The sequence below is a fragment of the Ruminococcus sp. AM43-6 genome, from assembly GCF_003461785.1.
GTDB classification, from domain to species: Bacteria; Bacillota; Clostridia; order Oscillospirales; family Ruminococcaceae; genus Hominimerdicola; species Hominimerdicola aceti.
Genome location: NZ_QTXU01000022.1, coordinates 1 through 42,919, shown reverse-complemented (window position 1 = coordinate 42,919; position 42,919 = coordinate 1). Strand labels below are relative to the sequence as shown.

General features: G+C 36.9%; 56 protein-coding genes, 1 tRNA gene and 4 pseudogenes. 57 read left to right on the top strand and 4 right to left on the bottom strand.

The genetic code is table 11. The annotated features are described in order from the left end of the window. Positions 1-325: 325 nt before the first annotated feature. On the top strand, positions 326-2,143 hold the full coding sequence (typA, locus tag DW938_RS11300) for a translational GTPase TypA (protein WP_022287673.1): 1,818 nt from the start codon (positions 326-328) through the stop codon (positions 2,141-2,143). Positions 2,144-2,203: 60 nt separating this feature from the next. Here typA and DW938_RS11295 read toward each other — a convergent pair whose 3' ends face one another. After that, on the bottom strand, positions 2,204-2,827 hold the full coding sequence (locus DW938_RS11295) for a response regulator transcription factor (RefSeq protein ID WP_022288383.1): 624 nt from the start codon (positions 2,825-2,827) through the stop codon (positions 2,204-2,206). Between the two features lies 1 nt (position 2,828). Continuing rightward, the gene (locus DW938_RS11290) at positions 2,829-3,914 is read right to left on the bottom strand and encodes a histidine kinase (protein ID WP_242992515.1); all 1,086 of its coding nucleotides are present in this window, start codon (positions 3,912-3,914) and stop codon (positions 2,829-2,831) included. 165 nt (positions 3,915-4,079) lie between these two features. On the opposite strand from DW938_RS11290, the gene DW938_RS11285 reads away from it, so the two are divergent. The 6 genes from DW938_RS11285 to DW938_RS11260 all read left to right on the top strand — a co-directional run bounded on the left by DW938_RS11285 (position 4,080) and on the right by DW938_RS11260 (position 9,950). Next, complete coding sequence (locus DW938_RS11285) at positions 4,080-6,044, top strand: NAD(+) synthase (protein ID WP_118124909.1); 1,965 nt, start codon at positions 4,080-4,082, stop codon at positions 6,042-6,044. Positions 6,045-6,170: 126 nt separating this feature from the next. Beyond that, positions 6,171-7,490: a glutamine synthetase family protein gene (locus tag DW938_RS11280; RefSeq protein WP_117856709.1), complete on the top strand. Its 1,320-nt coding sequence runs from the start codon at positions 6,171-6,173 to the stop codon at positions 7,488-7,490. 33 nt (positions 7,491-7,523) lie between these two features. Then, positions 7,524-8,096 (top strand): ANTAR domain-containing protein, encoded by a 573-nt coding sequence (locus tag DW938_RS11275; RefSeq protein WP_022288387.1) that lies wholly within the window; start codon positions 7,524-7,526, stop codon positions 8,094-8,096. A gap of 100 nt (positions 8,097-8,196) precedes the next feature. Further along, the gene (fba, locus tag DW938_RS11270; RefSeq protein ID WP_038671333.1) at positions 8,197-9,060 is read left to right on the top strand and encodes a class II fructose-1,6-bisphosphate aldolase; all 864 of its coding nucleotides are present in this window, start codon (positions 8,197-8,199) and stop codon (positions 9,058-9,060) included. A 131-nt stretch (positions 9,061-9,191) separates the two neighbouring features. Further along, the gene (locus DW938_RS11265; protein WP_118124907.1) at positions 9,192-9,722 is read left to right on the top strand and encodes a QueT transporter family protein; all 531 of its coding nucleotides are present in this window, start codon (positions 9,192-9,194) and stop codon (positions 9,720-9,722) included. A 141-nt stretch (positions 9,723-9,863) separates the two neighbouring features. Further along, positions 9,864-9,950 (top strand) — tRNA-Leu (locus DW938_RS11260). A 195-nt stretch (positions 9,951-10,145) separates the two neighbouring features. On the opposite strand, the gene DW938_RS11255 is transcribed toward DW938_RS11260, so the two are convergent. Beyond that, the gene (locus tag DW938_RS11255) at positions 10,146-11,738 is read right to left on the bottom strand and encodes a recombinase family protein (protein WP_118124905.1); all 1,593 of its coding nucleotides are present in this window, start codon (positions 11,736-11,738) and stop codon (positions 10,146-10,148) included. A gap of 108 nt (positions 11,739-11,846) precedes the next feature. Then, positions 11,847-12,029 carry a hypothetical protein gene (locus DW938_RS11250; RefSeq protein ID WP_022286812.1) on the bottom strand — a complete coding sequence of 61 codons (183 nt, stop codon included), beginning with the start codon at positions 12,027-12,029 and terminating at the stop codon, positions 11,847-11,849. Between the two features lie 1,233 nt (positions 12,030-13,262). Between DW938_RS11250 and DW938_RS11245 the strand changes: the two genes are divergently transcribed. From DW938_RS11245 to DW938_RS14995, 50 genes and pseudogenes are all read left to right on the top strand, one after another. Further along, entirely contained in the window at positions 13,263-13,790 is a 528-nt protein-coding gene (locus DW938_RS11245) for a sigma-70 family RNA polymerase sigma factor (RefSeq protein ID WP_118124903.1), read from the top strand. Next, on the top strand, positions 13,787-14,464 hold the full coding sequence (locus DW938_RS11240) for a DUF4367 domain-containing protein (protein ID WP_118124901.1): 678 nt from the start codon (positions 13,787-13,789) through the stop codon (positions 14,462-14,464). Before DW938_RS11245 ends, DW938_RS11240 begins: the two co-directional genes overlap by 4 nt. A gap of 88 nt (positions 14,465-14,552) precedes the next feature. After that, on the top strand, positions 14,553-14,978 hold the full coding sequence (locus DW938_RS11235; protein ID WP_118124899.1) for a hypothetical protein: 426 nt from the start codon (positions 14,553-14,555) through the stop codon (positions 14,976-14,978). Between the two features lie 163 nt (positions 14,979-15,141). After that, positions 15,142-15,573: a hypothetical protein gene (locus tag DW938_RS11230; RefSeq protein ID WP_117898173.1), complete on the top strand. Its 432-nt coding sequence runs from the start codon at positions 15,142-15,144 to the stop codon at positions 15,571-15,573. Between the two features lie 20 nt (positions 15,574-15,593). Beyond that, entirely contained in the window at positions 15,594-16,796 is a 1,203-nt protein-coding gene (locus DW938_RS11225; RefSeq protein WP_118124897.1) for an ABC transporter permease, read from the top strand. A 5-nt stretch (positions 16,797-16,801) separates the two neighbouring features. Beyond that, a complete protein-coding gene (locus DW938_RS11220; RefSeq protein WP_118124895.1) occupies positions 16,802-18,010 on the top strand; it encodes a hypothetical protein in 1,209 nt (402 codons plus the stop codon). Then, positions 18,007-18,672 (top strand): ABC transporter ATP-binding protein, encoded by a 666-nt coding sequence (locus DW938_RS11215; protein WP_117856692.1) that lies wholly within the window; start codon positions 18,007-18,009, stop codon positions 18,670-18,672. The genes DW938_RS11220 and DW938_RS11215 overlap by 4 nt, the downstream gene beginning before the upstream one ends. 540 nt (positions 18,673-19,212) lie before the next feature. Next, positions 19,213-19,512: a tyrosine-type recombinase/integrase gene (locus tag DW938_RS11210; RefSeq protein ID WP_242992513.1), complete on the top strand. Its 300-nt coding sequence runs from the start codon at positions 19,213-19,215 to the stop codon at positions 19,510-19,512. Positions 19,513-19,714: 202 nt separating this feature from the next. Then, positions 19,715-20,440, top strand: coding sequence for a LytTR family DNA-binding domain-containing protein (locus DW938_RS11205; protein WP_181984430.1), 726 nt, complete (start codon positions 19,715-19,717; stop codon positions 20,438-20,440). Position 20,441: 1 nt separating this feature from the next. Continuing rightward, a complete protein-coding gene (locus tag DW938_RS11200; protein ID WP_118124891.1) occupies positions 20,442-21,686 on the top strand; it encodes a GHKL domain-containing protein in 1,245 nt (414 codons plus the stop codon). 123 nt (positions 21,687-21,809) lie between these two features. Further along, entirely contained in the window at positions 21,810-21,965 is a 156-nt protein-coding gene (locus DW938_RS11195; RefSeq protein WP_117924657.1) for a cyclic lactone autoinducer peptide, read from the top strand. Positions 21,966-22,172: 207 nt separating this feature from the next. After that, positions 22,173-22,673 (top strand): HNH endonuclease, encoded by a 501-nt coding sequence (locus tag DW938_RS11185; protein WP_117893102.1) that lies wholly within the window; start codon positions 22,173-22,175, stop codon positions 22,671-22,673. A 12-nt stretch (positions 22,674-22,685) separates the two neighbouring features. Continuing rightward, a complete protein-coding gene (locus DW938_RS11180; protein ID WP_117893104.1) occupies positions 22,686-23,150 on the top strand; it encodes an SMI1/KNR4 family protein in 465 nt (154 codons plus the stop codon). 19 nt (positions 23,151-23,169) lie between these two features. Continuing rightward, complete coding sequence (locus tag DW938_RS11175) at positions 23,170-23,703, top strand: T6SS immunity protein Tdi1 domain-containing protein (RefSeq protein ID WP_117893107.1); 534 nt, start codon at positions 23,170-23,172, stop codon at positions 23,701-23,703. Between the two features lie 304 nt (positions 23,704-24,007). Then, complete coding sequence (locus DW938_RS11170) at positions 24,008-24,370, top strand: hypothetical protein (RefSeq protein ID WP_117940512.1); 363 nt, start codon at positions 24,008-24,010, stop codon at positions 24,368-24,370. A 48-nt stretch (positions 24,371-24,418) separates the two neighbouring features. Further along, complete coding sequence (locus DW938_RS11165) at positions 24,419-24,865, top strand: polymorphic toxin-type HINT domain-containing protein (RefSeq protein ID WP_242992518.1); 447 nt, start codon at positions 24,419-24,421, stop codon at positions 24,863-24,865. Positions 24,866-24,956: 91 nt separating this feature from the next. Then, a complete protein-coding gene (locus DW938_RS11160; RefSeq protein WP_118124887.1) occupies positions 24,957-25,508 on the top strand; it encodes a suppressor of fused domain protein in 552 nt (183 codons plus the stop codon). Between the two features lie 4 nt (positions 25,509-25,512). Then, positions 25,513-26,022: pseudogene (locus DW938_RS11155) on the top strand (polymorphic toxin-type HINT domain-containing protein); the annotation flags it as partial. A 175-nt stretch (positions 26,023-26,197) separates the two neighbouring features. After that, positions 26,198-26,665: a hypothetical protein gene (locus DW938_RS11145; protein WP_117925367.1), complete on the top strand. Its 468-nt coding sequence runs from the start codon at positions 26,198-26,200 to the stop codon at positions 26,663-26,665. Positions 26,666-26,783: 118 nt separating this feature from the next. Then, a pseudogene (locus DW938_RS11140) lies at positions 26,784-27,023 on the top strand (polymorphic toxin-type HINT domain-containing protein); the annotation flags it as partial. Further along, positions 26,950-27,273, top strand: a complete 324-nt coding sequence (locus tag DW938_RS14665) for a hypothetical protein (RefSeq protein WP_147342380.1) — start codon at positions 26,950-26,952, stop codon at positions 27,271-27,273. The pseudogene DW938_RS11140 and the gene DW938_RS14665, both read left to right, overlap by 74 nt. Positions 27,274-27,278: 5 nt before the next feature. Beyond that, entirely contained in the window at positions 27,279-27,740 is a 462-nt protein-coding gene (locus DW938_RS11135; protein ID WP_118124882.1) for a hypothetical protein, read from the top strand. 215 nt (positions 27,741-27,955) lie between these two features. Further along, the gene (locus tag DW938_RS11130; RefSeq protein ID WP_118124880.1) at positions 27,956-28,498 is read left to right on the top strand and encodes a hypothetical protein; all 543 of its coding nucleotides are present in this window, start codon (positions 27,956-27,958) and stop codon (positions 28,496-28,498) included. Between the two features lie 35 nt (positions 28,499-28,533). After that, positions 28,534-28,998 (top strand): hypothetical protein, encoded by a 465-nt coding sequence (locus DW938_RS11125; protein ID WP_118124877.1) that lies wholly within the window; start codon positions 28,534-28,536, stop codon positions 28,996-28,998. A 39-nt stretch (positions 28,999-29,037) separates the two neighbouring features. Continuing rightward, positions 29,038-29,379 carry a DUF6572 domain-containing protein gene (locus DW938_RS11120; RefSeq protein WP_118124875.1) on the top strand — a complete coding sequence of 114 codons (342 nt, stop codon included), beginning with the start codon at positions 29,038-29,040 and terminating at the stop codon, positions 29,377-29,379. 82 nt (positions 29,380-29,461) lie between these two features. After that, positions 29,462-29,689 (top strand): polymorphic toxin-type HINT domain-containing protein, encoded by a 228-nt coding sequence (locus DW938_RS11115; protein WP_147342379.1) that lies wholly within the window; start codon positions 29,462-29,464, stop codon positions 29,687-29,689. 189 nt (positions 29,690-29,878) lie between these two features. Further along, positions 29,879-30,391, top strand: a complete 513-nt coding sequence (locus DW938_RS11110) for a CbrC family protein (RefSeq protein ID WP_118124872.1) — start codon at positions 29,879-29,881, stop codon at positions 30,389-30,391. Positions 30,392-30,425: 34 nt separating this feature from the next. Next, a complete protein-coding gene (locus DW938_RS11105; RefSeq protein WP_118124870.1) occupies positions 30,426-30,608 on the top strand; it encodes a hypothetical protein in 183 nt (60 codons plus the stop codon). 424 nt (positions 30,609-31,032) lie between these two features. Then, on the top strand, positions 31,033-31,416 hold the full coding sequence (locus tag DW938_RS11100; RefSeq protein ID WP_118124869.1) for a hypothetical protein: 384 nt from the start codon (positions 31,033-31,035) through the stop codon (positions 31,414-31,416). Positions 31,417-31,433: 17 nt separating this feature from the next. Next, the gene (locus DW938_RS11095; RefSeq protein WP_118124867.1) at positions 31,434-31,943 is read left to right on the top strand and encodes a hypothetical protein; all 510 of its coding nucleotides are present in this window, start codon (positions 31,434-31,436) and stop codon (positions 31,941-31,943) included. Positions 31,944-31,950: 7 nt separating this feature from the next. Continuing rightward, entirely contained in the window at positions 31,951-32,193 is a 243-nt protein-coding gene (locus DW938_RS11090; RefSeq protein ID WP_147340069.1) for a hypothetical protein, read from the top strand. A 212-nt stretch (positions 32,194-32,405) separates the two neighbouring features. Beyond that, a complete protein-coding gene (locus DW938_RS11080; protein ID WP_118124862.1) occupies positions 32,406-32,744 on the top strand; it encodes an HNH/ENDO VII family nuclease in 339 nt (112 codons plus the stop codon). Positions 32,745-32,850: 106 nt separating this feature from the next. Then, positions 32,851-33,429: a suppressor of fused domain protein gene (locus tag DW938_RS11075; RefSeq protein ID WP_242989022.1), complete on the top strand. Its 579-nt coding sequence runs from the start codon at positions 32,851-32,853 to the stop codon at positions 33,427-33,429. 4 nt (positions 33,430-33,433) lie between these two features. Further along, a pseudogene (locus DW938_RS11070) lies at positions 33,434-33,689 on the top strand (polymorphic toxin-type HINT domain-containing protein); the annotation flags it as partial. After that, positions 33,666-33,959 carry a NucA/NucB deoxyribonuclease domain-containing protein gene (locus DW938_RS15160; RefSeq protein WP_242992517.1) on the top strand — a complete coding sequence of 98 codons (294 nt, stop codon included), beginning with the start codon at positions 33,666-33,668 and terminating at the stop codon, positions 33,957-33,959. The pseudogene DW938_RS11070 and the gene DW938_RS15160, both read left to right, overlap by 24 nt. A 62-nt stretch (positions 33,960-34,021) precedes the next feature. Further along, positions 34,022-34,669, top strand: a complete 648-nt coding sequence (locus tag DW938_RS11065) for a DUF2625 family protein (protein WP_181984428.1) — start codon at positions 34,022-34,024, stop codon at positions 34,667-34,669. A 2-nt stretch (positions 34,670-34,671) separates the two neighbouring features. Further along, positions 34,672-35,088: pseudogene (locus DW938_RS15000) on the top strand (polymorphic toxin-type HINT domain-containing protein); the annotation flags it as partial. A 10-nt stretch (positions 35,089-35,098) separates the two neighbouring features. Beyond that, on the top strand, positions 35,099-35,596 hold the full coding sequence (locus DW938_RS11055) for a hypothetical protein (protein ID WP_117878614.1): 498 nt from the start codon (positions 35,099-35,101) through the stop codon (positions 35,594-35,596). 9 nt (positions 35,597-35,605) lie between these two features. Further along, positions 35,606-36,133 carry a T6SS immunity protein Tdi1 domain-containing protein gene (locus DW938_RS11050; protein ID WP_181984427.1) on the top strand — a complete coding sequence of 176 codons (528 nt, stop codon included), beginning with the start codon at positions 35,606-35,608 and terminating at the stop codon, positions 36,131-36,133. Positions 36,134-36,300: 167 nt separating this feature from the next. Next, positions 36,301-37,269: a hypothetical protein gene (locus DW938_RS11045; protein ID WP_118124859.1), complete on the top strand. Its 969-nt coding sequence runs from the start codon at positions 36,301-36,303 to the stop codon at positions 37,267-37,269. Continuing rightward, positions 37,266-37,517, top strand: a complete 252-nt coding sequence (locus tag DW938_RS11040) for a hypothetical protein (protein WP_118124857.1) — start codon at positions 37,266-37,268, stop codon at positions 37,515-37,517. The genes DW938_RS11045 and DW938_RS11040 overlap by 4 nt, the downstream gene beginning before the upstream one ends. A gap of 36 nt (positions 37,518-37,553) precedes the next feature. Next, positions 37,554-38,108, top strand: coding sequence for a hypothetical protein (locus DW938_RS11035; protein ID WP_118124855.1), 555 nt, complete (start codon positions 37,554-37,556; stop codon positions 38,106-38,108). Positions 38,109-38,260: 152 nt separating this feature from the next. Beyond that, positions 38,261-38,599: a hypothetical protein gene (locus tag DW938_RS11030; RefSeq protein WP_147342378.1), complete on the top strand. Its 339-nt coding sequence runs from the start codon at positions 38,261-38,263 to the stop codon at positions 38,597-38,599. An 84-nt stretch (positions 38,600-38,683) separates the two neighbouring features. Beyond that, positions 38,684-39,127, top strand: a complete 444-nt coding sequence (locus DW938_RS11025) for a hypothetical protein (protein ID WP_118124851.1) — start codon at positions 38,684-38,686, stop codon at positions 39,125-39,127. Between the two features lie 58 nt (positions 39,128-39,185). After that, positions 39,186-39,413: a hypothetical protein gene (locus DW938_RS11020; protein WP_147342377.1), complete on the top strand. Its 228-nt coding sequence runs from the start codon at positions 39,186-39,188 to the stop codon at positions 39,411-39,413. Between the two features lie 14 nt (positions 39,414-39,427). After that, on the top strand, positions 39,428-39,880 hold the full coding sequence (locus DW938_RS11015; protein ID WP_117859483.1) for a hypothetical protein: 453 nt from the start codon (positions 39,428-39,430) through the stop codon (positions 39,878-39,880). 27 nt (positions 39,881-39,907) lie between these two features. After that, positions 39,908-40,480 (top strand): DUF4474 domain-containing protein, encoded by a 573-nt coding sequence (locus DW938_RS11010; RefSeq protein ID WP_118124847.1) that lies wholly within the window; start codon positions 39,908-39,910, stop codon positions 40,478-40,480. Positions 40,481-40,490: 10 nt separating this feature from the next. Further along, a complete protein-coding gene (locus DW938_RS11005; protein ID WP_118124845.1) occupies positions 40,491-41,405 on the top strand; it encodes a DUF5104 domain-containing protein in 915 nt (304 codons plus the stop codon). A 15-nt stretch (positions 41,406-41,420) separates the two neighbouring features. Beyond that, positions 41,421-42,302 carry a DUF5104 domain-containing protein gene (locus tag DW938_RS11000; RefSeq protein ID WP_118124843.1) on the top strand — a complete coding sequence of 294 codons (882 nt, stop codon included), beginning with the start codon at positions 41,421-41,423 and terminating at the stop codon, positions 42,300-42,302. A gap of 417 nt (positions 42,303-42,719) precedes the next feature. Next, on the top strand, positions 42,720-42,919 hold a 200-nt coding region (locus DW938_RS14995; RefSeq protein WP_207660704.1), incomplete at its 3' end, for a hypothetical protein.

The window sequence follows — 42,919 nt, the reverse complement described above, 5'->3', positions numbered from 1 at the left end:
TTGTCTATCTCTCTTTTCTTTTTTCTTAATTTTGTCCAATATCTATTGTAGCACTACAAGGCGTAACCTGTGAATGATACTTTTTTTCTTGACAAATCGGCAAAAATGTGCTATAATTCTCAATTAGGAAAGTTACCTTGCGGAAAATTTCGCAAGGTGCTTTTGTGTTTTATAGGCTTTTTGTGAAAAATTACGATTTTCTTTCCTTTGATGGGAGAAAATATATTTATAATTTTTATTGTTTATAATTTTTGCGAAATATATTAAGCAAATCGTTACAGAAAGCATTCGCTTTGCTGTGTCTTGATAAATCGGAGGAGTATGTATGATTAGAGAAGATTTAAGAAATGTTGCTATTATTGCCCACGTTGACCACGGTAAGACTACCCTTGTAGACCAGATGCTCAAGCAGAGCGGTACTTTCAGAGAAAATCAGGCTGTAGAAGAAAGAGTCATGGACTCAAACGATATCGAGCGTGAGAGAGGAATCACTATCCTTGCAAAGAATACTTCTATCAAGTATAAGGACGTTAAGATAAACGTTATCGACACCCCAGGCCATGCTGATTTCGGTGGTGAGGTAGAGCGTGTTCTTAAAATGGTAAACGGTGTTATACTGCTTGTGGACGCAGCCGAGGGTCCAATGCCACAGACAAGATTTGTGCTTCAGAAAGCACTTGAGCTTGGTCATAAAATAATCATCGTTATCAACAAGATAGACAGACCTGACGCTCGTCTTAACGAGGTAGGCGACGAAGTTCTCGAGCTTCTCATGGATCTTGATGCTACTGACGAGCAGCTTGACAGCCCTATCCTTTATTGCTCAGGCAGAGCAGGTACAGCTACTCATTCGCCAGATGAAGAGGGCAAGGATATGATACCTCTCTTTGACGAGATTCTCAGCTATATCCCTGCACCTGAGGTAGATACTGAGGGACCAATGCAGTATCTTGTTTCCGCTATCGACTACAACGAGTATGTAGGAAGAATAGCTATCGGCCGTATCGAGCGTGGCGAAATGAAAGTTAATCAGGACGTTACGATCGGCGATTATCATCAGACTAAGAAGGAATATCGTGGCAAGATCGTTACAATGTATCAGATAGAGGGACTTAACAGAGTTCCATGCCAGAGTGCAAAGGCTGGCGATATCGTTTGTATAAGCGGTATCGAGAACATCACTATCGGTGACACTATCTGCGACTTCGGCAACTTTGAGGCTGTACCTTTTGTAAAGATATCCGAGCCTACAGTTGAAATGACATTCTCTGTAAATAATTCACCATTCGCAGGCAGAGAGGGCAAGTTCGTAACGAGCCGTCACCTGAGAGACAGACTTTTCAAGGAGCTTCTTAAGGACGTTTCACTGAGAGTTTCTGAAACAGACAGCACAGACGCTTTCAAGGTCGCAGGCCGTGGCGAAATGCACCTTTCTATCCTTATCGAGAATATGCGTCGTGAGGGTTATGAGCTTGGCGTTTCAACACCGCACGTTCTGTTCAAGGAGATAGAGGGCAAGCTTTGCGAGCCTATCGAAAGACTTGTTATTGACGTTCCTGAGAACTGCGTAGGTTCTGTTATGGAGAAGATAGGTGCAAGAAAGGGCGAGCTTCAGGAAATGGCACCTGTTGGAAGCAGAATGAGACTTGAATTTCTTATCCCTGCAAGAGGACTTTTCGGATACAAGAGCGAGTTCCTTACAGACACAAAGGGTGAGGGTATCATGAGCTCTGTATTCCATGACTACGAGCCATACAAGGGAGAGATACCAAAGAGAGCAACAGGCTCACTTGTTGCGTTTGAAACAGGCGAGGCTGTAACATACGGTCTTTACAACGCACAGGAGAGAGGCGAGCTGTTCATCACAGCAGGCACACCTGTATATGAGGGAATGATAGTTGGCGCTTCACCAAAGCAGGAAGACCTTGTTGTAAATGTCTGCAAGAAGAAGCACCTTACAAACACCCGTGCAAGCGGTTCTGATGACGCACTCAGACTTGTTCCGCCAAGAAATCTCAGCCTTGAGGATTCACTTGAGTTTCTCGCTGATGATGAGCTTCTTGAAGTAACACCAAAGAGCATAAGAATAAGAAAGCGTATACTGAGCAACTCACAGAGAGCTAAGGAAAGAGCTAAAATGTAATAATAACAAAAAGAGGAGCGGTCATGCCGTCTCCTCTTTACTTTTTATGAAATTGTAGTGCTATTGTATGTTGGTGTAGTAGAAAATAGCAAGCTGTGTGCGGTCACGGAGGGAGAGCTTTTCCAGGATAGTGCTGATGTAATTTCGCACTGTGCCCTCACTGAGATAAAGCAGTGAGGCTATCTCCTTGTTGCTAAGTCCTTTTGCCACCTGTTCGATTATCTCCTGCTCTTTTTCGACTATGCCGTAGTGGTCAAAATCAAAACTGCTGTGATTGGTAAGAAGCTCAGGAAGCTTGCTTGCAACATCTGAGCCGAAAACTGTCTGCCCATTCATAACGGTTTCAAGGGCAGGGCATATGCTTTCAAAATCCTGCTTTAAAATATATCCCTTTGCTCCCATAAGCACAGCCTTTATAATGTATTCATCATCAGAAAATGTGGTAAGATAAAGTATCCTTGCGTCAGGGTACCCAGCAAGGATCTTTTCGCCGGCTTCAATGCCGCTCATGCCGTTCATGCGGATATCCATAAGCAGAACATCAGGCTTGAGAAGAGAATAAAGCTCTATGGCTTCCTCTCCACAGCTTCCCATGGCAAGAACTTTCACACTGCCTGTGCTTTCAAGAATGGTTTTCAGCGACACCGCCACAAGCTTGTCATCATCTATTATAACAATGTTCATGTCAAGACCTCCGTTCAGTCAGGTTTTGTTTCGGCACAGACAGAAAAATGCGGAATCCCTTGCTGCCCGATGTGATGTTTATGTTTCCGTTTAAAGAAGCCGCACGCTCACGCATATTGGCAAGCCCCATTCCGCTTTCGTCTATCTTTTCGGGACAGCTTCCGTTGTCTGCGATGCTAAGCTGATAAAGAGCAGGGTGTTCACGAATGATTATTTTTATGCTGTCGCCGTCGCTGTGCTTTGCAGTATTGGAAAGTGCTTCTTTTATAACGCCAATAAAGCAAAGCTTCACATCTCGTGACATTCTTTCGGAAAAGTCATAATCACAGCTTACTGCAAATCTGTCTTTCAGAGGTCTTATGCAGTCTTCAACAGCAGGCTTTAGTGCGATAGAATCGTCATGAAGATCATGAACGCTGCTTCGTATGCTCGTCATGGCGGTGTTCAGCGTGCCGCTCAGGTCGTTGATGGCTTCACCGACAGTTTCATCTTTGTTTATGACCGAAAGCGCACCAAGCTGTAAAATAGACCTTGTGAGCATATGTCCCACGTTATCGTGTATCTCCCTTGCAATGCGGTTACGCTCCTTCAGCGTTGCAAGATATATCTCGTAGTCTTGATTTCTCTGCATGGCTTTGTTTTTTTCTACAAGCTGGGTGGTAAGTTCTTTTGAATTGTCACGGGTATTTATGAGCAGCTTTGTCAGCTTTTCGTTCAGAATGCTGCGGCTTGAAATTGTGAAGCTTACCAAAAAAAGAGCGACAAGCGGGAAGATGTCTTTTCCCAGAGTGAATATATTTGCAAGTACGCCTATGAATGTTAAAACCATAGCAGGGTAAAATTTTGTACAGAAAGCATCATAAAGCACCAAAGGGGCGAGTATCAAAGCTTCTTTGCTGAAAATGCAAAGTGAGCTGTACGCAATAACTGAAAGGTATGCAACGGCAGAGCTTGGTTTTATTTGAAAGATAGCGGAGCATATGACAGCCAATAGTAATGTGGTGATGTTTGACGGATCTGTTCCCTCTGCAAGCATGAATGCACAGCAACTAAGGCCTAAAAGAAACTTATCCCACAGCTTGTTCATATGGCGTTCCCCCCTTGATGTGATATCTCAATTTTAACACATTAGTGGCTGATTGTCTAGTATCGTTCTAAAATAGTTTTGCTATACTGTAAAAATCATTGACTTATAACTATAAAAAATGGTATAATGATAACAATGATAATTTCTTGTAAGGAGCTTATTTTTATGAAAGACGGTTTTATAAAGGTCGCCGCCTGCACCCCTGAGATACAGGTGGCAGACGTTGACTTCAATGTGGATAAAATAATCAGTCAGCTTGAAAAGTGCAGGGAAGAGGGCGTAAAGGTCGCTGTGTTCCCTGAGCTTTGTATAACAGGCTATACCTGTCAGGACTTGTTCTTTCAGAACGCTTTACTTGACAAGGCAATGGAGGGTGTTGTAAAGATAGCAAAGACTACCGCTGACAGCGATATGCTTGTGGCTGTGGGCGTGCCTGTGAGAGCAAACGGCAAGCTTTATAACTGTGCGGCTGTTATACAGGACGGCGAGGTGCGTGCCTTTGTACCTAAAACGCATCTGCCGAACTATAACGAATTTTATGAGGCAAGACATTTTGCACCATACAGAGGCGAATGTGCTGCCATTGATCTGAGAGAGTACGGACAGCTTGAATTTATACCGCCTATGGAACAGACCGTTTTCGTATGTGAAGAGATACCTGAGCTTGTGGTGGGCTTCGAACTTTGCGAGGACTTGTGGGTGGCTGACCCTGTTTCAAATTATCTTGCTAAGGCTGGGGCTACCCTTATATGCAATCTGTCTGCAAGCGATGAAGTTATCGGTAAAGACTCATATCGCAGACAGCTTGTTTCAAACCAATCTGCAAGGCTTGTGGCAGGATATATATACTGCTCAGCAGGTGACGGTGAGTCAACGCAGGATATGGTCTTTTCAGGTCACAATATCATTGCGGAAAACGGCTCTATACTTGCAGAGAGCAGGCTTTTTGAAAACGGCATTACCATATCGGAAATAGACTTTAAAAAGCTTGCCTTTGAACGCAGAAAAATTTCCACCTATCCTGCAAGTGCTGAGTGGGACTATTCTTCCGAAGACAGCGGTTTCTTGAATATGGAAAACATTTCTCGTGAGAGATTCAGCCTTGAAATGGGCGAAACAGCTTTGACAAGAAAGTTTGCCAAAACGCCTTTTATCCCGTCAAATCAGGCTGAGAGAGATGAGCGCTGCCACCTTATTTTGCAAATGCAGTCCCATGGACTTATGAAGCGTATCGCGCACACACATTCCAAAACTGTGGTCATTGGCATTTCAGGGGGACTTGATTCTACGCTTGCACTGCTTGTGTGTGTAATGGCAATGGACTTGCTGAAACGTCCTCATACTGATATCGTTGCGGTGACGATGCCATGCTTTGGCACAACAAAGCGCACACGCTCCAATGCGGAGATACTTTGCGAAGCTTTGGGGGTAACGTTCAGAGAGGTGGATATCTCAAAAGCAGTTTTACAGCACTTTGAAGATATCGGTCACGATTATAACGATCACAGCGTTGTGTTCGAGAATGGTCAGGCGAGAGAGCGCACAAAGGTGCTTATGAATATCGCAAATCAGGTGAGTGGAATGGTGGTCGGCACAGGCGACCTCAGCGAGCTTGCTCTCGGCTGGGCGACCTACAACGGCGACCATATGTCCATGTACGGTGTGAACGCTTCTATCCCTAAGACCCTGGTAAGGCATATCGTTCAGTATTACGGCGATACCTGTACTTCTGATACATTGAGAGATGTACTGTACGATATTTTGGACACTCCTGTTTCTCCTGAGCTTCTTCCTACCGACGAGAGTGGCACTGAGATGACACAGAAAACAGAAGACCTTGTCGGTCCATATGAGCTTCATGACTTCTTCCTTTACTATGGCATACGCTGGGGCTTTGAGCCGTCAAAGGTGAAAAGGCTTGCGAAATATGCCTTTGAGGGGGATTATCCTGACGAGGTCATAGACAAGTGGCTCAAAACATTCTATCGCAGATTTTTCTCACAGCAGTTCAAACGTTCCTGCCTGCCTGACGGCGCAAAGATCGGTTCTGTTACCCTGTCACCGAGAGGGGATTGGAGAATGCCGTCTGACGCTGTGGCTAAGCTTTGGCTGGAGGATATCGACAAATAACGCAAGGTAAAAATAAAGTAACAAAATCTTTATAACTGCTCGGTTTTACAGAATTGGCTGTTCAGATATAATTATAAGTAAGGAACGGAAAACTTTTCTGAACAGTATCATTACGGAGGATTTATTATGAAATACACAGAGAAAGAGGTTTTGCAGTTCGTTGAAGAAAACGACGTAAAGTTCGTAAAGCTCATGTTCTGCGATATATTCGGTTCGCTAAAGACTATCTCTGTTATAGCAGGCGAGTTGCCGAAAATATTCAGAGAGGGACTTATCTTTGACGCTTCAAAGCTCGGTGGCTTTTTGAATGTGACTGCTTCAGACCTTAGACTTTTCCCTGACCCTGATACGCTGGCACTTCTTCCATGGCGACCGCAGCACGGCAGGGTAGTAAGATTTTTCTGCCACCTGAAATATCCTGACGGAACGGCTTTCGAGGGCGACGGCAGGTTTTTTCTCAAAACTGCTATCGCATATGCGAAGGGTAAGGGATATAACTTCCAGATAGGTACTTCATGTGAGTTTTACTGCTTTGAAAAGGACGATACTGATATGCCTACAAAGCGTCCTCACGATTATGCAGGCTATTGTGACGCTGCGCCTGTTGACAGGGGAGAAAACCTCAGACGTGACATCTGCCTGACACTTGAGCAAATGGATATTTTCCCAGAAAGCTCAAGACACGAAACCGGTCCGGGTCAGAACGAGATAGATTTTCAGTATTCAAACGCACTGAAAGCCGCCGATAATCTTGTGACGTTCAAGAACGTTGTAAAATCTGTGGCTGACAGAAATGGGCTTTACGCAACTTTCATGCCAAAGCCTATCGTTGACAACTGCGGATCTGGTCTGCATATAATGCTCATGTGCATGAAAGGCACGGAAAATGTTTTCAAACCTCAGCTTGGCGGACTTTCCAAAGAGGCTGAGCGCATGATAGCAGGAATACTGAAAAACGTTGGCGACATGACGCTGTTTCTAAACACCACTACAAATTCATACAAACGTTTTGGCAGTCTGCTTGCACCTAAGTACATTTCATGGTCACATGAAAATTATGCACAGCTTCTTCGTGCACCGCTTGCTGATACAGATGAGAATGGTATAATACTCCGTTCAGCAGACAACACCTGTAATCCTTACTTTGCTATGGGTCTGCTTATTTATGCCTGCATAGACGGCGTTATAAATAAGGAAGAACTTCCAAAACCTTTTAATTTCAATATAGGCTCGGCAGATGAAAGCGAGCTTGCAAAGCTTGAAACACTTCCGCAGTCTTTGAAAGAGGCAGTGGAACGTGCTGAAAAGAGCGAGTTTCTTGCGGATAGGCTTCCTGAGCATATGTTGGAGCGTTTTATCGCAATAGAAAAGGAGCTTATCATAGAATATGAGAGAGCTGCCGATAAGGAGCAGTTTGAAACAGCCAGATATTTTTATCATCTGTAATGTCAGAGAAAGCTAAAAAAAGGAGGTGGGGAAATGGACAGGATACTTGTGGCTTCAAGCAATGACAAGGCAACAGCTATGCTTGTGAGCCTGTTAAAAGAAACCTTTCCCACCTGCAAGACTTCTATAGCCGCAACGGGTCTTGAAACAAGGCGTGCGGTAGGGTCAGGCAGTTATGACTGTGTCGTGATAAACTGTCCATTGTCAGACGAATATGGCAACGAGCTTGCGGAGATAGTCTGCACCTCAACTGACGCAAGCTGTGTGGCTATCGCAAAGTCGGAAAATGCGGATATCCTTGCTGATAAACTGGAAGATTTCGGCGTAATGGTGATACCAAAGCCACTAGGCAGACAGTATTTTTACCGTTCAATGAAATTTGTCAGTGCCGCAAGAAAAAGAATGCTGGGAATAAGGTCTGAGAACCTGAAACTGCACAAAAAGCTTGAAGAGATAAGAACGATAAACAGAGCAAAGTGCTCACTTATGCAGTATCTTGGCTTTACAGAACAGCAGGCTCATAAATATCTTGAAAAGCAGGCTATGGATAAGAGATGCACAAAGATCGAGGTGGCTCAGAAGGTCATCGAGATGTACGAGGTTTAAATGTTACATAATTGTTAAATTAATGTCACGCTATTGCAATTGTCGGAGTAATGTTGTATAATAATAAAGGAAAATTTAAAATAACGGAGGTCGTTAAAAAATGTTAGTTTCAGCTAAGGAAATGATGACAAAGGCACTTGCAGGCAAGTATGCTGTAGGTCAGTTCAATATTAACAACCTTGAGTGGACAAAGGCTATCCTTCTCACTGCTCAGGAACTGCAGTCACCTGTAATTCTTGGTGTGTCTGAGGGCGCAGGCAAGTACATGACAGGCTTTAAGACAGTTGCCGCTATGGTAAAGGCAATGGACGAAGAGCTCGGTATCACAGTACCAGTAGCACTTCACCTTGACCACGGAACATATGAGGGCTGCTACAAGTGCGTAAAGGCTGGCTTCTCATCTATCATGTTCGACGGTTCACATTATCCATTTGATGAGAACCTTGCTAAGTCAACTGAACTCGTTCACGTTGCAGATCAGCTTGGTCTTTCAATTGAGTGTGAAGTTGGTTCTATCGGCGGCGAAGAGGACGGCGTTGTAGGTATGGGTGAGTGCGCAGATCCGGACGAGTGCAAGACAATCGCTGATCTCGGCGTTACAATGCTCGCAGCTGGTATCGGTAACATTCACGGTAAGTATCCAGCAAACTGGCCAGGTCTTTCATTCGAGACACTTGCTGCTATCAAGGAAAAGGTTGGCGATATGCCACTGGTACTTCACGGCGGTACAGGTATTCCTGATGACATGATCAAGAAGGCAATCTCACTTGGCGTTGCAAAGATCAACGTAAACACAGAGTGCCAGCTTTCATTCCAGGAGGCTACAAGAAAGTACATTGAAGAGGGCAAGGATCTTCAGGGCAAGGGCTTTGACCCAAGAAAACTTCTCAACCCTGGCTTCGAGGCTATCAAGGCTAAGGTTAAGGAGAAGATGGAACTCTTCGGTTCTGTTGGCAAGGCTTAATCAATAGCTAAATTAACGTAAATAAACGGGCTGTCGTTTCGGCGGCAGCCTTTTTATGTTATTTTATTTTCCAATTAAATAGAGTGTAACCTAGATCAACCACTCACAAATAAAAACAAGGAGATTTTTTTATGGAAATTTTCAGTGCACGTCGTTTAACAAACATGGGACTTATTGCAGCGATATATGTTGTGGCTACGATGCTTTGCAGCTCGCTTGCATACGGACAGGTACAGTTCCGCATATCTGAGGTTTTGATGCTACTTTGTTATTTCAACAAGGATTACATCATTTCGCTTTCTATAGGTTGTTTGATAGTCAATCTATTCAGTACGCTCGGAATGGTGGACGTAGTATTTGGAACGCTTGCTACAGTTGTGGCAGCGGTTCTTATCTATCTGCTGAGAAACAAGGTAAATCTTGTAGTTGCGTCGCTTTTCCCGGTGATATCAAATGCGGTGATAGTTGGCTTTGAGCTGACGTATGTCTTCAAGACGCCGTTTCTTGTGAACATGGGCTGGGTAGCCTTAGGCGAATTTGTATGCGTAACGATAGTTGGTGTAATACTTATCAAGGCGCTTATGAAGAACAAGTATTTCAGCAAGCTTGTGACTTTCGGCATGAGTGATCAGGCTCTTAGTGAGCAGTTTAAAAACGGGTGATGATTCCGATATAAAAATCAGCCTGACTTTTTAGTCAGGCTTTATTTTTTGGCGTTTTTATCGAAAAAACTGCGAAAAAGTATTGACAAAGTACGTGTAATATGATATAATAAATACGTTGCATTGAGCAACGTTAAATATGCGGATGTGGCGGAATTGGCAGACGCGCTAGCTTCAGGTGCTAGTGATCGCAAGGTCATGTGGGTTCAAGTCCCGTCATCCGCACCACGAAAAGCTCGATTTTATCGGGCTTTTTTCTTTTGCTCCAGTAAAAATAAATGGGCAGACACGCTGGCTCTAAGAACAATTTTTAATTGATATTATGCTAAAACGCACTACCATAGCTAATGCGTCTGTCGGTTAATATATTCATATATGTAACGAACAAATCCGCAGGCGATACTGCGGATTTCGTTTTAATTTCTATGCACTTTCTAATTCTTCTGTTGGCTCAATAAACACGCTGACAGTTCCATTAAACTCTCCGTTCATCTCGAATCTGATATCAAGACTTTTATCTTCATTTTGATGAATGAAAATTCGCTTGACTAACATTCTTAGATTGATATCCGAAATCGTACCCTCGGACAGGATTTCATCAAGTATCTGTGTTGTGTTTTTAAGCTGTTCTTTTCTCTGTTTGCAGATTTTGTCATATTCCCTCAAGTCGGTTATCCGTTTTTCAATAGCGGATATTTCTTCTTCACGCTTAGTAATCATATTGTTGTAAACTTGTGCGTGTTCTCTGTCGCCGATTCGCTCTATAATCAAATCTTCGATCTGCTGTCGGAGTGATAATATCTTATCGTTGAGCTGCTGTATCTGACGTTCATACAGCGGCTTTTTCTTTACCCAATCCTTGACAATCTTGTTGTAGCGTTCGCTTTCGGCAAGTATCGTTTCACGAAGTCCTCGGACTTCATCTTCGATCAAAGCGTCAAGCTGATTTTCACGGACTGTGTGCGGAGTACAGTATTGCTTGCCGTAGCGGTGTGCGCTGTTGCAAGTGTATTCAACGTACTCTTTGCCTTTCCATTTTCTTGTGCGAGCTACAAAGCAAGCCCCGCAGTCGGAGCATTTTATTAATCCGGAATAGCGATGAAGATTCCTGCCATTTTGCGAACGTGGATTAATCTGTGAACGCTGTTCCAGTAAAAACTGTGCCTGTTTCCAAGTTGTTTCATCAATTATTGGTTCGCAGAAATTCTCATGGCGATACTGTTCTTCGGGCGGAATGAAAGTTTTGGTTTTGTATATTTTTGAAGTTACTGTCTTATGATTAACCATTGTGCCAATGTATAATTCATTTGTGAGAATGCGTTTGACTGCTGTTTGTACCCACGAGTATTTTTTAGAGATGTCGGGTTTCCAATCTGCTAGCTTTCTGCGCTGATAGTATTCTGGTGATTTTATTCCACGTTCGTTCATCTTCTTTGCGATTGTGGTCAAGCCGTAGCCGTCAACGTATAGCTTGAATACTTCCTGCACTATCCAAGCTGTTTCATCGTCTACCAAAACAGTATTTGTGTTTCGGTCACGCTTGTAACCGAGGGGTAAGGACTCTATCAGACCTTTTCCTTTCTGCTTTTGACGTACACCTGCTTTTACTTTTTTGCTGATGTCCTTAGCATAAAAATCGTTGAAGATCTGCTTGAATCCAATCATCAAATCGTCATTCTCGTTACTGGAATCAATGCCCTCAGTCACAGAATAGACCTTGACATTGTTCTGTCGCAAGTGATCTATGAACAGTTCCGTTTGAGTACGGTGTCTGCCAAGTCTTGATAGATCCTTGACCAGAACTACATCAATTTTACCTTCGTCAACAGCAATTTCAAGTTCTCCTAAGCCTTTTCTGTTAAACGTCATTCCTGAAACATTGTCATCAAAGCTCTCTCCGACGATTTCGTAACCATTCTGCTCAGCGTAATCAACTAAAATCTGTCGTTGATTTTGCAGACTGTTCATTTCCTCATCTTCGTCACGAGATAATCTGTAGTATAGCCACGCTCTCATTTTATCGACCTCCTTTAAATTCGGCAGGCACGCTATGGTGTGTCTGCGTTACCTATCTGAACTTCGTTCAGATTGACACTACCACAAGCCGACCTGAAAGTCCAGCGATTACGCTGTTTTATCAACAAGTTCTACCTTTTCAATAAAATCGGAGTCGGAGCATTTGGACATACTATCTGAATTCAAATAGTCGTTAATCATGGACTCCATGAAGGTATCAAATGTCTTTCCGTCGCCATTATAGATAACAGTGACTGAATTGATTTTCGGGATTTCTCTTTGTCTTGGCATATTTTTATCGCCCTCCTTACTGTCTTTTCAGTTTCTTTTTCTCTGATTTTTAAACTGATCATTTTTAATCATTCCTTTCTTAAAATTTCGTTTGACATCATCAACAACGCCCGCAATTATGCCGATTTCACGCAGTTTTTTGCACTTACGACCCCTCAATCATTCAAAGCTCAAATTTATGACCCCATAAAAATTATGCACAATCATTTTGCTGAAACTGCGTATTTTCGGCACTTTTGCGGCGAGCTTTGCTCGTCCGCTGTGAACGTTTAGGGGGCTGTGACCCCGAAACTTTAACTTGCAATGAAATATTTAACTTTGCTTTAACTGCTGCATATCCGGTATTTGTGCAGATTGACAACTGCCTTTTTATTATCAGAATTAAAATCTCTCCCACATATCGCCCACAGCGGCTCACAAATTGCTTGTGTTGGCTTTTGAAATGCTTTTGCTAAACTTACCCGACAGAAAAATCAAGCCCTCAAATTGGCTTACGTTGCGTTGACAGTAACCTTGAAATGTTGACAGTAAAACTTTGATTTATTTTTTACTGTCACACCTCGCAAAGCAAGGAATTTCAAGGCTTTTCACTATTTTGAAGTCAGCCTGTTGACAGTAACTCCGCTACCATTTTTACTGTCACTACTGTCACGGTCATTATTTTATCTGTCTTTCCACTTTGTTGGTAATATACATTTTTTCTTTTGCTATATTAATATTACTTAGTATGTTATATTAAAGGTATGTCTGTGTGACACGGAGACTATCGCAAATCACTTCAATTGATCTCTTATTATTACTGGCAACAAATTTGAAAAAGTACAGGATTTTTTTATTTGGGTTTTATAAATTTTGTATGGTTGCACAAAATTGAAATTGATAATTTGTCGAGTTTTCCTATACTTGTATAGGGGAAGTAACTGATGACTTAACAACCTTATTTGAAAAAATTTTCTCAAGTCTGTATGATTACACAATAGTCAGAACTTTTATGACTTTTAGCTTTAGCATTTACACAAAGTTATGAGGTGGTAAAACGCCACCTCATGATTTTTATTTATGCGATAAGAATATATTTCCTTGTCTAAAATCCACTTGTCTGAGTTTTTGCGCATATTAAGATAAGGGTACAATCGTTAATATGATGATAACTATGTTGAAAATTGAATCTAAATGTGATATACTTAATTTTGAAATAATAAATCTTTTGACTTATTGATAGGAAGTGACAAAATGTTGCCGATTTATATGGTATTAGTTGATGATGACGATGTATCAGATTTTGAGGTACTGTATAGAGATTGTAGGAATAAAGCGTACATAATTGCTTATAAGATACTAAAAAACGAAAGTCTTGCGGAAGAATGTGTTTCAGAAGTCTTTTTTTCTGTTGCGAAGAATTTCAAAAAAGTTAACAATTTAGTTTCTTACGAACAGCATAAATATATTGTTATTAGTGTTAGGAACAGAGCTTTTAACATTCTTGCAAAAGAAGAAAAAAATACATTGAATTTGCCATACGAAGATGATATTTATTTTAACGACGATAAATATTCGGAATTTGATAAGGAAAAATGGTCTGATTTCATAAGGAAATTAAATAAAACTGATAGAGATATACTCTATCTTGTATGCGTCCAGGGAATGGACTATAAAGAAATTGCAGATTCGTTTGGTATCAGTTATGCAGCAGCCAAGCAGCGATATTGGACTGCTAAAAATAATCTTAAAAGAATAATTTTAAAGGAGGGAGAAATATGAACGAAAACACATTGTTTATACAAGCTTTAAAAGATGTAATTGATGAAGATTATAATGCCGATATGGAAGCAATCTCATTAAATGATGAACACGAATTTAGTGACAAGCATAATAAGAAAATGAAGAAGCTTATTATTCGGCAGAGCAGGCCATATTTTAAGCTTATAAGTACGGCGGGCCGAAGAGCTGCGTGTGTTATTGTTGCAACGGTCGTACTTTCTGCCTCTGCGTTAAGTGTCGATGCGGTTCGTGGTGCAGTATATGATTTTGTAATGGAGAATTTTGCAGATCATAGCGTCATAGCAACCGAAAGTGGTACGGACGATGGTTATCCAACTTCCATTGAAGAGAAATATTATATTTCAAAGTTGCCCGCCGGGTTTGAACAGACTCAATATATTGAAACAGATGATAGCGTTTCTATTTTGTATTCCAACGGCAAAAAAAGTATTTTCTTTGACCAGAATGTCAAACGAAATCATAAGGAATATATTGATAATGAGCGAACGAGTTTTACGAAGATCGAGATCGATGGTCAGGAATATTTGCTTTTTGAATCTGATACCGATGTAACGTGCATTTGGGATAATGGCAGGTATATATTAGGAATATTCAGCGATCTCGACAAAGAAACTGTTATAGATTTATGCAAGTCTACAAAGTTACAAAAATAGTCTTACTAATTTGTTTTTTTATTGTTATATAGGGTAGAGAGATCAATTTGATCTTTCTACTCTATTTTTTATGAAAGGAGAATAATAGATGAAAAAGTTATTAGCGTTACTTGTTTCTTCCGTTATGGTGTGTGGAGGCGGCATATCTGTTTGCGCTGAACCTCAGTTAAGTACTCCTGTCGAAGGTGAATTTACGGAATACTATAAATACGCTTCTAAAGTTTATAACAGTATGACTATTTCAAATAAGACTGCTTCGTGCAGAAGTACAATACTAGGCTCTTCAGATAATATAACTAAGGTGGTGGTTTCACATACACTAGAAAAGCAGAGCGGAAAATGGTGGATAGATGTTACAAGCTGGACTAAAACATTCAACACAAATACAACGGTATATTTAACGTCAAAATCATCATTAAGCAGCGGTACATACCGCCTTAAAACAGTCGCAAAGGTCTATAACGGTTCTGATTATGAGACCATTACGATTTATAGTAGCACAGTGTCATGCTGAAAATACAATATAAGAAGAAAGGCTCGGTGATTCCAATGCAGAACTAAAATATTTAACAATATTGCACGATTCAATTTGTGCAGGCTTACGAAACTGTTTGAATACAAAGGATTTGCATTGATATTTTTTGGTATTAATGCTATAATTTAAAGGAGAAATTTTTATGAATATGAAAAAAACTATTACAATTGGTATAGCTTCTATTATTGCCTTCAGCACGATAGCGACGACTGCAATGGTATCAGTAGGGGCATTTGATCAAACGTATGAATCAAATTATAATTATACATACAATGGTAATTCATATGCAAAAATGGATTACTATGAAGCTGGCAATTTTGTTCAGACAAGGGCTACAAATAAACAATCTCTGACAGAATATACCAAGATTAGCGTTGATGTGTATCATTCTAACGGCTTATATTTGGATGGAGCATCTGAATATAAAACACTCAGTACAAAAGGATCGATCGGCATCAAGGGTTGTTCAAATTACAGAAGCTCAGGCGGAAACAATTATAAACATACTGTAATTGTGTATCGTGATTCCTCACGTACAAATAAAGTTGCCACAATCAGCAAAAACGTAGGATAAATCATGAAAGGTCGGGGCATATGTTTTTTATTCTTAAAAACATTGCACAGTTTATCAGACACAGCAAGGTTATCTTTGCTGTGTTTGTGGTCTGTGAGATCACAAGCTTGATGCTTATTATTTTTTCATTTGGGATATATCAGAATTATTCACAGCAGATAAAGGACATTGCTTCAGATGAGCCTATTGATGAAGAAAAGAATTGGATTAGCTTTGATTTTGAAAGCGACATTGATGAGGAAAATCCAATTTCAAATGAATCGGTTTTGACTTTTCTTAACGAGATGGGGTCAGCGCTTGGGAATAAAATAGGGTACATAGATTTTGACTGCGGCGGATATTACGTCTGCCTGTCATATAATGACGGCTGGGAAATGTATGATATTAAAAAAAATCTGAAAACTAACGGAAGGTGGTACAGCGGTAGCTCTTTCAGTAAAACAGATTATGACAAAGCTGCTAAGGTATGTATAGCCCCGATCGAATGTTACAAAGAGATAGACAGCGAGATCGGATATGACGACGACCTTTCTCCTGAAGATTACAGCTATCAGGCATATGATAAAGACGGCAAAATATTTGTCGATCTTCCTGAAGGAACCTTTGAAGTGATCGGATTCACCAAAACCTGGGGAGACAGATATTTTATACCGTATACGGTTTTTTCATCAGATGCCGAAGTTACGACTTTTCCGCAGGTGAAAATACAACAGATTCTGTATCAGAATGAATATAACAGCGCTGTTAACATTTTCAAAAAGTGCTTTGGTGACAGAATAAGCGATGAGGAAATTTCGGATATGCCGGTTTATGATGCCGAGGTGCTGAAAACCTTTCAGACAAAAATGACGATCTGCGTTGTTATTGCGATCATATCTTCTGTCAATATCACGGCATTGTTTAAATATGTGATTGATCTTAGACGAAAGACTATGGCTATATTCAGGATCAATGGGTGTTCTAAAAACAGGCTCAAAGGAATCATGGTCAGCGAGATGATGATATATAGTGCGATCAATATTCTGCTATGTATATCTTGTTTTAATTTTCTTATACTTCCCGGACTAGCCGGTATTTTGCCGTATGTCACTCTTGCATATTCAGTGAAAAACTATATTTTACTTGCAGCAATCTACATAGCTGTGACCTTCGTTTCTCAAAACATAATGATTTATTTCAGCATTTCGCGTTCGCCAGTGCAAATGCTGAAATCACGGAGGTGAAAACGGTGCGCGCATCATATATCAGATATGGTATCAAGGAATTTGAACGTAATATATTTTTTAATATTTTTATAATCCTACAAATTTCCGCAGCTTTGATACTGATAGTTTACTGTGTGTCCTCAATAAACTATATCTCAAAGTTTTATTCACCGATAAAGGAACATATAGACGGAGAAGGAATTTGCAGTATCGACATACTGAATTATCCTCTGCTTGAAGAGATAAGCGGTTTTGAATATGTTGACGAGGTTTACTCCTTCAATTCAGTTGGCGGACTTTATAACAATAGCAATGCCTTTTATAAAAATGACATCAGGTACGTTTATATCAACAGCTATGATGACAAATTCATCAATGATTACATACCAATCCTTGAAAAGGGTAAATGGTTAAGCGAATGTGACAGCGAAGACGGCATAATTAACGCAGTAATATCCTATAGTGATGAATATGAGGTCGGCGATGTGATAACTGTGGTTTTCGATCCGCAGTCAGATTGTGAGAAGGAATTAAATTTTAAAATAGTAGGAATGCTTTGCGATGGAGCTAAAGTTTTTAACGCCTATACATTGATGTCCGAAGTTTCAGACGCTTCATCTTTGTATCCAAATTATTATAGTGCGCAGCATAAAAATGAAATTCTCCTGCTTACTGAAAAAAATCAAAAGCTAGGCGGTTGTCCCGGAATGTCGCTTATTAAATTCAAAGAGGGTCGTAGCGATGAGGAATATGAAAATTTCACCACTCAGTTAGGCGCTGATTTTGATATAAAAGGGATAAAATTATCAAAAATAAACGAGACAAGCTTAAAACAGATAAACGAGCAAAGGGTGATGATATTACCGCTTATAATCGGCATAAGCATACTCATTTTTACAAGCATTTTGAGTATGAGTGCTATAAGTACAAACAGGCAGCTGAAAAATTACGGCATATACAGCATTTCCGGCGGAACAAGGGCAGGCTGTGTTTTAATACAGATGTGTAATGTATTATGCTGCTGTATCTTCTCATGTTTTCTTGCTTATTTGTTTTTCAATATTTTAAAGATCAGTGGAAAGCTTAACGGATCAATTGTTGCTTTTGGTACAAATGAGTTTTGTTCATGTGCAGCATGGCTGATAATTACAATTATAGTTTCATCGATTATGCCTATATTAATAATCGGGAAAAAGAAGATAAAAGATATGTTGCGGGAGATGGAATTATGATTAAGCTTAACAACATAACAAAGATATATAACCCTAAAAAGTCCAACGAGTTTGAAGCTCTGCACGGCGTTTCCTGCGAGATTCAGGACGGTGAAATGGCAGCAATAATCGGCAAATCCGGTGCTGGAAAGTCAACGCTTTTGCATATCCTTGCCTGTATTGACGACTATCAGGACGGCGAGTATACCCTTGACGGGGAGCTTGTCAAGAATCTTTCCGAGCGGCAGTATGCAAAAATACGAAACGAGAAAATCGGTATGGTAATGCAGGATTTTTCTCTTGTCGAGGATTTTACTGCACTGGAAAACGTGATGATACCGCTGAATTTTGCAAAACCAAAAATCAAGAATAAAAAGGAAAAAGCGCTTGCCGCACTTGAATCTGTCGGAATTGAGGAACTTGCGAAAAAGCCTTGTAATAAACTTTCCGGCGGTCAGAAACAGCGTGTGGCGATTGCGCGTGCTATTGTAAACGAGCCGAGCGTGATACTTGCTGACGAGCCGACTGGGGCTTTGGATACAAAGACTTCTGCCGAGATAATGGAGCTTTTCAAGTCGCTCAATCACGAGGGAAAAACGATAATAATCGTAACCCATGATATGAACATTGCGGAGCAGTGCGATAGGGTTATTGAGATTTCGGATGGGCATGTTGTGAAATGAATTTTCAAAACGTGAAATGCCATTTTAATTTATATTTGCACAAATACGTCATAGACCCTATGAAAAACAGTCGTAAGCACCCGCTTGTGACTGTTTTCAAAAGTGGAATTTTCTGATTTTAACGAAAATAAAGAGTTAGTAGATATAACTTAGATTTAAAAGTATTCTTCCACTAACGTTACCCCACCCTCAGGTGCTAGTGATCGCAAGGTCATGTGGGTTCAAGTCCCGTCATCCGCACCATAACAGGACACCAATTTTGATACAATGCGTATCTTGATTGGTGTCCGTTTTCTTTATCCGAAAGTCCTTGTTTAATGGGATTTGTCAACACAATTTAACGAAAGCAGGCAATAAAGCTCGCAAAGGAGATTGGCACCAAGGCAGCAGATGAGCTGCACACCCCCAAAGGGACGCTGGGGACGTGGGTGCAAAAGGCACGGATCGGAGAAATAGACACCGGTAAGGGTTCACTAACGTCGGATGAATCTCTTAATTTTGTACAGTAGCTTCAGGCAGCAAACAAGCGGATCAAAGAGCTTGAAAAGAAAAACCGTGAGCTTGAAGAGCTTAATGAATTTCTGGAGGAAGCATCTGCTTTTTTCGCTGCGAACCGTCGGAAGTCAGGAAAGAAGAACGGTTAAAGTTCATTTCCAAAACGTTAATTTTCATTTACTGCGTCACACATACGCTACTGTTTGTATTGAGAATGGCTTTAATGCTAAAACTGTCAGCGAGTTGCTAGGTCATTCTAATGTTAATATTACACTTAACCGCTATGTTCACTCATCGCTTGATACAAAAAAGAAATATGTTGAAAAACTCAATTTTGTAGCTTAAAAGTTTTTAGCCGTCAAAAATATCTGATTGGTAGTAAATAATGCATGATTTTACGTTGATTTTTTGCCTTTTTGCCTGTAGGTGCATATTTTGCGAAAAAATTATATTTTGTTTTGTAAACTATTATACCAGAAAATTGATATAATATGTATTGATTTTCTGAAAAATGTTTGGTATAATGGCGTATAAAGGCGGTGATCGTATGATCAGAGTTGCAATTTGTGATGATGATAAACATATGCAGGAAAGTTTATCAAAGTATTTGTTAGACTATTCAATACAATGTGACAGAGAAATTGATCATTCAGAATTTGATACTTGTGAGGAATTAATGGACGAGTATCTCAAGGGGAACTCGTTTGATGTTATATTGCTCGATATTGAATTTAAAAATAATGATGAAAAACAAATGAATGGTATTGAACTTGGGAAAAGATTGCGTGGACTGTATGCCAATGACAACACTGCTATCGTTTATGTGACATCTTATGGCGAGTATGCTATTGACTCCATTAAAATAAGGCCCTATGATTATATAAAAAAGCCAATTACCTATAGAAGAATAGTTGATTTTTTTGAAACTTATTATTTGGATCAAGCTAAGAGAAAAAAGGTGTTTGAATATACTGCACATAAAGTCAAAAACAGTATCATAGTATCTAATATTTGTTATTTTGAGAGTCAAGGCAGAACAATAGTGATCCATACTATTACGAATCAATATACCTTTTACGGAAAATTATCTAACCTGCTTGACAATGAAAGTTTAAGTGATTTTATCAGTATTCATAAATCGTATTTAGTAAATAAGAATTATATTGAAAGATTCACGTCACATTCAGTCGTTCTTATTGGCATAGACCGAGTGGAATTGCCGATAAGCCCTAATAAGAAAATGGAGGTCAGTGAACAGCTGCTGAAAGAATGATATGACTACTTTATTTTATTTGTTTTCAAATGTGTTTCACATATATGCCACTTATCAGTTTTCCAATGTGTTTTTACAAAAGAAAAAAGAGTCGGCAAAATCAGACATTGTCCTGTTTACACTTTATTACATTATAAATAGCTGTGCGTATTTACTGTTTGACAATCGGCTTATTACAATCCTGTCAAACATTATACCATTTATTCTTATATTTTTGTACTATAAAGTATCGTTATTTAAGTCTTTGTTGTCAGCATTTGTGTTATGTGTTTTTTCCATTGTAGTAGATACAGCGGTTGTTGCTATACAGTCTTTGCTTAATATAAACTCTGTTTTTTTTGATGAGGGATTTGTATCAAATATTGTGCTTCTAACACTTGTAAATATCATAGCTAAGAGCTATTTTAAATACAGCGATCAAATTGTAAAATTACCAATAATGTATTATATTACTGTGATATTTGTTCCGCTTGGCAGTATAATGGTTGGTTACTTTGTCGCAAAAGATCTCAATGTCGTATCGTTGATTTTAAGCGTTATCATATTATTGATGAACATAGTTATTCTTTACCTTTACGATAATTTGGTAAATATGTTTTCCCAGCAATATGAAACTGACGTTATTGAGCAGCAAAACAAGGCTTATCTTAATCAGTTGCATTTAATGCAGGAATCTCAGATGAAGATAAGATTTTTAAAGCATGATATGAAAAATCATATTATCAACATGCAAAGTTTGCTTAGTGCTGAGAAATACGATCAGCTTAAAGATTACCTTGCTGAAACCAATGATTATATTTATAGTAATAATGTTATTATCGACTCAGGAAATGAAACGATCGACAGTGTTCTGAATTACAAATTGGCACCGTTAGAGAACAACAGCGTTGAAAAAAGCTATCATGTTGTTCTTCCTGAGCAAATTCTTATTAGTTCATTTGATTTAAATATTGTTATTTGTAATCTGATAGATAATGCACTTGAAGCGTTAAGCCTCCTAGGAGAGAACGATGAAAAGAAGATAACTATCGATATTGTTTATAAGCAGGGCTACATTAAAATATTAGTAGGAAATTCATTTGACGGAATCATACACAAGGATAAAAGGACAAGAAAAAATGATGAGATAAATCATGGAATAGGGTTAAAGAGTGTTCAAAATATTGCGGAAAAATATGGAGGACTTTTAAAAACTGATGTATCTGATAACTGGTTTGAAACATCAGTGATAATGTATGAAAAATAGAGGTAGCAATAAGTTACCTCTATTTTTTTTACAAAAAAGACGTTCTTTTTGACATTTACGTTTTTTTTATTCTTATATTATGTATAATCAAGTCGGAACTTGTTGTGAAATGAAGAAGATCATATGAAAAGAAATTTAATGAAACTCAGCACAAGAATGGGTAAGGTGTTTGCTGCATTGGCACTTTTGGTTACTGTATCAAACGTAAATTCTACATGCATGTTCATCACTCACCAGCCTGAATTGCCTGCTGATTCTAAAAAACTGCGTAAGTTCTAATGTTTAAGAAAACTGCCTGCAAAATAACGCAACGTCTTTGTGAAAAAGGTATTATATCAGAAAGCGATTTCGATTTGTATGAATACGGATTTAATATGGGGATAACGGTTTTACTTAACCTTATCAGCACTATAGTTATCGGCGTTATTGCGGGCAATGTGTTTGAAAGCATAGCTTTCTTAGTTTTTTATATACCACTGAGAAGCTATGCCGGAGGATACCACGCTAGCACCCCGAGGAGGTGCTATTTTATTTCCATTTGAGGATTTTCATACTTACTATGTTGGTATGAATAGAATTTGGGTTCATAATGAATGTAATTTGCCGACTAAAAGATCTAAAAATTTTGTAAAAAGAGTCAATCACAGGGATGGTAGTGTTTCAATAACAAAAAAAATAGATAATAAAAATGTAACCGTAAAGTATACAAAGAATAAAGACGGAAATTTATATCCTAGGTTCGAGAAATTTGCTCATCCAGAGCACCCTAATCCGATAAAAATGAAAGCAAAATTAACTGGTGTTTTTAGAAAAGATGTTAAAATCATTCGTAATGAAACTGGTATAAAATTACCAAAGGATTATACTTGGCATCATTTGGAAGATGGAAAAAGTGTGTTAATGGTTCCTTCCAAAATCCATTCACCAAGGTGTGGCGGATTTAATCATATGGGCGGAGCAACTAAAATAAGACACGGAATAATTTAAAGGAGGATAATTATGAAACTGGTCGAAGTTGGCGAAAAGCTAAGTAGCAAGGATATCAAGGAAATGGAGGGTGAACTGAATTTAAGCTTTCCAAAGGACTATAAGGACTTTTTGCTGAAAACAAACGGCGGAATGCCTGAGGATGAAGTGGAGTTCGATTTTATTGAGAACGGAACTTCCGACGAGGATGAGTTTGAGCAGGGCAGTGATATACACTATTTCTATGATGACAACGAGATAATGGAGTCATACGAGAATTTGGTGGACGAGGAACTTATCCCCGATGAATATCTGCCGATAGCCTGTGATTCTTTTGATAATCAGATATTGCTGCGTTTGGGCAAAGGCGATAATTATGGTGCGATATATTTTGCAGACGCTGAAAGCGAAGAGAGCGAGGACTTAGGTTGGGTGCTGTCAAAGGTGGCAGACTCATTTACTGCGTTCTTGGGTATGTTAAGACCTGCGGAGGACTGATAAAAATGGAGGTAGTTATATGTTAAAAGATTACGTTAAATTCAGAGATATTGATGTGTCACGAATCGAACAGTATAAGGGCAGATTGCCTGAAGAATTGTTTGATTTTTGGAGAGAGTTTGGTTTGGGAACATTCTACAATGGTTACTTAAAAGCGATAGACCCGAACGAGTATATCGAACTTGTGCAGCAGTCATATTTTGACGGTGAAGTTACTATCCCGATATTTGCGACAGCATTTGGTGATATCATTACATGGGAAGATAACAAGTATATCGGGATACTCAAGTATAGATATCAAGATAGTGATATAATATCAACTGGATTTGAGGACTTTTTTGAGGAAGTTGAAGAGGGCATCCTTGATGACGATTATTTCACTATCAAAAAGTATAACGCAGCAGTTAAGAAATATGGTGAACTGGAGTATGATGAGTGCTTTGGATATGTTCCGCTGCTTGCACTTGGCGGAAAAGAGTCTGTAAAAAACCTTAAAAAAGTCAAAATGCGTGAGCATATTGCACTTATAGCTGAACTGACAGACGGCATTTAAAAATATTTTACTTTAACAATATGGAGGTGATAAAATGCCCATAAACCAAGAAAAAGTTTCACAGCTTTTAGCGGCAAGGAGATATATAATAATCCTAAAACGGGAAAACAATTAGTATATGATACAGATGGTAATTACTTTAGGATTGAAGACACAACTTTAACAGGAAAAAGAGTATACACTGATATTAATGGAAATCAAATCCCAAATAATAAATTTGTTAATTGAAAACAGATAGGTATTTCGAAATCTGAATATAATCAGTTGACACATTTTAATAATATTGATTAAGGTGATTGTTGAAATGAAACAAATGGCAGAAAGTAATAATTATCTTATACTAAATGAATATGAAAAAGTATTTCTCAAATTAAAAGCAACATCTCAATTAATTTTAATTGGTGAATTCTATGGCGATCCAGATGTTGCTTTGATTTCAGACGATGAGACATACTGTGCTGTTGGTGGAGAAGGTGTGATTATTTATTATTTAAGAGATCCATTTGAAGAATTTTCTACCAATCACAAATCATCAAATCAATGGAAAATTTGGGGAAGAGGCACCAATGAAGAAACAATGTGGGTGAGTGAAATAGATCAAATTGATAGTAAACATATTCGAGTTGAATTAGAAGATTCTGAAACCATACTATTATCTATTTTCTAACTTGCGTTTTGAATCTATATATGAGAAGATTCTAAGCTTATTCATTTGGTGATCAACGGCGAAGAGATTGTTACAACTGTTGACCACCCGTTCTATGTAAAAAATCAAGGCTTTATCAAAGCAGGAGAACTTGCAGTCGGTGATGAATTGCTTGACTCAAACAAAAACATTCTTTTGGTTGAAAATTTTGATGTCGAATTGACAGGCAAGCCTGTTACGGTGTATAATTTTCAAGTAGAGGATTACCATACATATCACGTTAGTGGTTTTGGTGTGTTGGTGCATAATGCTGGCGATGATTATGCTAAGCCTACTGAACCATATAATAAAAGAAAACATTATGGCAATACTCCAACGAAGAAAGACCGGCAGGTTGTGGGTGGTTCTCCAGATCATGATCCCCCATTGGTTAAACGATATTATGAAGGAGACCCTAGTACAGGTGAAAAGCCAGGTTATCAAATGACCGCCAGTGAACGAAGGGCAAGTGCATAAGATCGTAGTCGGATGAAGCCAGCAACTAGGTTAGAACAGAATTCGCAAGGTGGACGAATGTCACATTATTCAAAGGAGATGAAGAAAAAGTATGGACTTGATAAAAAAGATTGAAGAACATTATCTAATAAATTGGGGTGAGTGCGCAGAGTATATTTTTAATGATAAAGAACCTATTCATAATTTGTTGCCATTTTTTAAAGTGCTGAAATTTAAACCCAATGAAAAAAGAAATTCATGGATATATGCAACTTGCGGGATGTCAGGGAAAGACAAAGAGCAAGGATTAGAATTATTTATACTAGCTCCAACCGAGAATAACTTTTTAATTAATTTGCTTGTAGCTATAGCACATTATTATGCTAGCGGAAATATGCTTGGTTTAGGACACACGGTTAATTTTGGCTGTGCTTGGTACGAAAAATCTAGATGTGACCATGGTTTAATTTCATTGCCTTACTTAGACGGACCAGAACTTGAGTGGTTAGAAACTAAATCTATGAACATTAGGTTTTTATGGCTTATACCAATAACTGAGGAAGAATTACGATATAAAAAAGAAAATGGCTTAGAAGCATTAGAAAATATATTTGAAGAAACTGAATTTAACTATATTGATCCATTTCGTGACAGTGTAGTATAAGGCTAAAGTCATTTCAACAGACCCCGAAACCTTTGAAATTGCCGAGAAAACAGTTCTTGAAACCTACATAAGAGAAGATTCTAAGCTTATTCATTTGGTGATCAACGGCAAAGAGATCATAACGACTGAAACTCACCAGTTTTATGTGAATGATCGTGGCTTTGTCAACGCAGGAGAACTTGCAGTCGGTGATGAATTGCTTGACTCAAACAAAAACATTCTTTTAGTTGAAAAATTTAATGTCGAGTTGACAGATAAACCTGTTATGGTGTATAATTTTCAGGTGGAGGATTTCCATACTTATTATGCTGGCGGATTAGGCGTGTTGGTGCATAATGCAAGTAATGAATATAAAACAAAGACTGTCCGTACCGCCAAGGGAGAAGAAAAAATTCCCATTGTTGATAAACCAGGCTCTCCTTCTTGGAAACAAGCAGTTAAAGAATTAAGATCTGCTAGAAAAAAGGAAACAATTATATTGCTTCAAATAGACAGCAAGCGGAACAACTTATAAATGAAGCAATGCCTGATTTGCCTAAAGCAGAAACATATGCAACAAATGCGCCAAAATCTAATTATCAAATTCACCCTATTGATAATGAATATAACATGCCACATATTTGTTATCATGATTGGGCAAAGGGAAAACATAATGGCTCTGCAGGACATATATTTTGGGAGGAATAGATATGGATATAAAAGAATTTAAATATGCTTGGAGATATACAAGCGAAAATTATGCGCTATTCTCTCCAAAGCAGCTATCAGAAATGAATGTTGTTAATGAAAACAAAGCAGTTGAAATTTGGAATAGTATATGCGATAATGAAATACTTCAAAAAAGTTCATATGTTCAAATGATGATTGATCATAAACTGACTGTTTTCATAGGTGACTGTGGTTGGGGCGATGAATCAATGGAGAGAGTAACTCAACAAAAATTAATGAGTTTATTCGAAAAAAGTATTTCAGACAAAGTAACATTGTTATATGATCATACTTCAGCAATAAGCATTACAGCATCTATTTTTTGTGAAAAATGGTCGGATTTTTGTTATCCTTCAGATGTGCTTCTTATTGTAAATAACAATATTGTTCTATTGTATTATGAAGATACATTATACGGACCTTTAGAATCCTTTGAAAATATAATATAATTACTATTTACAGAACATTTTTATCAACGATTTTGCAGGTACACCGATTTGAACTGTAAGTGTACTTGCTTCAACTGAAACGCACCCGTTTTATGTACAATGTAGAGGGTTTGTTGAGGCTGGTAAGCTGCTTGTTGGCGATAAACTTCTTGATGTAAACGGAAACATTCTTTTAGTTGAAAATTTTGATGTCGAGTTGACAGACGAACCTGTTAAGGTTTATAATTTTGAGGTAGAAGATTTCCATACTTATCATGTTAGTGGTTTTGGAGTGTTGGTGCATAATGCAAATGATTATGCAAATCCTCGTACACAAAATACATCTGATCTGGATATTCAAAAAAATCAAGGAAACTAAATATGATGGAACAATAAGAACTGGTGGAAGAAGTGGAGGTTCAAGACCTCTTGAAGGCCAGCCGAATACCTATGTGAATACAGAGAGTGGACATAAATTGGTTTATGGGGCGGATGGTAGATTAAATTTGGATATTTCTACAAAGAGAGTCAAAGCAAGAGGCTATGATATTGCTCCGAACGGGCACTTATATCCACGTGATATGAATTTAATTGGTCCTGTTCCAAGAGAATTATTAGAAAATCGGTGATTAAAATGAAAATATATAAAAGCATAGTTGATGAGAGGATACTACATGATTTCTCTAAAATACAGGGCAGGTCTTTAATAAATCATGTTGCTAATTCATACGATATTGAAACGGCAATTAGTTTTGCTAGTTTGTTTTGTCCAGAGATCATTGAAGTTGATGATTGTATATTTATTTCTGAGTTCTATAATGGAAATATCATGGAATTAAGGAAACTTTATAAAAATACTAAAGATATTGAGATGTTCGTCAATAGTTGGTCATTGCAAAGTTTAGTCAAAGAATGTGACGTTATAAATAGTTCAGGTGACTATATTGAGGAGTTTGCAAAGGCAATTCAGTATTTTTGGCAACTCAGAGTTAATTCGCTTTTCCCAAGCAGAGATATCGTAGTAGAAATTGGCGAAGAAATTATGGGCGAGGAAGGACTGACAGTTACGTTATATCAAAAAGGTCAGCCTAAGTGATGCAAAAAAATATTACAGTAAAGACGTCTAATTAAAATATTTCACACCTACCGTGTTGACTTCTTTTGTGTGCTGGTACATAATTTTGGTAGAAAATATTCTCCTGCTAAGGACTTTAAGAGGGGTAGATTTTGATTTTAATAATACAAAACCTGCTGATACATCGGGTCAACACGATTTAATAGTAAAGTAATGATATAACGAGGTAATATTTTATGCAAAATGATATAAAAAAAGCGATGGAAGATATATACATAAACGGAAATACAGAATTATTTATTTCAAAGTGCAGGGACACAGTTGATTTTCTTGATGAACTATTGGAAAAAATAAAGACCAAATCTGAAAATGTTGAGAAGTTTTTTGATTCAAACGAGCCTTCTTCGGAGATTAGAATTGTTGTAAATAGGTGTTCTTTTTCAGAAGGTGAAATTGAATATGTTTCTCTGCTGCAAATAAACAAAATAGTTAAGTACTTCTATCTTCAAGATGAATTTTCTATTGACAGTCCAGATCCTGATGGAATGGATTCATATCTTGCTGGATTCAGAAATGAGCCGTATAGTAAAAAGCAATTTGATATCGACGAAATGATTTGCAATTATCTCACAGAAAAAGGTTATTCAAGATTATATATTAATGATATGGACGAAGTATATCCAGGTATAAAAAAGTTTAAAGACAGAGAAGAAACTAACCAAATGACTGTGGGAAATGCGTTGTTTATGGATATGTGGGAATTATGTAACAGTGATTAGATATTAGTTACGCAGATAACTCAAAGTTTCCAACGGTGTATAATTTTCAGGTGGAGGATTTCCATACTTATCATGTTTGTACATTGGGCGTGTTGGTGCATAATGCTAGCAAGGATTATTCAGGGAAAAAGGCTGAAACCGTTACCAAAAATCAAGAAAATGGGAAGAAGCTTGTGAAAGAACAATTTTCTAATTTGAAAGAAGCTCACCCTGAAGCAGAAACACAAGTTTCAGTAAAGCCAATGGATTCGAATGGAAATGCCATGAGAAATGGTGAAAATTACCTCGATTGTATTGCTTTAGATTCAGATGGAAATCATTTTATTGAAGAGTATAAAGCGAGTCAAACTGCACCATACACATCTAATCAAAAGGCTAATGGATTTGATACAGGAGCTTTAAATAAAGATCTTGTAGTTACTGGAGAAGGTGGTGGTGTTTTTAAACCTGTAGATGTAATTCCTGAAGGTACACCAATCAATACGATTAGAGGTAAATAAAATTTCATTTAACCAAATTTAAAACAGGAAGTGAAATATATGGCTGTTACAGATGTAAATGTTATTGATGGAATAGCATTTGATGATGATAATAAAACCTTAATTATGGAAATATATGATCATTTGCATTTTGAGGGTAAGTTTGAATTTGATCATATTGTTATATTACAAGATAAGCTCAATACATATTTGTGGTATATTGAGAGTAAGCAATATGCAGATATTTATCCAGATAAGCAATTTGATAATTTTGTAATAAATATTCACTTTCGTTATGAAATAACGGAAAATTGTAAGAAATATATTAATGTGTCAAATCAAAAATTATCTGTTTTGAATATTAAAATAGTATCATATTTGAAGACGATTGACACTGAGTGACTTTAATGCGGCTTTGCATGAGAGTTCTATATACAATATAGCTCAGACGACTATAGCAAGTGTAGCTGTTTTCACCGGTGGAATGAACAGCGGATTTAACAAGGCAGCTAACAGTGCAGGAGTTAAACCGTCATGTTTTGTGGCAGGAACGCTTGTCATGGCGGTTGCCGGAATGGTTGCTATAGAAACGATAAAGTCAGGAGATAAAGTCATTTCAACAGATCCTGAAACAATGGAAACTTCTCCTAAAACTGTCCTTGAAACATATATAAGAGAAGATTCCAAACTAATTCACCTAGTTATAAATTGAAATACATCATGATAATCAAAATCCCAATGGACCATTTTATGAAAAAGCTCAAACTGATCATCGACTAAGTGGTAATTATAAAAAAATCGCCCTCACTATAATGAAGGAAGTAAAATTAATCGTGCTCAATGGCGTCAGCAAAAGAAAAATTATTGGAAAAATGAGTGGGATTCGGGAAGGTGGAAATAAATGAATAATTATAAGTATTTTAGTGATGTCTTAAAGAATGGATACTTCACAGAAACACCATGTCAGTTTTGTGGAAGTTCTGAACATTGTCTTGAAGGATCTTTTTTTGACAGAGATGACGATCTTGTATCTATATGTCTCAATTGCTTTGATAAACGAAAAGTAAGTGTAGATATTCCTAGCTATATAGCAGACAGAGTTGTAAAAAAACAAAATGAAAAAGTAACTGAATTGAGTTTTTGTCCACCTGTACCTTGGATTCAAAATAACGATTGGCCTGTTTGCTGTGATGATTATATGACATATATAGGTGAGTGGGAAAGGGAAGATTTTATCAAAAATTCTACAAACGGTGATGGATTGTCTTTACTAAAAGAACTTTTGATTGATGAACTAAAGAATAATGTTGAAAGTTACGAAGCACTTTGGACAGGTTTAGGATATGAAACTGCTGCATTTGTTTTTAAATGTTCAAAATGTGGAAATAAAGTGGTTGTATGTCAAGATTATTGATGATATCATTTTGTAGATTAAAAAGGAGAAGATTATGGGACTTATAGGAATAAAGGCTGCAAAAAATGATTTTAATGCAGCTATAGCAAAAATCGTAAGAAAATATAGGGATATGTCACTGTCTGAGATCAAGAAGATAGTGTTGGAGGGTAATTATTTATATGAGTGTGATTATGTTGATGAGCAGGGTGTCAAGGCGATACTGTCTATTAATTAGGAGCTGAATAAGAGCGGGATAGCGACTGTTATTTACGAGCACGACCGGATAACGGACCGTGAATTTTTAAATAACTTGCTAGGCTCATATGCTGAAACTGCGGAGCAGGTAGAGGAAGAAATGGACAGAGAGGCATTGTTAGAAAAAAATCTCATGTGTTTGTGACGTGCTTGCTGAAGTTAATGGTTTTGATAATATTTCTGATTTTTATTATCTAAAAAAAATATTGCCGAACTAATAAAAATAAAGAAACTTTGTAAAAAGCATTCCGTTAATAAGTATGTGAGTATGGACATAAAAATTTTCTTATAAGGCACAAAATGCAAAAGTGTTTGAACTTTAACAGAACCTGATGAAAATTATAAGGAAATATTGGGAATGGCACTGCTAAGAAAATCAAATAAGGAGAAAATAAGGCAATCAAATGAGAATAAAACATTTTGGTGGAACTGAATATGCAAATAATATTTCTGAATTTTCGGAAATATTACAAAAAAGGTATGGCAATGATGTCAACGAGTTTTGGATCACTAATGATACTCAAGATAATCCTTGTTTAGTGATATTGGTAAACAAAGAAATGGCGAACATCACTTATTTCCCAGATGGGGAATCACTCGGTTTTCAGTCAGTTGGTTGCCAAACCGGTCAGACCAATGAATATTGTATTTTTTATACTAATACACCTGAGGAAGAAATTGAAATCAGCAGAGATTCAATTATCTCAGTAAATAAAGCTTTCGAGGCAGCCAAAAAATTTTTTTATAAACGTGAAATGCCAGATAATATTGAATGGGCTGAAAATTAAAGGTTTACAATTTTCAGGTGGAGGATTTCCATACTTATCATGTTTGTACATTGGGCGTGTTGGTGCATAATGCGGGAAAGAATTACGCTTCCTTAGAACCAGATAAGTATACTGAACTTACACAATCGGAAGTAAAGGATATATTAAAAGAACGAGGATTAGATGAGCGAGCAGCTCAGAATCTTATAGATTCGTTTGATGGACCTATTTATAAAAGAGAAGGTTTCGAAGGGGAAACATTTACGATTACGGAATCAAATGCCGGAGAAGCATCTGGAGTATTTGTTACAAGAGAATCTGCAGGTGTAACTCCTACAGAAAGAATTAATAACTTGGCACTGCCGCCGAATAATACTGCGATGGCTGAAAGCACAGTGCAACTAACAAGATCGCAGATTTTGCTTGAGGGAAAGGTAGCTGCACAACCTGATTGGACAGTTATTGCTGATGATGGTATACCGAGGAGCGGTGGCGGTTGGCAAGTTGTTACTGACGGTGGAAAATACAATGGTGCGATTGAGAGGTAAATCTAAAATGAAAGATAAATTACTTAAATTACATGACTATCTATTAAGTAATGGTTATATAAAAGATGCCGATAGAATATACAGTATACTTGAAGAATATGAAAATGAAAATAAATTGTCCGATCTTTCCGCTCAAAAACTGATTGTTATGTGTAATCCGAAATATCTTGGAAACTATTATATTCGCGAATTTGATGATTTATACAAATGGTGGAATTTTCTGGCTGAGATTGTTTCGGGTATTAGATAATAATTTTAATATATATCAGTTGACCACCCGTTCTATGTAAAAGATAAGGGCTTTATCAATGCAGGTGAACTTAAAATTAATGATGAGCTCCTTGATTCTAATGGTAACATACTTTTAATTGAAAATTTGGCAATTGAGTTGACAAAAAACCTACTGTTGTATACAATTTTCAAGTTGAAGATTTTCATACTTATTATGTTGGTGGCTTTCGCATACTTGTACATAATGCAGGGGATGCATATAAACGTCCATCGGGTTATCGTAAAGGCGTTAGGGATAAAACATGGGAAGAAGCAAAGGCGAATTCTCCTGATGAAATTGTTCATGATCCTAAAACAGGAAAACCAATTAACCCCAATGAGCCTTGGAATATGGGGCATAAACCTGGTTATGAGTTTAGAAAACATCGAGCAAGTGCACAGGAACGTGGTATAGACAGAAAACAGTTTTTAGATGAACACAATGATTCGTCCCACTATCGACCAGAACTTCCAAGTTCAAATAGAAGTCATTCTTGTGAAGATATGACAGATCAATATTTAGGACCATGATTTTAGATTATTTGTCATAAGCTTGAATTGGTAGTTAAATAACTATTATTGCATTAGTTGGTATTTAAAGTATGTATATAACAACATAAATTTTTGGAGGTGCAATATGGAAAATATGCAAAACAAAAAAGAGATTTTTAAAATCATTCACGAGGCCGTAAAACTAACACCGAAGGTTATTTCATATTCTGATGAAACCGAAAGTCATAAGATCGATATATACATTGGTGAAAATAGGCCAGATGTTGGTCTTACAACATATTCAACTATTGGTTTGTCAGAGTATCCAATAGAAATTGTGGATAGACAAGGAAGAGAAATCAGGGTGGAATTTATAGGTATGTGCACGAGTGAGTTCACAAGTTTTCCTAATATATTAGCGTCCTGTGCGTTCAATATTATCAAGGATCATTATTCGTACACTCCTGGGATGGTGAACATGAATGTTATTGATGATTATTATAAAAACTTAGAAATGAGGCATATTTATTACACTATCCCGTCATACTGGGAGGATTTGCAAGGCCATCTTATTGACGGTCATATAGTAAACTGGCTGTTTGCAATACCTATCTCGGACAATGAACTGGATTATTTAAACGAAAATGGTGTAGACGCTTTTGAAGACTTGTTGGAAAGCAATGATACTGAGGTATATGATTTGTATCGAAGGTCTATCATCTAAATGACACCTTATTGTGAACGGTGAAGAAATTGTTACAACCGTTGACCACCCGTTCTTTGTAAAAAAATCAAGGCTTTATCAAAGCAGGAGAACTAATAGTTGGTGATGAACTTCTTGATGTAAACGGAAATGTTCTTTTAGTTGAAAAATTTAATGTCGAGTTGACAGAAGAACCTGTTAAGGTTTATAATTTTGAGGTAGAAGATTTTCATACTTATCTTGTTGGTGGTTTTCGCATACTTGTACATAATGCAGATTACAAAATTACATTATCAAGAGAAAAGTATCCAGAGTCTGCAAAACACATTGAGGATGCAATAAAAAATGGTCAGCCGAGGGAACTTACAATAAATAGAAGTGGAGCAAAATCTAATATAAAAGCGTCACTAAAGGGAATTAGCAAAGTTTCAGGTAAGGATTTGGATGAGTATCCTTTTGCAATGTGTAAAGAAGGAGGCAAAGGGCTCATGTTCGTGCAATCAAAAGATCCGATAATAGAGGTTCAGGTTCTTTTATTGGGCATAAACTAAGGGGTCTCCCCGATGGGGCTACATTTGAAATAATAATTGTTGATTAATGGAGGTTAATGAAAATGCAGGAAAATAATAAATTGTGGTTAGAGATCAAGGAAATGTTTGAAACGTCACAGACAGAGGTAACGATATTTAATGGTGCTGGGTCAGACAGTGCTAAAATATGTGATATGCTTAGAGTAACTTCCGCGTCTGCTATGGGTGCTGTCATGCTGAACACATCAGGAGTTGTATTTGATGATTGGATAAGACTTTATGGCGGTGATACATCTGATAGGGTAGGCATATCTAAAATAAATTTGCTGTCTAAAAACGGTACACCTGAGAGGGTCAAACAAATGCTTATCGTTGCCACTGATGTTGTGGGCGGTATATTTGCGATCAATTCAGGCAAATTTGATGAGGGCATAGGCGATGTGTGGTATTTTGCTCCTGATACTTTGGATTGGGAAGACCTTGAGTTAAGATACTCTGAATTTATTGCCTGGCTCGCTCAGGGGAATATAGATGAATTTTATAGTTCAATGAGGTGGACAAATTGGAGAGAATCTGCAAAGAATGTGGAATTTGATAAAGCCATTTTGATATATCCGTTTCTTTGGTCCGAAGAAGCTAACATTGAAACTGCGTCAAAATCAATAGTTCCATTTGACGAGTTGTTTGCTACAAACATGGAATATAGAGAAAAGTTTGGCATTGGCGATTAATAGATCTTAATTGGAGATTAATTTCTGAACTAATAGTTGGTGATGAACTCCTTGATGTAAACGGAAATGTTCTTTTAGTTGAAAAATTTAATGTCAAGTTGACAGGCGAACCTGTTAAGGTGTATAATTTTCAAGTGGAGGATTTTCATACTTATTATGTCGGAGAAAACAATATTCTTGTTCATAATGCTGGGAAAGAATATAAAATTCCTAAATCTAGGACAGGGAAAGAGAAAGCAACAGACATTCCTAGCCGATTTAAAGGTGAACGTCCTTATATAAATGAATCTGGAAAAGATTTTGCAAAACGTTTATGTGATGAAGCATTTGGTAAAGGCAATTATGATACTGGTCCTAAATCTGATTATAATAGGTTGAAAAAATATGGCGACAGAGCCTTTACTAATCCAAAAAAATAGGAGCAAAGTTATGGCAAAATATTATTTGACAAAAATCATTTATAATGGATTAACTTATTTTTTGATATGGTATAGCAATGATGAAGATGGGTTCTTACTTTTTGATCAACAACTGTTAGTTTTTTTTAGTGTCGAAGAAGCAAATACATTTGCGGATAAAGAACATATTATTTTTGAAAAGGGAATAACAGTTTTTGATCTATCTGAAATTATCGAGTTAATAAATAATGTGGAAATATCGCAAAATTGTCGAATTTTGATAGATATATGGCATTTTTTTAGTGATTTATCAAAATCGCTAAATGAAGAATTTATAGGAGACTATAATGATGAAGAAATCATCGATATTTATAACAAGTTGTTCTATGGAAGTAATTTGGAACTTTTGAAAAATGAAGAATATCATCCTAGTTTCAATGTTGATGAAAAACATAAATGCTGGGAGATTTTTGAAAGTGGGTTATCGATACTTAACAAATATCTTAATGATGATTTCAGTATGAAATAAGGAGGAAATATGTTTAGTAAATTTTTAGACTTTGTGAAAGAAGAAAAACACTATGATTTTGATAGTAGCGAACAATTTTTAAAATCAATGGGAGGAAGATCGTTTCTAAATGGTATGTATCGAATTTTTGATGAAAAAAGTATACCGAAATGGAATGATATAGTTAAAAAATCATTTCCAAAATACAAAAATCAAATAAGTGTCTTTGGGTATGACTGGTTGGGAAGAATTTTTGCTCTTGATACGCAAAGAGATGTAGTTTTGATATTTGAACCAGGTACAGGAGAGATACTTAATACAGAAGAAAACTTTGTGAATTTTCATGATAGTGAGATACCACAATATCATGACGCTTGCTTGGCGTCTGAGTTCTTCACTGAATGGTTTGAGGCAAATGGCAATTTTGTTTTGCCTCACAATAAATGTGTGGGTTACAAAGTACCACTATTCCTCAATGGGGCAGATGACATAGAAAATCTTGAAGTATCCGATATGGAAGTATATTGGGAAATAATGATGCCATTAATGAATCTTTAATCAATATTGGCATATTTGATATCAATTTACGGAGGTGTAAAAATGCCAAGCAACCAAGAAAAAGTTTCACATATTTTAGATATTATTAGGAGTTGTAGTAAAATACAACTGTATAAACTCTGACTATTATTGAGAGCAAAGACGATTATTACGACGAGTACTACTACATGAAGCCCGAATGTGAAAAAAGCCGTAGGGAGAAATTCAAAGACGGCTGCAAAAAAGTCGGCGAGTGGTACAAGGAGCATTGGAAAGAGATTCTCATCACAGTAACAATTGTAATAGGAGCAGTATTAGCTATAGTTGCTGTTGTTGCTTCTGGTGGTTTAGCTTTAGTTCCTCTGTTAACTACAACTTTGACTACTTTTGGAATATCAGCAGGTACAGCCTTAACTATCGCAACTGTGACAAGCTATACAGTTGCTGCAATATCGATACTTTCAACTCTTGGTTCAAGTACATTAAATATAATTGACACATGGGGAAATATTGATAATTCAGTTTTTAATACATTTCAAAATATATTAAATTGGACAAGTACAATATCGAATTGTTTTTATTCCATTGGTTCTATTTATAGTAGTGTAAAAGGAATTTCAAATGCTGATTTAAGAAATTATGGAAAGCAATGGACAACTAATCCTCAATTTCGTTCAGCCATAAGCGGTGCAAGTGAATATAATTTCACACTTAAATCTGATTCGTCAACTTTCTGGTCTGGAATTGGAGATGAGGGTATATGTAACGGAGATCAAATAGCGGCAAATTGTGCGGATAAAATGGGAAGATCTACTTTGGAAACAACTCTTTCATCGAAGGGTATTGAACTTCCAAATTGGGATGTTTCCAATCCTTCTACAATAAGCGCATGGAATAGTGCTTCTTCCTCCTACGCAATGCATTCTTCAGGGAATGTGGAAGCGTTACTCGGAAATACTGTTCGACCAACCAGTGTATGGAATGTCTTTGAACGCACTATTTTAAGAATAAATCCTAATGTAGGAAATATCACAATATATACGCCTACTGCGGTTAATGTGATTACGCATACTACTCAGGTTGGTTCACTAATAAGGAGTTTGTTTATAGGAACTTCTCAAACGGGAATATTATTAAATGATTGGAATAAAAAATGAAAGAAATTAAAATTACAGGTACGAAATGGTATGTCGATATTGAGTACAAAGAGAATATCGCAAGATTTGGTGGGGAAATGTGCGTAGATGGTTTTTATGCAACAGTAAATAGTATATCTTGGATAAAACATCAAGGATATATCGAGAAGAATGAATTGACTGAACTTATTAAAGCGGTGCGAAAGCAAAATAAGAATAGTTCATTCAAAATTGAGTTTGTAAATGATGATGGAAACGAATATAAATAATATATGCTGGTTTTTTACCGGGTAAAGGAGTGGTTTATGAGATACAATAATGAAGTATTTGTAAAATATAGAATAGATAAAGATTCAATTGTTTTTTGGACTTCGGACATTAATGAAAATATTTCTGCTGCCAAGGTATTAAACGAGTTTTTATATGATTTTTCTAAAGGAAAAAAGATATTTTTTCATGGTTACAGATTGCCGGAAGAACATCTTTCTCAAATAGTTGATACAAAGGTAATCTTAGAAAAATCAGAAATCATTAATGACCCATTTAATATTTTTTTGAGATTAAGCGATGCGAAAATAAATATAAATCATTTTGATTGTGCGTGCGAGTCAATGATATATTATTTTGATAATAAGGTTAATTGGACGGATTTTTTAGCAACATCTATCATTAGTCAGCCTCAAAAATATATTAAAGAAGGAATATTAATAGCCTATTTTGCTTCTGTGGACCAAGGGGCAGATTATTGGTTTGAATGTAGCAAGGATTACAAAGAAAACGTGTTGATATTACTCCGCACTCTAACGGCATTAGGATGTAGAGTAAAACAAGTTTCTCATTTATCATTTCCATATAATTAGAGCGTATCAGATGAATTTTTGGAAAAAAACAATTAAGGTGAGATGAGACGGAATATTTATTATTTGAAATACTGTATCGAGGTTTAAACTATGAGAAGATGCGAACCACTAAACACATAAAAAGCAAACAGATAATTGAACTTAGAAAACATATGGCACTATTGAAAATGGTTTTGCACCTTGTTAATGCTATATACTATAAATTAGGAAATGATTATTGCAAAGCAATAAATAATAACATTACATCAATAATAAAAAATGATCCTGAATATGCCGTAAAATATTCTCACCCTTTATTTATTAATGATAATGCTGATTTGAAATCACTGAAATCAAAAGTGCTTTCCATAGATGAAAGCATATACGACGTTGATGATGGTATCAGCTCGATAAAATCATCAACGCAGACCCAAGAGGACAAAATTGAATCAATTGAGTCATTGAAAGAAAATATTAGTGAATACATTTCCGATGTTGTGACTATTGACTAAAATGCGGCTGACGCTATTAATAAGAGCAAGAATGATTTTTATGATAAGTACGAATACTTAAAACCGGATATTGAAAAAAGCTGGTTGGAAGAGAAATGGGATAGTGCTTGTGAGTGGTGCAAGGAAAATTGGCAGTCAATAGTTAGTGTGTTTGTGACTATTGTCATTGTTGTCGGTATTGTTATATTGAGTATTTCAACATTTGGAACGGCAATTCCAGTAATTGCTGTTGGTGTAGTTGGAGCAATCGTAGGCATTTCAGGTCAATTAATTAGTGATATTATTTCATGTGCGATAACAGGCGATTGGGATGGTAACTGGCAATCATATATTGGATCAGCGATAGGCGGTTTTGCTGGCGGTGTTTTATTATTGCTTACTAATCCAATTGCTGCTTGTTCAGCAGAGGCGGCAATATCAACGTTTTTGGGCGAAAATCTTGAAAATATCACTGGGGGACAAAAACGATCGACTTTTGAAATATTATTTGATACTGGTTTAAGCACAGGAACAGCGGCTTTTTTTTAGTGTTGCTTTAAGTAAAATTACTGGAAAGCTTTCAAAAACTCTTTCGAAAAAAATTCCGGTGTTCAAAAGACTTTCAGGCATAAATAGCTATGATGCTTCATTTAAAATGGTAATAACAAAATTAAAACAGGGAAGTATTAAAAAATTTCATTATAAAACAATTAGAAATGGTGTAATTTCAGGACTTCCTGGAGGTGCATTGGAAAATATAGCAAGTGGTTTTTTGATGGGATTAAGGAATGGTATGACGAATGGAGAGAGTTGTTACAAAATTAATAAGAAATGAAGGAGGTCTGATCAATGAAATCAAAATCGAAATTTACTGTGAAGATACCGTCAGAGATTTACAAAGGTGAAGTTTTTATAACTGCTTTTTTCATTGTTTTAAACGTAATGTATACGATTTTTGGTAATCCTCCGCATTTCCCTATGTATATTTCAACAATATTATTCATTTTTATTCCAATAGCTATTTCATTATTGTGGATAAGAAAATTAAAAATTGTAGTAAGTGGCAGCAAAATAACCGTTAGGAAGATTTTGGGATTCAAATATAGTGTTGATGTTTCAGAAATAACAAAGATAAAATGGATAATTAATGATACTAGATTAGGGGTTAATGAAAAAATTTTAATTTATGTGAACTCTGAGCATTTTGCTGTTGAAACTCTTATGGACGGATTTGAAATAATGTCAGAATATCTTTTGAAAAATGTTGATCCTGATAAAATAATTTATATTAATAAAAAATAGAACATTTGGCAATAAAATAATCGGAATATTTTATCAGATAGGTGGTGCCTGGCTGATAAAGAAAATTGCGGAGTTAGGAACAATCGCTGCAGTATTTGTGAGAAAGCATCCGATTTTGTCTTCATATATGAAGGAGAAGAATTTATAATATGGTCATGGAAGGGCGACTATATGAACCTTGGAGCAGGCGCTGAAACAGGTATTTATCAGGTGAAAGATGGAGAATTTGATGAGTATGGAAATTATATTATGGAAAATGGTGAATACTCATATCTTTATGCCGAAGTTAACAGAGAATATTCTGTTGATATGACTCTTGAATTATATCATGATTCTAATGGGGATGGAATCTTCAGTGATGATGAGCAGCTGTATAAACATGAACCAGATGAATTACAATGGTGGATAACGGGATTTGATCCGTTGGTTCAGAATGTTAAAGCTGAGGATCTCCAAGCCGTAACTACTATAGATTTTTCGAGCTTTGGAGAAAACAAAGATATAATGTTAGATTCTTTCAGAAAATATAATGCAGGAGAAGTCGAATGGGATATTCCAGAAAAAGATTCGGGTTCATACATTGTAACTCTGACTTGGTAAGGAGAATATTATGTTAAAATTTAAAAACTTGCTTTGCTGCACAATGTCCGTAATATTGATGTTAAGCCTAATGTCCTGTTCTGTTGTAGAAAAATTGAACAGCCATTATGAAGGTGATCTCGTTATTGATCAGACGGAGAATGTGAGTGTTTCAGAAACAGTAATAAAGGCTTTGGAAAATAACGATGCGGACGCGATCAAAAATCTGTTTTCTGTTCGTGCCAAAGATCTTTGTCCGGATCTGGATGAAGGGATCGGATATATGCTCAGCATATATGAAGGCGAATTTGTTGAAGTTACGCAGAATAATTCAAGCTCAAATAAATATTCGAGCGGTGGTGAAAGATGTATTGTTTCTCCGGTATGCGTTTTTAAAACAACAGAAAACTACTATAAGCTTACTTGGAATGCGTGGACGATAAATGAAAAAGATAAGGAAAAAGAAGGAGTCTACAGCATGAAACTCCAGATTTGGCCGGATGCCGGACTGGATCAGGGAGGTGAAGATCTTTTTGTTGCAGGGGTAGTGTATCCTGCTAATTCCGAGGAAAGTGATATGGCGTTTACTCTTTGGAAAAACATTTATCAGCAAAAAAATCATGACGATCGCATAGAGAGATTTCGTGAGCTGCTTTCTGACAATATGCTGGCTTCAGGCGTAACGGACGATGAAATAGATCGCTTTTTTGATTACTGTCAGCCAATGCGAGAACTTCACGAAGGCTGGACGGAAATTGATGATGGAAATATTACCGTTTATATTACGTCCATGAAAAATGATACTCCGATATGTTTTTGTTTTAGACTTGACAAGGAACAAACGGATAAAATATCTTTTCTAAAATTTGCCGAGATAGACGATGAAAAGACTATCGGTGATTATAATTTATCGGAAGAAAATGCGGGAATTTATTTGCCGGATTAATGGAAGTGATTAATTATGAAAAAACTTATACTATCCGTTTTGCTTTTTTTACTGGTGGCGAGTTCTACAGGCTGTACTATATTAAACGATAGCCAAAGTTCAATAGAAAATGATGATAAATTAATTATCGATCAAACCTCAACGAAAAATACTTCGGATGTTCTGATACAAGCCTTGGAGACCAACGATGCTGAACTTTTTAAAAGCGTTTTTTCAGAGCAGACTTTGAAATTACAGCCTGATATTGATGAAGGTATCAAATACATATTTAATATATTTGAGGGTGACAATTTAGAGATAGTTTATGAAAATCAGTCATCAGAATCTTTTTCTGATTTGCAGGCAAAATGTGTATGGTCGATCTGTGTAATTAAGACTACTGAAAAATGCTATTCATTAACATGGACTGAGTGGGTACAGCAGGAAACTGATCCGTCTGCCCAAGGCGTATACAGCTTGATTTTTGAAGAATGTGAGGAAGATCAGAGAGGAGCAGGCGGCGGAGATCTGCTTGCCGGAATATATTACCCCGGATGTGAAACCGAGTCTGATATTTTAAACACATTTTTCGGGGCGATGCATAATAAAGACCGAGAAGAGCTTGAAACTATATTTTCCAATGAGTTTCTGGAGGATTCGGAAGCTGTGAAGAATATGGATAAATTTATAGAACGATATACTCCTTCATATTCTAATTTGTTAGCCGCATGGGAGGTCAATGATACTATTTGCATTCAACTAAGGCGTTTCGATGCTTTTATTTGTCTGCATTTTGATAATAAACAGACAGATAAAATATCATCTATTCGAGTATTTGACAGTACAACTGAAGATGAAGAAAGCATATCACAATACGATTTTAACCAAGATGAAATGGGAATTTATTTTCCAGATTAGTCAAATGTATCTTAATAAGTATCAATAATGTTTTATTACATATTTTAGATACGAATCTAAAGGCAAGGAATAAAAAACAAATGAGCAGCGAAATAATCGGAACAAAATTCAAGTACACGGTATTAACATTGACACCGTTTTCTTCACACCATTTATGCACTGTAAGTCCGCTGCTTTTCTGTGCCTGGATCTGGGCTAACCATTCAGGCAGGCGAAATTCGTTCTTTACCGTTGCGATCGTTGTTTTCATTATCTTTATATCCACATCTAATTTGGTCTAAGCAGCTCTATTGACTTTTTGAGATTGGGTAATTTACTCTATGGAGTTGCTTGAAGTTTATTATACTTCTTTAGTCATCGGTGGGGTAGATGCGGAGGGTTTGACGGTTACATTCAAATTCACAGCGTCAATGATAGATGATATTTGGCTATTTCAACTTACGTGTTGATGTTAACAAATATTTCACAACCAAAAAGTATTTGATTATAACTATTAGAAGGGCATCATATCGGATCTACAACACGGAGAAAAAATATTTTGGAAATGACTCATTTGAAGATTCTGAATATGTGCCGGATATAGCTAAGCTTAATGAGTATGATATTTCTGATCTGAC

Bases quoted from the DNA above. Each gene is read 5' to 3' on its own strand.
- DW938_RS11065 (WP_181984428.1), top strand. From the start codon at position 34,022: ATGCAGGAAAATAATAAATTGTGGTTAGAGATCAAGGAAATGTTTGAA.
- DW938_RS14665 (WP_147342380.1), top strand. From the start codon at position 26,950: ATGCAAATGATTATGCAAATCCTCGTACACAAAATACATCTGATCTGG.
- DW938_RS11110 (WP_118124872.1), top strand. From the start codon at position 29,879: ATGAATAATTATAAGTATTTTAGTGATGTCTTAAAGAATGGATACTTC.
- DW938_RS11185 (WP_117893102.1), top strand. From the start codon at position 22,173: ATGCCGGAGGATACCACGCTAGCACCCCGAGGAGGTGCTATTTTATTT.
- DW938_RS11115 (WP_147342379.1), top strand. From the start codon at position 29,462: ATGAACAGCGGATTTAACAAGGCAGCTAACAGTGCAGGAGTTAAACCG.
- DW938_RS11045 (WP_118124859.1), top strand. From the start codon at position 36,301: ATGAAGCCCGAATGTGAAAAAAGCCGTAGGGAGAAATTCAAAGACGGC.
- DW938_RS11105 (WP_118124870.1), top strand. From the start codon at position 30,426: ATGGGACTTATAGGAATAAAGGCTGCAAAAAATGATTTTAATGCAGCT.
- DW938_RS11135 (WP_118124882.1), top strand. From the start codon at position 27,279: ATGAAAATATATAAAAGCATAGTTGATGAGAGGATACTACATGATTTC.
- DW938_RS11280 (WP_117856709.1), top strand. From the start codon at position 6,171: ATGAAATACACAGAGAAAGAGGTTTTGCAGTTCGTTGAAGAAAACGAC.
- DW938_RS11255 (WP_118124905.1), bottom strand. From the start codon at position 11,738: ATGAGAGCGTGGCTATACTACAGATTATCTCGTGACGAAGATGAGGAA.
- DW938_RS11170 (WP_117940512.1), top strand. From the start codon at position 24,008: ATGAAACAAATGGCAGAAAGTAATAATTATCTTATACTAAATGAATAT.
- DW938_RS11000 (WP_118124843.1), top strand. From the start codon at position 41,421: ATGAAAAAACTTATACTATCCGTTTTGCTTTTTTTACTGGTGGCGAGT.
- DW938_RS11145 (WP_117925367.1), top strand. From the start codon at position 26,198: ATGGATATAAAAGAATTTAAATATGCTTGGAGATATACAAGCGAAAAT.
- DW938_RS11230 (WP_117898173.1), top strand. From the start codon at position 15,142: ATGAATATGAAAAAAACTATTACAATTGGTATAGCTTCTATTATTGCC.
- DW938_RS11005 (WP_118124845.1), top strand. From the start codon at position 40,491: ATGTTAAAATTTAAAAACTTGCTTTGCTGCACAATGTCCGTAATATTG.
- DW938_RS11050 (WP_181984427.1), top strand. From the start codon at position 35,606: ATGTTTAGTAAATTTTTAGACTTTGTGAAAGAAGAAAAACACTATGAT.
- DW938_RS11265 (WP_118124907.1), top strand. From the start codon at position 9,192: ATGGAAATTTTCAGTGCACGTCGTTTAACAAACATGGGACTTATTGCA.
- DW938_RS11130 (WP_118124880.1), top strand. From the start codon at position 27,956: ATGCAAAATGATATAAAAAAAGCGATGGAAGATATATACATAAACGGA.
- typA (WP_022287673.1), top strand. From the start codon at position 326: ATGATTAGAGAAGATTTAAGAAATGTTGCTATTATTGCCCACGTTGAC.
- fba (WP_038671333.1), top strand. From the start codon at position 8,197: ATGTTAGTTTCAGCTAAGGAAATGATGACAAAGGCACTTGCAGGCAAG.
- DW938_RS11180 (WP_117893104.1), top strand. From the start codon at position 22,686: ATGAAACTGGTCGAAGTTGGCGAAAAGCTAAGTAGCAAGGATATCAAG.
- DW938_RS11100 (WP_118124869.1), top strand. From the start codon at position 31,033: ATGAGAATAAAACATTTTGGTGGAACTGAATATGCAAATAATATTTCT.
- DW938_RS11175 (WP_117893107.1), top strand. From the start codon at position 23,170: ATGTTAAAAGATTACGTTAAATTCAGAGATATTGATGTGTCACGAATC.
- DW938_RS11240 (WP_118124901.1), top strand. From the start codon at position 13,787: ATGAACGAAAACACATTGTTTATACAAGCTTTAAAAGATGTAATTGAT.
- DW938_RS11195 (WP_117924657.1), top strand. From the start codon at position 21,810: ATGAAAAGAAATTTAATGAAACTCAGCACAAGAATGGGTAAGGTGTTT.
- DW938_RS11295 (WP_022288383.1), bottom strand. From the start codon at position 2,827: ATGAACATTGTTATAATAGATGATGACAAGCTTGTGGCGGTGTCGCTG.
- DW938_RS11205 (WP_181984430.1), top strand. From the start codon at position 19,715: ATGATCAGAGTTGCAATTTGTGATGATGATAAACATATGCAGGAAAGT.
- DW938_RS11120 (WP_118124875.1), top strand. From the start codon at position 29,038: ATGGCTGTTACAGATGTAAATGTTATTGATGGAATAGCATTTGATGAT.
- DW938_RS11235 (WP_118124899.1), top strand. From the start codon at position 14,553: ATGAAAAAGTTATTAGCGTTACTTGTTTCTTCCGTTATGGTGTGTGGA.
- DW938_RS11275 (WP_022288387.1), top strand. From the start codon at position 7,524: ATGGACAGGATACTTGTGGCTTCAAGCAATGACAAGGCAACAGCTATG.
- DW938_RS11040 (WP_118124857.1), top strand. From the start codon at position 37,266: ATGAAAGAAATTAAAATTACAGGTACGAAATGGTATGTCGATATTGAG.
- DW938_RS11160 (WP_118124887.1), top strand. From the start codon at position 24,957: ATGGACTTGATAAAAAAGATTGAAGAACATTATCTAATAAATTGGGGT.
- DW938_RS11250 (WP_022286812.1), bottom strand. From the start codon at position 12,029: ATGCCAAGACAAAGAGAAATCCCGAAAATCAATTCAGTCACTGTTATC.
- DW938_RS11090 (WP_147340069.1), top strand. From the start codon at position 31,951: ATGAAAGATAAATTACTTAAATTACATGACTATCTATTAAGTAATGGT.
- DW938_RS11015 (WP_117859483.1), top strand. From the start codon at position 39,428: ATGAAATCAAAATCGAAATTTACTGTGAAGATACCGTCAGAGATTTAC.
- DW938_RS11225 (WP_118124897.1), top strand. From the start codon at position 15,594: ATGTTTTTTATTCTTAAAAACATTGCACAGTTTATCAGACACAGCAAG.
- DW938_RS11055 (WP_117878614.1), top strand. From the start codon at position 35,099: ATGGCAAAATATTATTTGACAAAAATCATTTATAATGGATTAACTTAT.
- DW938_RS11075 (WP_242989022.1), top strand. From the start codon at position 32,851: ATGGAAAATATGCAAAACAAAAAAGAGATTTTTAAAATCATTCACGAG.
- DW938_RS11200 (WP_118124891.1), top strand. From the start codon at position 20,442: ATGACTACTTTATTTTATTTGTTTTCAAATGTGTTTCACATATATGCC.
- DW938_RS11035 (WP_118124855.1), top strand. From the start codon at position 37,554: ATGAGATACAATAATGAAGTATTTGTAAAATATAGAATAGATAAAGAT.
- DW938_RS11030 (WP_147342378.1), top strand. From the start codon at position 38,261: ATGGCACTATTGAAAATGGTTTTGCACCTTGTTAATGCTATATACTAT.
- DW938_RS11245 (WP_118124903.1), top strand. From the start codon at position 13,263: ATGTTGCCGATTTATATGGTATTAGTTGATGATGACGATGTATCAGAT.
- DW938_RS11285 (WP_118124909.1), top strand. From the start codon at position 4,080: ATGAAAGACGGTTTTATAAAGGTCGCCGCCTGCACCCCTGAGATACAG.
- DW938_RS11290 (WP_242992515.1), bottom strand. From the start codon at position 3,914: ATGAACAAGCTGTGGGATAAGTTTCTTTTAGGCCTTAGTTGCTGTGCA.
- DW938_RS11215 (WP_117856692.1), top strand. From the start codon at position 18,007: ATGATTAAGCTTAACAACATAACAAAGATATATAACCCTAAAAAGTCC.